Annotated in this window: 59 protein-coding genes (2 of these 59 cut by a window edge); 23 read left to right on the top strand and 36 right to left on the bottom strand. The window is 60.9% G+C overall.

Features of this window, described 5'->3' with window-relative positions; translation table 11 throughout:
• A protein-coding gene (locus B5P46_RS06245; RefSeq protein ID WP_129417933.1) for a glycosyl transferase crosses the window boundary here: on the top strand, positions 1–1,052 show its 3' portion. The gene continues 865 nt to the left of window position 1, outside the view; 1,052 of the gene's 1,917 nt are visible here — the last part of the coding sequence; its start codon lies off the left edge, out of view; its stop codon occupies positions 1,050–1,052.
• Between the two features lie 143 nt (positions 1,053–1,195).
• On the opposite strand, the gene fliP is transcribed toward B5P46_RS06245, so the two are convergent.
• The 13 genes from fliP to flgF all read right to left on the bottom strand — a co-directional run bounded on the left by fliP (position 1,196) and on the right by flgF (position 10,344).
• Positions 1,196–1,933: a flagellar type III secretion system pore protein FliP gene (gene fliP / locus B5P46_RS06240; RefSeq protein ID WP_003556541.1), complete on the bottom strand. Its 738-nt coding sequence runs from the start codon at positions 1,931–1,933 to the stop codon at positions 1,196–1,198.
• Positions 1,930–2,436, bottom strand: a complete 507-nt coding sequence (locus tag B5P46_RS06235; protein ID WP_129417932.1) for a flagellar basal body-associated FliL family protein — start codon at positions 2,434–2,436, stop codon at positions 1,930–1,932. The genes fliP and B5P46_RS06235 overlap by 4 nt, the downstream gene beginning before the upstream one ends.
• Positions 2,437–2,448: 12 nt before the next feature.
• A complete protein-coding gene (gene flgH / locus B5P46_RS06230; RefSeq protein WP_011650477.1) occupies positions 2,449–3,165 on the bottom strand; it encodes a flagellar basal body L-ring protein FlgH in 717 nt (238 codons plus the stop codon).
• Positions 3,162–3,704 (bottom strand): MotE family protein, encoded by a 543-nt coding sequence (locus B5P46_RS06225; RefSeq protein ID WP_012756064.1) that lies wholly within the window; start codon positions 3,702–3,704, stop codon positions 3,162–3,164. Before B5P46_RS06225 ends, flgH begins: the two co-directional genes overlap by 4 nt.
• Positions 3,701–4,822, bottom strand: a complete 1,122-nt coding sequence (locus tag B5P46_RS06220; protein WP_129417931.1) for a flagellar basal body P-ring protein FlgI — start codon at positions 4,820–4,822, stop codon at positions 3,701–3,703. The genes B5P46_RS06225 and B5P46_RS06220 overlap by 4 nt, the downstream gene beginning before the upstream one ends.
• Positions 4,819–5,301, bottom strand: a complete 483-nt coding sequence (gene flgA / locus B5P46_RS06215) for a flagellar basal body P-ring formation chaperone FlgA (RefSeq protein WP_003545535.1) — start codon at positions 5,299–5,301, stop codon at positions 4,819–4,821. The genes B5P46_RS06220 and flgA overlap by 4 nt, the downstream gene beginning before the upstream one ends.
• Before the next feature lie 16 nt (positions 5,302–5,317).
• Complete coding sequence (gene flgG / locus B5P46_RS06210; protein WP_003545534.1) at positions 5,318–6,106, bottom strand: flagellar basal-body rod protein FlgG; 789 nt, start codon at positions 6,104–6,106, stop codon at positions 5,318–5,320.
• A 19-nt stretch (positions 6,107–6,125) separates the two neighbouring features.
• Positions 6,126–6,467, bottom strand: a complete 342-nt coding sequence (locus tag B5P46_RS06205) for a flagellar hook-basal body complex protein FliE (RefSeq protein ID WP_028734021.1) — start codon at positions 6,465–6,467, stop codon at positions 6,126–6,128.
• A gap of 2 nt (positions 6,468–6,469) precedes the next feature.
• Positions 6,470–6,886, bottom strand: a complete 417-nt coding sequence (gene flgC / locus B5P46_RS06200) for a flagellar basal body rod protein FlgC (protein ID WP_003545531.1) — start codon at positions 6,884–6,886, stop codon at positions 6,470–6,472.
• Between the two features lie 4 nt (positions 6,887–6,890).
• Positions 6,891–7,283, bottom strand: a complete 393-nt coding sequence (gene flgB, locus B5P46_RS06195) for a flagellar basal body rod protein FlgB (protein ID WP_129417930.1) — start codon at positions 7,281–7,283, stop codon at positions 6,891–6,893.
• A 261-nt stretch (positions 7,284–7,544) separates the two neighbouring features.
• Positions 7,545–8,087: a hypothetical protein gene (locus B5P46_RS06190; protein WP_020048479.1), complete on the bottom strand. Its 543-nt coding sequence runs from the start codon at positions 8,085–8,087 to the stop codon at positions 7,545–7,547.
• A 2-nt stretch (positions 8,088–8,089) separates the two neighbouring features.
• Entirely contained in the window at positions 8,090–9,490 is a 1,401-nt protein-coding gene (gene fliI / locus B5P46_RS06185) for a flagellar protein export ATPase FliI (protein WP_129417929.1), read from the bottom strand.
• 119 nt (positions 9,491–9,609) lie between these two features.
• Positions 9,610–10,344, bottom strand: coding sequence for a flagellar basal-body rod protein FlgF (flgF, locus tag B5P46_RS06180; protein ID WP_017958987.1), 735 nt, complete (start codon positions 10,342–10,344; stop codon positions 9,610–9,612).
• A 254-nt stretch (positions 10,345–10,598) separates the two neighbouring features.
• Here flgF and motA point away from each other — a divergent pair, with 254 nt between their 5' ends.
• From motA to B5P46_RS06145, 6 genes are all read left to right on the top strand, one after another.
• Complete coding sequence (motA, locus tag B5P46_RS06175; protein WP_011650470.1) at positions 10,599–11,471, top strand: flagellar motor stator protein MotA; 873 nt, start codon at positions 10,599–10,601, stop codon at positions 11,469–11,471.
• A complete protein-coding gene (locus B5P46_RS06170) occupies positions 11,472–12,422 on the top strand; it encodes a FliM/FliN family flagellar motor switch protein (RefSeq protein ID WP_003545522.1) in 951 nt (316 codons plus the stop codon).
• A gap of 65 nt (positions 12,423–12,487) precedes the next feature.
• The gene (gene fliN / locus B5P46_RS06165; protein WP_129417928.1) at positions 12,488–13,075 is read left to right on the top strand and encodes a flagellar motor switch protein FliN; all 588 of its coding nucleotides are present in this window, start codon (positions 12,488–12,490) and stop codon (positions 13,073–13,075) included.
• Positions 13,076–13,103: 28 nt separating this feature from the next.
• Entirely contained in the window at positions 13,104–14,144 is a 1,041-nt protein-coding gene (gene fliG, locus B5P46_RS06160; RefSeq protein WP_129417927.1) for a flagellar motor switch protein FliG, read from the top strand.
• Positions 14,145–14,478: 334 nt separating this feature from the next.
• Positions 14,479–15,558, top strand: a complete 1,080-nt coding sequence (gene flhB / locus B5P46_RS06150) for a flagellar biosynthesis protein FlhB (RefSeq protein ID WP_129417926.1) — start codon at positions 14,479–14,481, stop codon at positions 15,556–15,558.
• A 5-nt stretch (positions 15,559–15,563) separates the two neighbouring features.
• Positions 15,564–16,007 carry a hypothetical protein gene (locus B5P46_RS06145; protein ID WP_017958982.1) on the top strand — a complete coding sequence of 148 codons (444 nt, stop codon included), beginning with the start codon at positions 15,564–15,566 and terminating at the stop codon, positions 16,005–16,007.
• 106 nt (positions 16,008–16,113) lie between these two features.
• Here the strand turns inward: B5P46_RS06145 and visR are convergent, their stop codons facing one another.
• The 13 genes from visR to B5P46_RS06080 all read right to left on the bottom strand — a co-directional run bounded on the left by visR (position 16,114) and on the right by B5P46_RS06080 (position 28,396).
• Positions 16,114–16,860: a transcriptional regulator VisR gene (gene visR / locus B5P46_RS06140; RefSeq protein WP_129417925.1), complete on the bottom strand. Its 747-nt coding sequence runs from the start codon at positions 16,858–16,860 to the stop codon at positions 16,114–16,116.
• Positions 16,861–16,868: 8 nt separating this feature from the next.
• A complete protein-coding gene (gene visN, locus B5P46_RS06135; protein WP_024320948.1) occupies positions 16,869–17,615 on the bottom strand; it encodes a transcriptional regulator VisN in 747 nt (248 codons plus the stop codon).
• Between the two features lie 451 nt (positions 17,616–18,066).
• Complete coding sequence (fliF, locus tag B5P46_RS06130; protein WP_129417924.1) at positions 18,067–19,758, bottom strand: flagellar basal-body MS-ring/collar protein FliF; 1,692 nt, start codon at positions 19,756–19,758, stop codon at positions 18,067–18,069.
• A 209-nt stretch (positions 19,759–19,967) separates the two neighbouring features.
• The gene (gene cheT, locus B5P46_RS06125; protein ID WP_017958978.1) at positions 19,968–20,357 is read right to left on the bottom strand and encodes a chemotaxis protein CheT; all 390 of its coding nucleotides are present in this window, start codon (positions 20,355–20,357) and stop codon (positions 19,968–19,970) included.
• Between the two features lie 16 nt (positions 20,358–20,373).
• Positions 20,374–20,928 (bottom strand): chemoreceptor glutamine deamidase CheD, encoded by a 555-nt coding sequence (cheD, locus tag B5P46_RS06120; RefSeq protein ID WP_003545509.1) that lies wholly within the window; start codon positions 20,926–20,928, stop codon positions 20,374–20,376.
• Entirely contained in the window at positions 20,925–21,314 is a 390-nt protein-coding gene (locus B5P46_RS06115) for a response regulator (RefSeq protein ID WP_003545503.1), read from the bottom strand. The genes cheD and B5P46_RS06115 overlap by 4 nt, the downstream gene beginning before the upstream one ends.
• Positions 21,315–22,358, bottom strand: a complete 1,044-nt coding sequence (cheB, locus tag B5P46_RS06110; protein ID WP_017958976.1) for a protein-glutamate O-methylesterase CheB — start codon at positions 22,356–22,358, stop codon at positions 21,315–21,317.
• A complete protein-coding gene (gene cheR / locus B5P46_RS06105) occupies positions 22,355–23,263 on the bottom strand; it encodes a protein-glutamate O-methyltransferase CheR (protein WP_129417923.1) in 909 nt (302 codons plus the stop codon). The genes cheB and cheR overlap by 4 nt, the downstream gene beginning before the upstream one ends.
• Positions 23,260–23,727: a chemotaxis protein CheW gene (locus tag B5P46_RS06100; protein ID WP_129417922.1), complete on the bottom strand. Its 468-nt coding sequence runs from the start codon at positions 23,725–23,727 to the stop codon at positions 23,260–23,262. Before B5P46_RS06100 ends, cheR begins: the two co-directional genes overlap by 4 nt.
• A gap of 4 nt (positions 23,728–23,731) precedes the next feature.
• Complete coding sequence (locus tag B5P46_RS06095) at positions 23,732–26,023, bottom strand: chemotaxis protein CheA (protein WP_129417921.1); 2,292 nt, start codon at positions 26,021–26,023, stop codon at positions 23,732–23,734.
• Positions 26,024–26,039: 16 nt separating this feature from the next.
• Positions 26,040–26,405, bottom strand: coding sequence for a chemotaxis response regulator CheY1 (gene cheY1, locus B5P46_RS06090; RefSeq protein ID WP_003545492.1), 366 nt, complete (start codon positions 26,403–26,405; stop codon positions 26,040–26,042).
• Positions 26,402–26,698 carry an STAS domain-containing protein gene (locus tag B5P46_RS06085; protein WP_003545491.1) on the bottom strand — a complete coding sequence of 99 codons (297 nt, stop codon included), beginning with the start codon at positions 26,696–26,698 and terminating at the stop codon, positions 26,402–26,404. Before B5P46_RS06085 ends, cheY1 begins: the two co-directional genes overlap by 4 nt.
• Before the next feature lie 63 nt (positions 26,699–26,761).
• Positions 26,762–28,396, bottom strand: coding sequence for a globin-coupled sensor protein (locus tag B5P46_RS06080; protein WP_129417920.1), 1,635 nt, complete (start codon positions 28,394–28,396; stop codon positions 26,762–26,764).
• A gap of 732 nt (positions 28,397–29,128) precedes the next feature.
• Between B5P46_RS06080 and B5P46_RS06075 the strand changes: the two genes are divergently transcribed.
• Positions 29,129–30,550, top strand: a complete 1,422-nt coding sequence (locus B5P46_RS06075) for an ArnT family glycosyltransferase (RefSeq protein WP_129417919.1) — start codon at positions 29,129–29,131, stop codon at positions 30,548–30,550.
• A gap of 24 nt (positions 30,551–30,574) precedes the next feature.
• On the opposite strand, the gene B5P46_RS06070 is transcribed toward B5P46_RS06075, so the two are convergent.
• Positions 30,575–30,874, bottom strand: coding sequence for a helix-turn-helix domain-containing protein (locus B5P46_RS06070; RefSeq protein WP_129417918.1), 300 nt, complete (start codon positions 30,872–30,874; stop codon positions 30,575–30,577).
• Between the two features lie 34 nt (positions 30,875–30,908).
• Between B5P46_RS06070 and ybaL the strand changes: the two genes are divergently transcribed.
• From ybaL to B5P46_RS06050, 4 genes are all read left to right on the top strand, one after another.
• Positions 30,909–32,732 carry a YbaL family putative K(+) efflux transporter gene (gene ybaL / locus B5P46_RS06065; protein WP_129417917.1) on the top strand — a complete coding sequence of 608 codons (1,824 nt, stop codon included), beginning with the start codon at positions 30,909–30,911 and terminating at the stop codon, positions 32,730–32,732.
• A 54-nt stretch (positions 32,733–32,786) separates the two neighbouring features.
• Positions 32,787–33,167, top strand: a complete 381-nt coding sequence (locus B5P46_RS06060) for a hypothetical protein (RefSeq protein ID WP_129418843.1) — start codon at positions 32,787–32,789, stop codon at positions 33,165–33,167.
• Between the two features lie 83 nt (positions 33,168–33,250).
• The gene (gene secD, locus B5P46_RS06055) at positions 33,251–35,800 is read left to right on the top strand and encodes a protein translocase subunit SecD (protein ID WP_129417916.1); all 2,550 of its coding nucleotides are present in this window, start codon (positions 33,251–33,253) and stop codon (positions 35,798–35,800) included.
• Positions 35,801–35,958: 158 nt separating this feature from the next.
• Positions 35,959–36,675: a sensor histidine kinase gene (locus B5P46_RS06050; RefSeq protein WP_129417915.1), complete on the top strand. Its 717-nt coding sequence runs from the start codon at positions 35,959–35,961 to the stop codon at positions 36,673–36,675.
• A 3-nt stretch (positions 36,676–36,678) separates the two neighbouring features.
• Here the strand turns inward: B5P46_RS06050 and B5P46_RS06045 are convergent, their stop codons facing one another.
• From B5P46_RS06045 to B5P46_RS06035, 3 genes are all read right to left on the bottom strand, one after another.
• Positions 36,679–37,116 carry a response regulator gene (locus tag B5P46_RS06045; RefSeq protein ID WP_003545475.1) on the bottom strand — a complete coding sequence of 146 codons (438 nt, stop codon included), beginning with the start codon at positions 37,114–37,116 and terminating at the stop codon, positions 36,679–36,681.
• A 30-nt stretch (positions 37,117–37,146) separates the two neighbouring features.
• The gene (locus B5P46_RS06040; protein WP_129417914.1) at positions 37,147–37,851 is read right to left on the bottom strand and encodes a response regulator transcription factor; all 705 of its coding nucleotides are present in this window, start codon (positions 37,849–37,851) and stop codon (positions 37,147–37,149) included.
• A 480-nt stretch (positions 37,852–38,331) separates the two neighbouring features.
• Positions 38,332–38,709: a response regulator gene (locus B5P46_RS06035; RefSeq protein WP_129417913.1), complete on the bottom strand. Its 378-nt coding sequence runs from the start codon at positions 38,707–38,709 to the stop codon at positions 38,332–38,334.
• 28 nt (positions 38,710–38,737) lie between these two features.
• Here B5P46_RS06035 and B5P46_RS06030 point away from each other — a divergent pair, with 28 nt between their 5' ends.
• The 4 genes from B5P46_RS06030 to B5P46_RS06015 are packed head-to-tail and all read left to right on the top strand — an operon-like array spanning position 38,738 to position 44,694.
• Positions 38,738–41,041 carry a sensor histidine kinase gene (locus B5P46_RS06030; RefSeq protein ID WP_206735316.1) on the top strand — a complete coding sequence of 768 codons (2,304 nt, stop codon included), beginning with the start codon at positions 38,738–38,740 and terminating at the stop codon, positions 41,039–41,041.
• Positions 41,028–41,453, top strand: coding sequence for a response regulator (locus tag B5P46_RS06025; RefSeq protein ID WP_003545468.1), 426 nt, complete (start codon positions 41,028–41,030; stop codon positions 41,451–41,453). Before B5P46_RS06030 ends, B5P46_RS06025 begins: the two co-directional genes overlap by 14 nt.
• 4 nt (positions 41,454–41,457) lie before the next feature.
• Positions 41,458–43,053: a response regulator gene (locus B5P46_RS06020; RefSeq protein WP_129417911.1), complete on the top strand. Its 1,596-nt coding sequence runs from the start codon at positions 41,458–41,460 to the stop codon at positions 43,051–43,053.
• Positions 43,054–43,074: 21 nt separating this feature from the next.
• Positions 43,075–44,694, top strand: a complete 1,620-nt coding sequence (locus B5P46_RS06015) for a VOC family protein (protein WP_206735315.1) — start codon at positions 43,075–43,077, stop codon at positions 44,692–44,694.
• A 3-nt stretch (positions 44,695–44,697) separates the two neighbouring features.
• On the opposite strand, the gene B5P46_RS06010 is transcribed toward B5P46_RS06015, so the two are convergent.
• The 3 genes from B5P46_RS06010 to B5P46_RS05995 all read right to left on the bottom strand — a co-directional run bounded on the left by B5P46_RS06010 (position 44,698) and on the right by B5P46_RS05995 (position 47,774).
• A complete protein-coding gene (locus B5P46_RS06010) occupies positions 44,698–45,591 on the bottom strand; it encodes a DMT family transporter (RefSeq protein ID WP_129417910.1) in 894 nt (297 codons plus the stop codon).
• 215 nt (positions 45,592–45,806) lie between these two features.
• Positions 45,807–47,258 carry an FAD/NAD(P)-binding protein gene (locus B5P46_RS06000; RefSeq protein ID WP_206735314.1) on the bottom strand — a complete coding sequence of 484 codons (1,452 nt, stop codon included), beginning with the start codon at positions 47,256–47,258 and terminating at the stop codon, positions 45,807–45,809.
• A gap of 87 nt (positions 47,259–47,345) precedes the next feature.
• Positions 47,346–47,774 carry an OsmC family protein gene (locus tag B5P46_RS05995; protein WP_129417907.1) on the bottom strand — a complete coding sequence of 143 codons (429 nt, stop codon included), beginning with the start codon at positions 47,772–47,774 and terminating at the stop codon, positions 47,346–47,348.
• Between the two features lie 145 nt (positions 47,775–47,919).
• Here B5P46_RS05995 and B5P46_RS05990 point away from each other — a divergent pair, with 145 nt between their 5' ends.
• From B5P46_RS05990 to B5P46_RS05980, 3 genes are read left to right on the top strand one after another with little or no spacing between them, the layout of a single operon-like run.
• Positions 47,920–48,180: a hypothetical protein gene (locus B5P46_RS05990; protein ID WP_129417906.1), complete on the top strand. Its 261-nt coding sequence runs from the start codon at positions 47,920–47,922 to the stop codon at positions 48,178–48,180.
• A 46-nt stretch (positions 48,181–48,226) separates the two neighbouring features.
• Positions 48,227–48,460: a DUF2188 domain-containing protein gene (locus B5P46_RS05985; RefSeq protein ID WP_129417905.1), complete on the top strand. Its 234-nt coding sequence runs from the start codon at positions 48,227–48,229 to the stop codon at positions 48,458–48,460.
• A gap of 18 nt (positions 48,461–48,478) precedes the next feature.
• Positions 48,479–49,330, top strand: coding sequence for a Ku protein (locus tag B5P46_RS05980; RefSeq protein WP_129417904.1), 852 nt, complete (start codon positions 48,479–48,481; stop codon positions 49,328–49,330).
• A 56-nt stretch (positions 49,331–49,386) separates the two neighbouring features.
• Here B5P46_RS05980 and B5P46_RS05975 read toward each other — a convergent pair whose 3' ends face one another.
• Complete coding sequence (locus B5P46_RS05975; protein WP_129417903.1) at positions 49,387–50,193, bottom strand: Ku protein; 807 nt, start codon at positions 50,191–50,193, stop codon at positions 49,387–49,389.
• A 216-nt stretch (positions 50,194–50,409) separates the two neighbouring features.
• Here B5P46_RS05975 and B5P46_RS05965 point away from each other — a divergent pair, with 216 nt between their 5' ends.
• Genes B5P46_RS05965 through B5P46_RS05955 form a run of 3 tightly spaced genes read left to right on the top strand, consistent with a single transcriptional unit; the run spans position 50,410 to position 53,636 of the window.
• Positions 50,410–51,144 (top strand): GDSL-type esterase/lipase family protein, encoded by a 735-nt coding sequence (locus tag B5P46_RS05965; protein WP_129417902.1) that lies wholly within the window; start codon positions 50,410–50,412, stop codon positions 51,142–51,144.
• A 43-nt stretch (positions 51,145–51,187) separates the two neighbouring features.
• Positions 51,188–52,543, top strand: a complete 1,356-nt coding sequence (locus tag B5P46_RS05960) for an O-antigen ligase family protein (protein WP_129417901.1) — start codon at positions 51,188–51,190, stop codon at positions 52,541–52,543.
• Complete coding sequence (locus B5P46_RS05955; RefSeq protein WP_129417900.1) at positions 52,530–53,636, top strand: acyltransferase family protein; 1,107 nt, start codon at positions 52,530–52,532, stop codon at positions 53,634–53,636. The genes B5P46_RS05960 and B5P46_RS05955 overlap by 14 nt, the downstream gene beginning before the upstream one ends.
• A gap of 100 nt (positions 53,637–53,736) precedes the next feature.
• On the opposite strand, the gene B5P46_RS05950 is transcribed toward B5P46_RS05955, so the two are convergent.
• Positions 53,737–54,882, bottom strand: a complete 1,146-nt coding sequence (locus B5P46_RS05950) for a right-handed parallel beta-helix repeat-containing protein (RefSeq protein ID WP_129417899.1) — start codon at positions 54,880–54,882, stop codon at positions 53,737–53,739.
• A gap of 74 nt (positions 54,883–54,956) precedes the next feature.
• Positions 54,957–55,607, bottom strand: coding sequence for an esterase/lipase family protein (locus tag B5P46_RS05945; RefSeq protein WP_129417898.1), 651 nt, complete (start codon positions 55,605–55,607; stop codon positions 54,957–54,959).
• Between the two features lie 216 nt (positions 55,608–55,823).
• Here B5P46_RS05945 and B5P46_RS05940 point away from each other — a divergent pair, with 216 nt between their 5' ends.
• Positions 55,824–55,921 carry the beginning of a LacI family DNA-binding transcriptional regulator gene (locus B5P46_RS05940; RefSeq protein ID WP_129417897.1) on the top strand. It continues 922 nt past the right edge of the window, so 98 of the gene's 1,020 nt are visible here — the first part of the coding sequence; the start codon lies at positions 55,824–55,826; the stop codon falls past the right edge of the window.

Genomic DNA, 55,921 nt, shown 5'->3' with positions numbered 1-55,921 from the left:
TGACGCTCTTCTGCCATACAGGCCCGGAGTACCTCAAGCACAACAATACCGACCGCAGCCGCTGGGGCCGGATCGTCACCGTTCACGGCTTCTCCGACCAGGGGATGCTGGCAGCCGTGCGCGAGCATAATATCGACATCATGGTCGACCTGAAGGGCCACACTTCGGGCAGCCGCGCGTCGGCCTTCAATTTGCCGCTCGCGCCGGTGCATGTCGGCTGGCTCGGCTTCCCCGGCAGCACGGTCAATATCGATCTCGACTACGTCATCGGCGACCATTCGGTATTGCCCGAGGTGGCCAAGCCCTTCTACCATGAGAAATTCTGCCGTCTGCCGGAGAGCTACCAGCCGAACGACCCGATGCATCGCCCGAAGCCCCGCCCCGTCACTCGCGAAAAGCTCGGCTTGCCGGAAGAGGCCTTCATCTTTGCGTCCTTCAACGGCAATCGTAAAATCACGCCGGAGACGATCGACAGCTGGTGCCGCATTCTCAAGCGTGCGCCGAACAGCGTGCTCTGGCTGATGGCAAATACGCCGCGCAACCAGGCGAACCTCTTGAAGCAATTCCAGACGGCCGGCATCTCCGCCAAGCGGATCATCTTCTGCCCGCGCGCGCCCTATGAAGAACATATCGACCGTCAGCAGGCAGCCGACCTCGGCATCGACACCTTCCCGGTCAATGGCCACACGACCACCTCGGAGCAGCTCTGGGGCGGCCTGCCGGTCCTGACCGTCAAGGGCACCAACTTCGCGTCACGCGTCAGCGAGAGCCTGCTCAGGGCCATCGACCTGCCCGATCTCGTCGCGCCCGACCTACAGGCCTATGAAGATATGGCAGTCGAACTGGCTGAGAATCCCGGGCGGATCGCCGAATATAAGGCGCACCTGAAGGAGAAGCGCTATATCGCGCCGCTCTTCGATGCCGAACGGTTCTGCGACCATCTGGAGCAGGCCTATGAAATCATGGCCGAGCGCGCCAAGCAGGGTCTTGAACCCGATCACATGGACATTCCGGCGCTGCCGCCGCGCACGGCGCCGTTCGCGGCTGAGTGAGGCTTTCGATCCGCACTCCGTTGCGCGTCGTTTCAGACGCGCAACGGACACGCTGCAGCACTTTGAATGGCTGCATAATTAGAAACCCGCCGGAGCGATCCGGCGGGTTTTCTCATTGGCGAACATCAAGCAGCGGCAGCCGGTCAGCTGAACGAGCGCACAAGGCTGCCGACGAGCAGGTTCCAGCCGTCGATCAGCACGAAGAAGAGGATCTTGAAAGGCAGCGAGATCGAGGTCGGCGGCAGCATCATCATGCCCATCGCCATGGTGATGGTCGCGACGATGAGGTCGATGACGAGGAACGGCAGCACGACGAGGAAGCCGATCTCGAAGCCGCGGCGAATCTCGGAAATCATGAAGGCCGGGATCAGCACGCGGTAGTCGATCGGATCGGTCGTCTGGATATTCTGTCCGCGTTCGCGCGCCAGATCGACGAAGAGCGCCAGATCCTTGTCGCGGGTATTGGCCGCCATGAAGGTGCGGAAGGGTTCGGCGATACGCTGGACCGCCTCGGTCTCGTTGATCTGATTGGCAAGCAGCGGCTGCACACCGTTTTGCCAGGCCTGATCGAAGGTCGGCGACATGACGTAGAAGGTCATGAACAGCGACAGCGACAGGAGGATCATGTTGGAGGGCGTCGAGGAGAGGCCCATCCCTGAACGCAGGATCGAGAAAGCGATGATGAAGCGCGGAAAGCTCGTCACCATGATCAGGATGCCCGGCGCGACCGAAAGAATGGTCAGCAGGCCGAATGTGCGGATGATCCAGGCGGCGACGGAGCCATCGACTGGCACGTTCAACAAGTCAGTCGGCAGCTGCTGTGCCACCGCCAGTTCCGGTACCGCCATCATGGCGGCAAGGAAAACTATGAGACGAATCATTCGATGACAAATGTCCTGAACATGACCTTCGATACCCGCCCTTGCGAGCGAAGGTCAACACGTTCCTGTATGTCATCCTTGAGATATTGAAAGCCCCGCGGTCCCTCGATCTGCTGGAGGGAAACGGTCCTAATATAGGCGAGGATATCCTGGTGAATATCCTCGGAAACCTTGACATCCGGCGGCCCGTTGAACAGCAGCGCGACTTCGAGTCGCACCCAGTTTTCGGAGGGGTAGGCGAGGTTCGAGGTGATCGGCTCGAGCTGGACGACGTTGTTGGCCTCGGTCGAGATGCGCGCCAGGCCTTCCTCGGCCTTCTTCTTCGCCTCGGCATCCTTGGCCTGCTCGACCTCCTTGGCGCCCTTGATGCTGGGCGCGACGATCGTGCCGACCGCCCAGCCGCCGCCGGCGCCGAGCAGGGTCAGGACGGCGATGCCGATGATCGTCATCAGCGAGCCGGATTTCTTGTTCGATTGACCTGCGCTTACGTCTGGCTCTGCCATCGTCGTTCAGCCTCAAAGCGGCGAGAAAAGATCGACGGCCTGCTGGCCGCGCGGAGGCTGCTGCACTTCCATCAGGCGGCCGCGGCCGCCGTAGGAGATGCGGGCTTCGGCGATCTTGTCGTAGGAGATCTGGTTGTCGGCATTGACGTCCTGCGGACGAACGATACCGGCGACGTTCAGGATGCGCAGCTCCTGGTTCAGGCGAACTTCCTGCGAGCCTGATATGACGAGGTTGCCGTTTTCGAGAATGCCGGTGACGACGGCGGCGACCAGAAGGGTGAGCTTGTCGGTGCGCTCGATCTTGCCCTTGCCGTCGGTGCTGGTGTCGGAGCCATAAGTCAGGTCGGTCTTCGACTCGGGCGTCCAGCCGAAGATCTGGGCGTTGACGTCCCAGTTCATGCCGCTCGAATTCGTGCGGCTGCGGTTGGTCTCGTTGTCGAAGGAGGCCTTGTCGTTGATCTGGATGTCGACGGTCAGGATGTCGCCGACGTTGAGCGCGCGCGCATCCTTGAAGAGGGCGGCCTGCGAATCGCTCCACAGCGAATAGCCCTGCGCCACGGCGCGTGGCTGCTTCGGATAAAGCGCCATCTGTGGCGTCTGGCCGTAGGCGAGGCCGCTGCCGATCGGGCTCATGGCAGGCGCACGGCCGATCTCGCTGACCGCCGTCGGAGACTGGCAACCTGCAAGGAGTGCGAGGGCGGCGATCGCGGCCGGGAAACGCATATTCATGAAGGATCCTTCGACGTATTGGGATCGGACGCACTGGCGATGACGCTGGCGATGACCGCGGCCTTCTCAGGGTCCATCTCGTTGAGGATGAGGCTCGACTGACGCGGGCCGAGCCGCATGATCACGGCAGAGGCCACCTCGATCTTCATGTCCTGCAACTGAAGTGCGGCCGCATCCGGCTTCATCTTCCTGTAGATTTCGGTGAGCCCGGCTTCCGCCTGCTTCAGGAAATCGTCGCGCCGCTTCAGCCAGTCCTGATATTCAGCCTTGCGCTTGTCCATTTCCGCCATGCGGGCGTCGATGTCGGCGCGAAGCTTTTCCAATTCCTGCTTCTGCAGGAGGTAACGCTGGTCGCGGGCGGGCTCGGCGATGTTGGTGCAGAACTGCTTGATCTCATCCTGGGAGGTGATGTCGCCTGCCGGCGCATGTTCCTGCGCGAAGGCGCTGGGAATCGACAGAAGGACGAGGCCTGCGGCCGGCAGAGCCAGCCGGCGCAGCAATTGCAGAACCGTCATGTCAGGGTTGATGATATCAATCATTGCAGCACAAGCTCCGCCTGCAGGGCGCCTGCCGACTTGATGCCCTGGAGAATGGCGATGATGCCATCCGGTTTCACACCGATATTGTTGAGGCCGGCGACAAGGGTCCTGAGATCTGGACCATCGATGATGGCGACGCGCCCGCCGGTCTGCTCGGCCGCGATATCGGTCTGCGGCTGGACGGCGGTCCGGCCGCGCGAGAAGGGTTCGGGCTGGATGATCTGCGGCGTCTCGGTGACCTGGACCGTCAGGGTGCCGTAGCTGACGGCGACCGGCGAGACGCGGACGTCGGAGCCGATAACGATCGTTCCGGTGCGCTCGTTGATGACCACCTTGGCCGGCGTATCGGTTTCGACGATGAGATTTTCGACGTCGGCCATCAGCCGGGTGAGATCGGCCGCGCGCGGCTTCTGAATCACGACTTCCTGCGAATCCTTGGCTTCGGCGACCGGGCCGCCGAAGCGCGCCGAGGCATAACCGTTGACGATGTCGGCGATGCGGATCGCCGTCGAGAAGTCGGGGTTGCGCAGCTGCAGGACGAGATTGACCGAATCCTTGAAGCGGGACGGCAGTTCACGTTCGATGATCGCGCCGCCGGGCACGCGGCCTGCGGTGGTGACGCCTTCGGTTACGGTCGCCGCCTGGCCCTGCGCCTGGAAACCGGAGACGATGACAGCGCCCTGCGCAACGGCGTAGATCTGGCCGTCGGCGCCGGAAAGCGAGGTCATTACGAGCGTGCCGCCGCGCAGCGACGTCGCGTCGCCGAGCGAGCTCACCGTAACGTCGATACGGCTGCCGGGACTTGCGAAGGGCGGCAGGTTGGCGGTGACCATGACGGCCGCCGTGTTCTTGGCGCTGGACTGGCCGCCCTGCGTCGAGATGCCGAGATTTTGCAGCATCGCCCGCATCGACTGCTCGGTGAAGGGCGAGGAGCGGAAGCCGTCGCCGGTTCCCTGCAGGCCGACGATGAGGCCATAACCGATCAGCTGGTTGTCGCGACCGGCCTGAAGGGAGGCGATGTCCTTGATGCGGGAGGTCAGCGCCCAGGCGGGCGCGACATCAGCCAGACTCATGGCGAGAATCGCGACAAGGCTGACGAAACGGAAAAACAATTTCATTTTGCCCTCACATGGACCGTGCCGTCCGCAAGCACCGTGCCGCTGACGATGACGCCGGAGTCCATATTGCGCGCGCGGACGACCTGCCCGATCGTGCCGTCTTCGAGCGGCGTGCCGGCGGCGGAGATCGTCATCGCGCCGAGCGATAAGACCAAGCGGATCGAAGAGCCGCGCGTCACCGTATAGGCCTCGCGCAGACCCGAAACCGAAATCGTGCGGCCCGGCAACAGCGTGCGCTTGGAAACCATGCCTTCGACCTGAGAAATAGATTTGGCATAATCGCCGGCGAGGTTGGGGTTGGTGACCTCGACCTCCTGAAGCTGGCTCGACGACAATGTGTCGCCGGGGTAGATGATCGTCGTCGGGACGACGGCATAACCCATGCCGGCATCCACGTCCGCGGGCAGGAAAATGCCCGCGACTGCGATCGTGGCTGCCGCCACCCATCCTGAGATGTGTCCTGCCCGGCAAAACATCATGTTTCGGCCCTTCCCTTTACTTCAGGTTCTTGCTGACGATGGAGGCCATTTCATCAGCGGTGGTGATCACCTTGGAATTCATTTCGTAAGCACGCTGGGCCGAGATCAGCTCGGTGATTTCCTTCACCGGGTCGACATTCGAAGATTCCAGGTAACCCTGCTTCATGTAGGCGAAACCTTCCTCGTCAGGATTGCCGATGACGGCTTCGCCGGAGGCCGGCGTTTCCTGGAAGAGATTGTCGCCGAGCGGCTGGAGACCCGCCTCGTTGACGAAGTCCGCAAGCGTCAACTGGCCGAGCTCGGTCGCCTCCGTCGCTCCCGGCAGCTTGGCCGAAACCTGGCCGGAGCGGCTGATCGTCAGTTCAGTCGAGCCTGTCGGAATGGTGATGCCGGGAAGGACCTCGTAGCCGTCGATGGTGACGAGTTGGCCTTGGTCGTTCTTGTTGAAGGCGCCGGCGCGGCTGTAAAGCGTCGTACCGTCGGTCGACTGGATCTGGAAGAAGCCCTTGCCGATCAGCGCCACGTCGAGATCGTTGCCGGTCTGGGTCAGTTCGCCCTGGAGATGCAGGTTGCGGACCGCCGAGGTCTGGACGCCGAGGCCGATATTGGCACCTTCCGGAACGACGGCCTGGTTTGCGCGGTTGGCGACACCCTTGGCACGTTCGGTCTGGTAGAGAAGATCCGAGAATTCGGCGCGGGCGCGCTTGAAACCGGTCGTATTGATGTTCGCGATGTTGTTCGCGATGACTTCCAGATTGGTCTGCTGGGCATCCATGCCCGTTGCTGCGATGGCGAGCGCTCTCATGTGTTCGTCCTCAAATCAGTTACATCTGCATCTTGGTGACTTCGAGAAAGGCCGAGACGACCTTGTCGCGGATGGCAATCGCGGTCTGCAGCGTCTGCTCGGCCTGGAGCATGGAATCGACGACTTCACGCGTCGTCGCCGTGCCCTTGATACCGGCAAAGGACATGCTTTCCGCACCCTTCAGGCTGCTGACCGCGTCGCTCGCCATGTTGCCCATGACGGAGGCGAAGCTCATGCCGTTGGCCGCACCTGCGGCGCCCGGCATGGTGGCGGCAGACGACGAGGCGGAATTTTCGGTGTCGACGGCGCCGAGCGCACGGGTCATCGAAAGGTTGCTGACATTCTGGACGCTGCTGATCATTTTTATTGGCTCTTCAGGAGGTCGATCGTGGAGGAGATGAGATCGCGGGTCTGTTTGATGGTCTGCAGATTGGCGTCATACGAGCGGTTGGCTTCGCGCATGTCGGCCATTTCGACCAGGATATTGACGTTCGGCAGTTTGACGACGCCCTTCTGGTCCGCAGCTGGATTGCTGGGGTCGAATTCAGTGCTGAAGTCGCCTTCGTCGACGCCGACCTTCTTGACGCCGACAGTCTCGACGCCGTTGCTGCGATCCATCTGCTGGCCGAAGGTGATCGTCTTGCGGCGATAGGGGTCGGCGCCGGGCGTGTCGCCGGTCGAGCGAGCATTGGCGATGTTTTCCGAAACGATGCGCAGGCGCGTCGACTGCGCCTCGAGCCCGGAACCGGCGATTTTCATTGCTGCTGAAAGCGGATCCATGACTTTACCTCCTGACCGTCATCAACATCATGCGGTTGAAGGAACTGACCAGCGAGGTGTTCAGATCGTACTGGCGCTTGATATCGCCCGACTTGGAGAGCTCCTCGGCCAAACCGACCGTATTGCCGGATTCCTGGACGCCGATTTCCTGGTCGAGTGCGGCGTCCTTGATGTCGATATCGCCGCTGTCGCTGAAATCGTTGCCGCTGAGATGCGCCGGATTGGTGCGCGCCATGTTGATATTGGAATTGTCGAGCACCGCATCAAAGGGCGTAACGTCCTTGGCATGGAACTTCGGGGTATTGGCATTCGCGATGTTGCCGGCAACAACCTGCTGACGGATCGTCAGCCATTCCGCCTGCCGCGAAGCCAAGTCGAAAAGTTGGATCGGTTGCATGAGAACTCTCCGTTTTTACTGTCCCGAACCTAGTGCGGTAATCTTGCGTGGGACTTACGGGAATTCAGGCGCGAGGCGGTTTTCGGCGAAGGCCGCCGCGATGACAGCGCCGCGCGTCTTTCGGACGCGCAAGGGCGTTGTAACTCTTTGAATTGCTGCGTCATTCCATAAATCGGAATCGATCTAAGGATCGCGCAGAAAAAAGGGGCTCCGGCCGGTTCGCGGCGGAGCCCCTGTTGCCTTCGGCGTTTACGGACAGGTTCAATTGTTCTGGTAGATCTCGCCTTTGGAGGTGACGATCACCCATTTGCCATCGCGCTGCTCGAGTGTCGCAAGGCGGCTTTCGTCGGGCAGGATCGAGCCGATGCGCACCACATACATGCCCGAGGGATCCTCGATCAGCGCCCGGCCGTTGGAAACATGCAGCAGGCGGAAGGAAGATTTGCCGGGGAAAGGCTGATCTTCCTGTATGGCGCGGCCATCGCGCTCCTTGCCGAGATCGGAGACCGTCGCCGTCGTCAGCGGATCGATCGGCGGGGCCTTCTTGTCCGCCTCGTTCTTGTTGACCATGGCAAGCGGCGAGACGCTGAAGACGTTGCGGGCCGGCCAATCCGGCAGTTCACGCGAATTCTCGCTGGCGGCGACATTGATGCCGAATTTGTCCGCGTTGAAGAAGACGTACCAGGGAAAGAAGGCGGAGGCGCCGGCAAGCGCCAGGCCGGAGAAGGTCAGAAACCGATCCAGGATGGCGGCTTTCCTGCGCTGCTTCAGGGAAGCGATACGTTCGTCGTCGAAATCAGCCACGTCTAGCCTCTCCTCTGAATAGGGGCGCCCTGATTGCCCATGCCGGCTGCAGCCTTGAGCGCGCCGGCGAGATCGGCGAAAGCGTCGAGCGAGACACGATCGCCCGGAGACTGCTTCAGAACGTCGTAAATAATCGGCACCTGCTTGATCGCCATGTCGAGATCGGGATCAGCACCCTGACGGTAACCGCCGATCATGCGCAGGTCGCGCGTCTCTTCGAAACGATGGATCAACACCTTCAGCCGCGATACCAGCTTTTCCTGATCCGGCGTCCAGGCCTTGCGGGCAAGACGTGAGATCGAGGCGAGCGGATCGATCGGGGGATATCGCCCTTCTTCGGCGAGACTGCGCTGCAGGACGATATGTCCGTCGAGGATGCCGCGGGTCGAATCGGCGATCGGGTCATTGTGATTGTCGCCGTCGACGAGGATCGAGATGATCGCCGTGATGGTGCCGGCGCCCTCGGGACCGGGACCGGCGCGTTCCAAGAGGCGCGGCAGCTCGGTGAAGACGGAGGCGGGATAACCGCGCGCGATCGGCGGCTCGCCGGAGGCGGTCGCCACCTCGCGGATCGCATGGGCGAAACGCGTGACGCTATCGACGATGAAGAGGACGTTCTCGCCCTTGTCGCGGAAATGCTCGGCGATGGTGACCGCCGTCAGCGGCGCCATTTTGCGCAGCATCGGGCTCTCGTCGCTGGTGGCGACGACGGCAATCGCCTTCTTCATATTGCTGCCGAGCGTATCCTCGATGAATTCGCGCACTTCGCGGCCACGTTCGCCGACGAGCGCAATGACAACCTTGTCGAAGGCATCGGCGCGGGCGAGCATGGACAGAAGCGTCGACTTGCCGACGCCGGAACCGGCGAAGATGCCGAGGCGCTGGCCGAGGCAGAGCGGCGAGAAGATGTCGATCGCGCGCACGCCGGTCTTGAAGCCGGTCTCGACACGCTTGCGGGTCATCGAGGGCGGCGCGGTATTGGAGATCGAGCGGCGATCGAGGCCCTCGGTGATCGGGCCCAGCCCGTCGATCGGCTCGCAGAGCGAGTTGACGGTGCGCCCGCACCAGCTGTCCGTCGGTGAAATGCGGAAGGCGCCCTTGCGGATGACGGTATCGTGGATGCCGATCGGTTCGCCGGGTTCGATCGGGCAGACATAGATCAGTTCCGGCTCGACGCGCACGACCTCGCCGAGATGGATGCCGGTGGCCGATTTATGGGCCACGAACTCGCCGAGACGAACATGGCGGGAGAGACCGTGAACCGTGTAGTGGCCGGCAGCGATGGTCTGCACGCGGCCTCCATGGGCAACTGCGAACTCCGGCGATGCGTATCGGTCGACGAGGTCCGCCAGATGCGCCAGCCTCGGAGAAAGACCGTCCACTGATAGTAGCGTGGTGCTCATGCTTCAAATCCCACCCTAAAATACGTCGCGTGCAGCTTGCTGCATGCGACGTATTTTGGATCTTTGTTCTTGTGCATGTCGTTCTCCCAAAACCGCCGGACACTTTTGGGCGACATGCATTAGCGGCTGCCCCCAAGCGTCTGAACGGCTTCCTTGAAAGAATCCTCGCTGTCGCGCATCAGCGACGAGACGCTTTCGAAGGCGCGGTTGACTTCGATCAGCTGGGTGATCTCGCGCATGGCGTTGACGTTGGAGTTTTCGAGATAACCCTGCTCGACACCGACATTGAAGCGGTCGACGACGGCGCGCGGCTGGTCGGTGGTCATGATGCCGCTGTTTTCGTAGCGCAGGTAACCCTTGCTGACATCGGCCTCGAACAGGCCGAGCGAGCCGATCTGGCGGCCGCCCTGATAGATGATGCCGTCGGTGCCGACGGCCGGCTCACCGCCTGTCGTGTTGAGCTGGATCGGTGCGCCGCCGGCGTCAAGAACCGGGTATCCGCGAATCGAGACGAGTTCGCCGGTATCCTTGATCGTAAAGCGGCCATCCCGCGTCAGAACCCGGCCGGCCGGCGTGTCGAGCGCAAACCAGGCATCACCCTTGACGGCGAAATCGAGCATGTTGCCGGTGTGCTGCAACTCGCCATTTCCCTCGTTCAGGTAGTCGTTGCCCTGGGAAACGAAGGCGACCTTGGTGTTCAGCTTGTTCTTGGTGGCCGCCACCATCTCGTCGAACTTCACCTCGGTGGCGCGAAAACCGGTCGTGTTCACGTTCGCCATGTTGTCTGCGATGGTGGTCAGACGCTTTTCGAGGGCCATCTGCGACGACAGAGAAACATAAAGACCGGATTGCATGTCGGTAAGCTCCAAGCATTGGCGATGAACGGAACGAAAGGCCGGGCGTCGTCTTATGTGGTTCGGCCGGGATTTCGCTGAGGCGGCATCTCAGAAACGGGCGCGGGCACCCATTCGTCTCCTTTAGACTGACGGCAGATGCTTGCGCGAAGCTGGCACGCGGAAATGCCTCGCGAGCGGGCCTTTCATCAGCCTCACGCAAGGCAGAAACCCTATCGGTCTCAATGAAAAGCAACGTTCAGATTGGGCTGACGATGAACATCATTATCGGATTTATAGTGACTTGCGGCTGTGTCATCGGCAGCTTCATGGCGATGGGCGGCGACGTGAACGCTCTGTTCCAGCCCTTCGAATTCGTCATCATCGGTGGCGCCGGTCTCGGCAGCTTCATCATGGCGAACCCGATGAAGGTGGTGAAGGATTCCGGCAAGGCGCTCGGCGAAGCCTTCAAGCATGCCGTGCCGAAGGAACGTAACTATCTCGATACGCTCGGCGTGCTCTATTCGCTGATGCGCGACCTGCGCACCAAGTCGCGAAACGAAATCGAAGCCCATATCGACAATCCGGCCGAATCGACGATCTTTCAATCGGCTCCGACCGTTTTGAAGAACAAGGAACTGACGGCGTTCATCTGCGACTACGTGCGCCTGATCATCATCGGCAACGCCCGCAGCCACGAGATCGAGGCGCTGATGGATGAAGAGCTCAACACCATCATGCACGACAAGATGAAGCCCTACCACGCGATCCAGATCATGGGCGATTCCTTCCCGGCGATCGGTATCGTCGCGGCCGTTCTCGGCGTCATCAAAGCGATGGCCCACATCAACGATTCGCCCGAAGTGCTCGGTCACCTGATCGGCTCGGCGCTCGTCGGCACCTTCCTCGGCATTCTCTTGTCCTACTGCGTCTGCTCGCCGCTGGTCTCCCAGATCAAGGTCGTGCGCAACAAGCAGCACCGCCTCTACGTCATCGTCAAGCAGACGCTGCTTGCCTATATGAACGGCTCGGTACCGCAGGTCGCTCTCGAATACGGTCGCAAGACGATCTCGGCTTACGAGCGTCCGTCCATCGATGCGGTCGAGCAGGAAATGATGAACCCAGGTGGCGAAAACAAGGCGGCTTAAATGACTATGAGCAATGCTTCGCACGACAAACCGGCAATGGATCCTGCCCTCCTCGCCAAGCTGACAGGCGGGCTTGGCGACAGAGGCAGGGTCGCCAAGATCTGCAGCTCCTTCGGGGAAATCTACAGCGAATTCTTTCCCGACGTCATTAAAAGCGAGACCGGCCTCGACGTGACGGTCAACTATCTCGGCTGCGAGATCGGCTACAAGAACCATCTGATCGAGGACCTGAGCGCGAACGTCACACTCGTCGACGCGACGCTGCGCAACTGGTCGCAGAACATCACGCTTGCCTGCGGCAACGGCTTCGTCATCACGCTGATGGAGCATCTGCTCGGCGCCACAGCCGATACGATCGAGGAACCGGCCGACCGGCTGCTGTCGATCATCGAGCTCGATCTGGCGGTCATGGTCTTCGACAAGATCGCAAAGGTGCTGCGCTCGGCCGTCAACGCGCCGGGCGGTTTCGAACCGAGCCTTTCGGCCCCGTACGCCCATGACATGCGCGCCCGGCCTCAGGAGGATCGTCCGGATGAATTCGCGGCCGCCATCAACATGTCGATCACGCTTGCCGGCATCGTTTCGGAATTTTCGTTGATCGTTCCGCAGACGGCACTGCTCAAGACCAAGGTGACGCCGCCGAAGCCGAAACGCCAGGCCAGCAGCAACTCAGCGGAATGGACCGAACAGCTCGGCGACCAGGTCCGCCGCTCACATGTCACGCTCGAGGCCAAGATCAGGCTGCAGGACCTGACGCTGCGCACGATATCGAAGCTGATGGTCGGCGACGTCATTCCGTTCCGCGACCACGGCGACGTGCGCGTCGAGGTCAGCGCCAACAGCAAGGAATTGTATGTGTGCGAGTTCGGGCGTTCAGGCGAAAACTACATGGTCCGCGTCAAGGATACGATGAACTCGGATGACGAACTCATCCGTCATTTAATGAATTAATCGGTTCTCTGGCTTTTGGGCTGCAAAGGCAGTTTGAGGCAAGTTTCAACTGGAATAGTGATTTCATGGCTACGAAGAAAACACAGCAGAACAGCGACCTCTCCCTGGATCTTCCGGGTAGCGAAGCGGATCTCGACCAGGCGATCGACGATCTGCGCGGCGTGCTGAAGCAGGATGCCGATGGCGACCTGTCGCAGTTTGGTGACGACCTGCAGGACGACCCCTTCGCAGCAGGAACGGACCTGGCGGCCTTTGGCGGCGAGACTTCGGAAACCCCGTTTGGCAGCGACGATTTCGGCGGCGACTTCGGCGGCGGCGATGCCAGCCCGGCGGCCGGCATGGATTTCGGCAGCAGCCCCTCCTTCGAGGCGTCGCCGGCCCCGCTCGGCAGCGCTTTGAATTCCAACTTCGACCTGATCATGGACATCCCGATCGACGTCCAGATCATGCTCGGCACCAGCCGCATGCAGGTCTCCGGCCTGATGAACCTCAATGAAGGGGCGACCATCGCCCTCGACAAGAAGATCGGTGAACCGGTCGAGATCATGGTGAATGGCCGCAGGATTGCACGTGGCGAAATTACGGTGCTTGATAACGACGACACGCGATTCGGTGTGAAACTGATTGAAGTTTTGAGTACGAAAAAAGCCTGATCCCTGTGTGGGACGGAGAGGTTAGACCATGATGGACTTTGACGATTTCGGCGGCGCACTAGCCGGGAAACCGTTGACCCAGGCTGAAAAGGCGGCGGCTGTTCTTCTCGCTATGGGAAAGGGCGTCGCCGGCCGGCTGTTGAAATATTTCACCCAAGCCGAACTGCAGACCATTATCTCATCCGCCCAGTCGCTGCGCGCCATTCCGCCGGACGAGCTCCAGTTGCTCGTCTCCGAGTTCGAAGACCTCTTCACCGAGGGCGCCGGACTGATGGACAACGCCAAGGCGATCGAGGCCATTCTTGAAGAAGGCCTGACGCCCGACGAGGTCGACAGCCTGCTCGGCCGCCGCACCGCATTCCAGGCCTACGAAACCTCGATCTGGGATCGCCTCAGCGAGGCGGAGCCGACGTTCGTCGCACAGTTCCTGCTGCGCGAGCATCCGCAGACCGTCGCCTATATTCTTTCGATGATGCCCTCCTCCTTCGGCGCCAAGGTGCTGCTGCAGCTTCCCGACAACCGCCGCGCCGACATCATGAACAGAACGGTCAACATGAAGGCGGTCAGCCCGAAGGCTGCGCAGATCATCGAAAACCAGGTCATGACGCTGCTTGCCGAGGTCGAGGCAGAGCGCAATGCAGCCGGCTCGACGAAGGTCGCCGATCTCATGAACGAGCTCGACAAGCCGCAGGTCGACACGCTGCTCAGCTCGCTCGAATCGATCAGCCGCGAGTCGGTCAACAAGGTTCGCCCGAAGATCTTCCTGTTCGAGGACCTCATGTACATGCCGCAGCGCAGCCGCGTCATGCTGCTGAACGACATCTCGACGGACGTGCTCACCGTCGCGCTGCGCGGGTCGCCCCCCGAGATCCGCGAATCGGTTCTCTCCGCCATCAGCCCACGCCAGCGCCGCATGATCGAATCGGATCTGCAGAGCGGCATGGGCGGCGTCAATCCGCGCGAGATCGCGATTGCCCGCCGCGCCGTGGCGCAGGAAGCGATTCGGCTGGCCAATTCCGGCCAGATCGAGCTCAAGGAAAAGGAAGGCGACGCTTCGGCGGCCGCCTAAAACGCGTCGCAGTGAACTGATTCATGCGACTGGTTTTAGCTCCTTGTTTTATGCACGTCGTTATCCCGGAACCGCTGCACACTTCCGGGCGACATGCATCGGCACCTCGAGACTGTTGACAAATCCGGCATGCCGAAAGGCGGCTGTTGATCGCCATGCCACAGGCGACTACCCTTCCTGCAACAGACCGCGCTCTAAAGCGCGTCGCATAGAACTCGGTTCCTGCGACGCGCTTTAGGTCTTTGTTTTGATGCATGTCATTATCCCAAAACCGCTGCACGTTTTTGGGCGACATGCATTAGCTGCGGCCTATTTCTTTGAAGAGGGCCGCGACTTGGCAGACGATGACAAGGACAGCAAAACAGAAGCCCCAACCGCGAAAAAGCAAAGCGATGCCGCGGAAAAGGGCAACGTGCCGTCTTCGCGCGAACTTTCGATCTTTGCGACGATGCTCGCGACCTTCATTTACCTCGTATTCTTCCTTCCCGACAGCGTCGGACGTATGAGTGAAACGCTGCGCGACATCTTCGAACAGCCCGACCAGTGGAAGATCGAGACGGGGCCGGATGTGCTGGCGCTGTTCGTCCGGATCGGCTGGGCAAGTGCGGCGCTGGTGGCGCCCGCCTTCATCCTGTTCATGGTGTTCGGCGTCGCCTCCTCCGTCTTCCAGAATCTGCCGACACTGGTGCTTGAGCGCATCCGCCCACAGGCCTCGCGTATCTCGCCGATCAAGGGCTGGTCACGGCTCTTCAGCCTGCCCGGCCTGGTCGAATTCGGAAAATCGCTGTTCAAGGTGGTCGTCGTCGGGGTGATCCTGTTCTTCGTGCTCAGGAGCGAATATTTCGGCTCGATCGACGCGATGTTCTCCGATCCGCAGACGATCCTCGTGCGAATGATGGCGGCGATGCGCAAGATCATCATCGTCGTGCTGATCGCCACGGCGATCGTGGCGATCGCCGATCTTTTCTGGACGCGCCATCACTGGTTCACCGAGTTGAAGATGACGCGGCACGAGGTGAAGGAAGAAAACAAGCAGGCGCAGGGCGATCCCTTCGTCAAGAGCCGGCAGCGCTCGCTGATGCGCGACCGGGCGCGCCGGCGCATGATCGCCAACGTGGACCGCGCGACGCTGGTGATTGCAAACCCGACACATTATGCGGTGGCGCTGCGTTACGTGCGTGAAGAGAACGACGCGCCGGTGGTGCTGGCCAAGGGTCAGGATCTGATTGCGCTCAAAATCAGGGAGATCGCCGAGAAGAACGGCATACCGGTGTTCGAAGATCCGCCACTTGCGCGCTCCATGTTTGCGCAAGTCTCGATCGATAGTGTCATCCCGTCAGTCTTTTATAAGGCGGTAGCGGAGCTCATCCACCGGGTCTACGCTGCGGACGCCAAGAACAAACGGGTGAGATAAGCCGAATGAAAAAATGCCCCCACTCTACCCAGCGTGAAAAGATCCTCGCAGACGCGATCAGCCCGGTCGCTACTGAACTGCGCCTTCTGGATGCTTCTGACCTTATTTCACTGCTGCGCTTCGAGTATTACGGCAATCTTTCCGATCTCGTCGCTTCGGCGGCGGAGCTTTTCTTTCATCCGGGCACGGTGAATTTCGGCCTGGGCGGCAACTATACTCTGGAGTGGGGCGGCAAGCCGGAAGTCGTTCTCGATCTGGAAATCAAGCCGCGCGGCGTCACCGTCTACGCACAACTCACCCTTGCCGAAGATCATGCCGGCATCGAGATCAGCCATATCGCTTTCCAGGAGCCCTCGGCAGATCCGGACGAGAACACCATCTTCCTCAAAAAGAGCCTTCGGGAAGCGCGTTACAGCGTCAACCAGCCGCCGCAGGCGCTGGCCGGCTGATTCTTTCAGGACAACCGAGCTTTATTCGCCTTGGCAACAGTTCAAAGCGTTACAACGTCCGTTGCGCGTCTGAAAAGACGCGCAACTCGGTAAAGGACTGCGCTGTTCAGCTGATATAACCAAGCCGAATCGCCTTGGCGATCGCCTGGATGCGATTGACGGAATCGAGCTTGATGGTCGCCGAACCGAGATAGGCGTTCACGGTGTGCACCGACAGGCCGAGCTTGTCGGCAATCTCTTCGCTGATGCGGCCGTCGCCGGCAAGCTGCAGACAGGCGATCTCGCGTTCGCTGAGCGCCTCGGCGGCAGCCGCGCGGCGTTCGTCGAGCGAGAGCAGATCCATCATGATATGGCAGCAGCGACCGTGCAGCTCGACGATGGTATCGCTCGAAGGATCGATCTCATCGCCGGTGAAAAGGATGAAACCGTTGCCGACGGCGCCGAGTCGCACCGGAAAGGCAAGGCCGGAGAAAGGCAGAATACCGTCCTGCAATCGCGTCATGAACGGCGAGAAGTCCGCCGGACCGGGTGCCGCACGGTCATAACCGCCGGCCCATGAGAGCGGCAGCAGCGACTTTTCGATATGGTCGAGAAGAATATCGCCGTAGGCATCCGTGAAGGCCTTGCCGAAACCGGCATTGGCAGATCCCCAGTTCTCGAGCTCGCAGACAAGCCGCTGCTTTGCCGGAAGGCCCGAGCCGCTGACGCGGAAGATCGCGAAGCCTTGCGCGTCGGCGAGCTTCTGCATCGCGATCAGCCGCGGAAAAAGATCGGACCGGCTGGTAATCCTGTTCACACGCACCGTGCGCAGCTGCTCGGCGCTGCTCATCGTCCTGCCTGCTGGATAGCCCATAGATCCCCCTATACGAGATTATTGCGCACGGCGAAGGCAATGGCCTCGGACCGGGTCTTGGTCGCCGTCTTGCGCATCACGCTGGTGATGTAGTTGTTGATGGTATTGCGGGAGATTCCGAGGATCATCGCGATCTCGTCGCTGGTCTTGCCCTCGGCGATCCAGAACAGGCATTCCAGCTCGCGGTCGGTCAATTCGAAATCGCGATCGACCTTCGTACCACCGCAGCGCAGGAAGCTCGCGACATAACCTGCAAGCAGGCCTACATCCCGCAGGCGCTCCGGCGAAAGGATGAACCCCTCGCCGAACAGGAACATCAAGGCCAGCCGTGACCGGCCGACATTGAAGGTCACAGAACAATATTGGCGGCTGGCGCCATCCGGAACCTCGGCACTGTCAGGCAGAAGAGCAAAATTCGGCTGGAAGACCTGCATGCATTTTTCCAGCTCCGTCGACCGGGCATAGCCGCGGACCAGATCATTGGCGATGTCCCTGACCAGATCGAAAGGCCAGTCCGACGAAACGATGAAATCGAGGCCACTTTCCTGGAGGAGATCACAGCGTGCCAGAAGGTAGTGCGAAGCACCCACGTAGTCCGTCAGTGCGCGCAGACCAGACTGCAACCTGCCGGTGCTGGCGACACCGTGGAGGCGCTGGAGAAGCTCATCGCGCGGCAACAGATCCGGCACCACCGCACTCGCGAAATTCGCCATATGCCTCTCGCCTTTGCTCGCCTGAATTACATTCATATCCATTGGCAATGTCCTGCGGCTGAGAAACGATCGAACTCGGTGCAACAGCAATTTTTCTGCAAGGGATTCAATTCAAGTCCCGCTCGAATCCCATTTCGAATCACCCAAGGGTAAGCCAGTCGATGCAAATCACCATCTCCGACTTCTAGGGATTTACTTTCGCTGTCGCCAATGCACTGATTCGACCGCTCGTTCCAGCCTTCAAGATATAGGGAGGCTAAGGTGATTCTGGCGGTATCGCAACTTGCTTCGCGTTTTACGCGAGTCCATCTCATCATATCGCCCTACAGCCGCATTTCGATGCGGTCGGGTCTATGGTCTTGTTCGAATTCCCGCCCCTGATTGTCATGCCCCGAGTCTCTCGCATCTCCAGTCACGGCTTTTCAACAAACAGCGGTCAGGGAATCGAGCTTCGGTACCGACATGAAAAAAGGCCGGTTGCCCGGCCTTTCCTTTACGCTGCTTCGTCGATCGCCCATTTCCTGAGGATTTTCGCGGCGCGTTCCTCGTTGATCTCGACCATACGGGAAAGCTTGCGTTCCGGGCCTTCCTTGACGCGACGATTGAAGTTTCCATCGTCGTCGCCGAGGCTGAGCAGGTCCTCGGTACTGTCGAAGCCGAAGTCGGACCCGAAGCCGTCCATGAGAGCGCCGCCGGGTGCTCCCGATGCAGGCGCGAAGTCCGGAAGCTCGAGGCCAGCCGCTTCCGGCGTCGCGTCGCCGAAAGCCGCGGAGCTGCCGTTGCCGCTGATGCTGCGCACCAGAGGCCGCAGGCCCATCCAGACCACCACGAAGGCGACCGCGACAAAGGCGAGCGAGTTGATGATGCCGGCAAGGTTGCGGCTCAGCATGTCCATGACGCGGACACCGCCGGTGGCGTCTTCGAGCAACTGGTTCTCGAGGAAGTCCATGGCCGTCACGGTGACGACGTCGCCGCGCTTGGCGTCGATGCCGGCCGCCGAAGCGACGATCTTCTGCATTTCGGCAAGATAGGCATCGACCTTGGTCTGGTCGGCGGGCTCGCCAACCATCTTGGCGATGCGGCCCTTGTTGACCACCACGGCGATCGAAAGCTTTTCGACCTTGTAGCTGCTGCGGGTCGTCGCCGTCGTCTTGCTGTTGATTTCGTAGTTGGTCTGCTCTTCGCGCTTGTCGGACTTGTCTTGCGATTCAGGCCCGGCGGAACCGCCGGCCTCGGGAGCCGCCTGAGGAATGTTCTGCTCGACCGTCGTCGCGCTATCGGACTGCTTCTGCTGCGACTGCTGAGCTTCCTTCGTCGAGCGGACCGAGCGTTCGACCTTGGATTCGGGATCGTAGGTCGTTTCCTGGATCTGCTGGGCGTCGGTGTTGAGATCGGCGGTGACGCTGGAGCGGAAGTTGTCCATGCCGAGGAAGGGTGCCAGCGCCTTGTCGATGTTGGATTCGACTTCCTGCTGAACGTTCTGGACGATGTTGAGCGAGCGGTTCAGCGAGCTGTTGCTCGCCTCGTCGCCGGAAGCGAGCAGCTGGCCGGCGGAATCGAGGATGGTCACGTCATCGACGTCGAGCCCCGGCACGGCCGAGGCGACGAGGTGGCGGATCGAGGTCGCTGCACTGCGCCCGGTGGTGGCGCTTGCGCGAATCATGACGGATGCGGTTGGTTTCTGCTCCGCCTTCCGGAAGTTTCCAACCTCCGGCATGACGATATGGACGCGCGCGGCTGTTATGCCCGAGATCGACTGGATGGTACGGGCGATCTCGCCTTCCAGCGCTCGAACCCGCGTCACCTCCTGCATGAAGGAGGTCAGGCCGAGGGAGCCGACATTGTCGAAGAGTTCATAACCGGCATTGGCGCTGTTCGGCAGGCCGCGCTCGGCAAGCATCAAGCGGGCCTTGCCCGTCATCCCCGCGGGAACGCTGATGCTGGAGCCATCCGTGCCGACCTGGAAATTGATGTTGGCTTCGGCAAGCGCCATGCTGATCTGGTTGAGATCCGGCGAATCGAGACCGACATAGAGCGTTTCCTGTGCCGGCTTGTTGACGAAAAGGGCGGCCGCAAGGACGATTGCAATGGAAACGGCACCGACGCCTCCGAGAATCATCAGGCGTGTTCGGCCCAGGGAACCGAAGTTCTTAAAGATCTGAACTAATTGATTTAACAGATTCATTCTGTTCTCGCACGATCCGTCAAAGACAAGCAGGCTTATTGCCTCATCAGACGAATAGTCGGCGAAACTTGTGCGAGCGTTTCGTGAGAGCGTGCCGGAGCGAAAAGGCCTAAAGTAATTCCAGCAAAAGTGCGCAGCGGTTTTGCGTCCGGAATTGCGCAAGAACAAAGAGAGAGCGTTTCCGTGACTCGGAGAAAAACGGAGACGTTCTAGAAGAAATCGAAGTCGCCGGCTGCCTTGCTCAATGGCTGGGAATGGCCGTGGCGTGTGGCGCCGCCCAATGCCTTCTGCATCTCCGCCAGCTTGACGAGGCTGAGCGCGGTTGCGACGTCGACTGCCCAGCCGTGCGGGATTTCGCCGGTGATGGTGTCGATGAATTCGGCAAGGCCGCGTGATTTCTGCACGGCCAGATCGATGCCCTGCATGACCTTCATAGCATCCGGCGAGTTCAGGATTTCGGCGCCGCCGAGGTCGAGAAGCTGCGGCTCGATGCGCTCGATGAGATAGGCGACATCGTGCAGTTCGGACACGATGCGCATCAGGATGTCGCTCAGCGCTTCGACAGGCGCAGGCGGCTCCATCATCTGGGTAAATGTCATATGAAAATCCTCGCCATCAAAAAAATTCGATACTGGTTTCGACGGGCTTCTGCGGAGCGGCGGGGCGCTGCTCGAGAGCGACGGTTCTCTGGGTTTCGGCGCCGGTCAGGGGGTATTGCCGGGCACGACCGGAGACCGGCCAATATTCAAGCTTGCGTCCATGCTCTCCGCCGGTCGAGGAACCGACCACCGGAATGCCTTCATCCCTGAGGAACTGCACGGCGAAGGCCGCGTTCTGCTCACCGACATTGGAGAATGTCGAGATCGTCTTCGCACCGCCGAAGATCTTTGCCTCCAGCCGGTCGCGCCGGGCGCCCTGCTTCAGAAGACCGTTGATCAGCAGTTCCATCAGATGCACGCCGTAGCGCGTGGCATCGCCGCCTGATGTCGGCGACGTCGCCGAACCGGGCAACAGAAAGTGGTTCATGCCGCCGACACCGGCGACAGGATCTCTGAGGCACGCAGCCACGCACGAACCGAGAATGGTCGAGAGGACCGCATTCGGATCGTTCAGAACCTTGTACTCGCCCTGAATGATGTGCACGCGGCGGGCTGCCCCCTCAGTGATCATTTCAGGGCTCCAAACACCGCTTCGATGGCCGCTTTCATCTTCTCGATCGTGAACGGCTTGGCGAGCACGTTGTTGGCGCCGAGCTGGGCCGCCTTCTGCACCAGTGCGCGGTCACCCTGGGCGGTCAGGATGATGAAGGCCGCCTTCTTGGTGTTCGGGTTGGTGCGCACCGCCTGAAGGAAGCCGATGCCATCCATCTTCGGCATGTTGAAGTCCGAGATCACCAGATGGTGCGGCTGCTCGGCCATGATCTTCATGCCCTGCTCACCGTCACCAGCCGACGTGATCTGCTTGAAACCGAGCTGGGTCAGCGCGTCGCTGAGCAGCAACCGGCTCGTTACCTGATCGTCGACGATCAGAACTTTGATTTTCTCCGCGAGCGACATTTATTCGGTCCCTTCCTTTCGGGCGGCTGTCATTTTCAATATTTCTTCACCGATGGCAGACAGCGGCAGCTGCTGCTCAACGGCGCCAAGTTCGTGAGCAACCCTTGGCATTCCGTAAACGACACAGGTTTTTTCGTTCTGGCCGAGCGTTCTGGCGCCGGCGTGGCGCATTTTCAACAATCCGGCGGCGCCATCGCGGCCCATTCCGGTCAAAATCACGCCGACGGCATTACGGCCCGCCAGTTCCGCGACCGAATCGAATAGCACGTCCACCGAGGGGCGGTGACCGTTGACCGGCGCGCGGTCAATGAGACGGCAGCACGGCGCCGAGGCACCGCTGACCTGCAGGTGACGCTCGCCGCCGGGCGCCAGATAGATCTTGCCGATTTCGAGCCGGGCACCGTCGGTCGCTTCCTGCACCACCGGCGCACAGAGGCGGTTCAGCCGTTCGGCGAAGCTTTTGGTGAAGGTCGGCGGCATATGCTGGGTGATGACCGTCGGCGGGCAATTCGCCGGAAATTTCTGCAGCACGGCGATCAGCGCCTCGACGCCGCCGGTCGACGAGCCGATTGCGACGATCTTGCGGCCGACACGGAAGTCGGCGACCGAGGGTGGTGGCGCGACGGCGGCGACGGGCTGGGAATACTGGCGTTGCGTGCGCGCGGCGGCCTTGACCTTCTCGGCGAGGTCGCCGAAAGGCCTAAGTTCGCCCGGCGCTGGCTTGCCGACGCAGTCGAAGGCGCCGATCTCCAGCGCCGCAAGCGTCGCCTCGGCGCCGCGATGGGTCATTGTGGATACCATGATCACCGGCATCGGACGCAGCGTCATGATCTTTTCGAGGAAATCGAGGCCGTTCATGTTCGGCATCTCGATGTCGAGCGTCAGGACGTCGGGGTTCAGCCGCTTGATCGCCTCGCGCGCTTCCAGCGCGTCGCCGGCCTGGCCGATGACATTGACCTCGGGGTCGGAACTCAGCACGGCGGTGATCAGGCCCCGCATCGTCGGCGAGTCGTCAACAACGAGAACTCTTGCCGGAGCGCTCATGCCTTCCTCCCGAGACCTTTCGCCGTATAGCGATAGGTCGTGATGCCGATATTGTCGAAGACGTGTTTTGCCTCGCCGGACACGCGCTCGGAATGGCCGATGTAGAGATGACCGCCTTCCGGCAGCAGACCGGCGAAACGCTGCCAGATCTTCATCTGCGTCGGCTCGTCAAAATAGATGACAACGTTGCGGCAGAAGATGACGTCGAACTTGCCCTTGAACGGCCATTGCGCCATCAGGTTCAGCTCGTTGTAGGTGATCAGCCGCTTGACGCGGTCGTCGACCTGGAACTTCCGGCGGCCCTGCACCTCGACTTCGCTGAACCATTGCTTGCGCATGGCCGGCGACACGGTTTCGAGCGCATTTTCGTCATAGGCGCCGGCCCGGGCGATCGCGAGGATCTTCGGATCGATGTCGGTTGCCAGGATCTTGAAGTCGTAATCCGCGACATTCGGCATCAGCGACAGCACCGTCAGCGCGATCGAATAGGGTTCCTGCCCGTCGGAGGAGGCGGCCGACCAGATGCGCACCCTGCCGCCCGATCTCGCCCGCTGCAGAAGCTCCGGCAGGACATGGTCGCGCAGATGGTCGAAATGGTGGTTTTCGCGGAAGAAGCGGGTAAAATTGGTCGTCAGATGCGAGAGCATCTCGCGGCGCGGCGCGGCACCGGCCGGCGAAGCGACGAGGTCGCAATATTCCCGGAAGCCGGAGAGACCGAGATTGCGGATATGCTTCGACAGGCGCGAATAGACGAGCGACGCCTTCGTCTCGTTGAGGAAGATTCCGGCATCCGAATAGATCATCGCGGCGATCTCGGTGAGGTCGCGGCGCGTCAGCGGATATTCTCCGCTTGCCAGGACCTCGTCGGATCCCTGCCTTTGATCTTTTGCGCCCATTACATTCATGCGGCTTCGCTTTCGGTCTCGGGAAAGAGGGATTCGAGTTCGATCAGGCAGATCATGCGCTTCTCGATGGCGAGAATGCCGCGGGCAAATTGGCGCTCGAGCTCGGAGGAGATTTCGGGCGTCGGCTGGACGGTTTCGTTGGTCACCGTCAGGATATCGGAGACGGCGTCGACCAGGAGGCCGACGACCTTGCGCCGGACCTGGGCGACGATGATGACATGACGGGCCGTCGGATCGGCCGGCTTCATCCCGAGCCGGGCCGCAAGATCGATGATCGGCAGCACCGCGCCGCGCAGGTTGATGACACCCAGCATATAGCCAGGCGAATGCGGCATCGCGGTCGCCGGGGTCCAGCCGCGGATCTCACGAACCGACATGATGTTCACGCAAAATTCCTGATCCCCGATGCGGAACGCGATCAGCTCGCGATCCCCCTCGTTCAGATTTTTTACGGCGTACGACATTCCCTTATCCTACCGCTGCTAACGACATTTCTGCTTTGAGCGACTGGCCGCGCGAGGCGCCCACAACCGCGTCGACATCGAGGATGAGCGCCACGCGCCCGTCACCGAGAATGGTGGCGGCGGCAATGCCCGGGACATGGGTGTAGTTCGCTTCCAAGCTCTTGATGACCACCTGGCGCTGACCCTGGATGGCGTCGACCATCAGGGCGCGCTGGCCGCCGCCTTCGGATTCCACCAGAAGCGCCACGCCCTCGACCGGATTGGCCTGGGTCGCGCGGAAGTTCAGGATACGGCCGACATCGACGAGCGGGCAGAACGAGTTGCGGATCGAGATCAGCCGGTGGTTCGCACCGAAGGAGTGGATCGCGGCCGCTTCCGGCTGCAAGGTTTCGACGATCGCCGTCAGCGGCACGACCAGCGTCTGGCCGGCGACGGTGACCACCATGCCGTCGAGGACGGCGAGCGTCAGCGGCAGGCTCATGGTGAAGACCGAGCCGTGGCCCGGCTTCGAGGTGATGTTGATACGGCCGCCGAGCGCCTGGATCGAACGCTTGACGACGTCCATGCCGACGCCGCGGCCTGAAATGTCGGAGATCTTGTCGGCCGTCGAGAAACCCGGCAGGAAGATCAGGTTGTCGATTTCCTCGTCCGACAGGTTGGCATCGGCCGGGATGAGGTCGTTGTCGATCGCCTTCTGGCGGACCTTCTCGCGGTTAATGCCGGCGCCGTCGTCGGCAAGCTCGATCAGGATGCGTCCCGAACGATGCTTGGCGGTCAGGCGGACCGTGCCTTCGGTGTTCTTGCCGGCGGCTGCACGCTTTTCGGGCGTTTCGATGCCGTGGTCGACAGCGTTGCGGATCATGTGGGTCAGCGGTTCAGCCAGCTTGTCGATGACCGTCTTGTCGACTTCGGTGTTTTCACCTTCGGTGATCAGGCGGATCGATTTGCCGGTCATGTCGGCGATTTCGCGGACGATACGCGACATCCGCTGGAACACCGGCTTCACCGGCTGCGCGCGGATCGCCATGACCGAGTCCTGGATCTCGCGGGTGAGCTGCTGCAGCTCCTCGAGGCCCATATTGATCGAGGAGGTGCCGGTCGTGTCGTTCTCGATGACGCTCTGCGACAGCATCGCCTGGTTGATGACCAATTCGCCGACGAGGTTGATGAGGCGGTCGACACGGTCGAGATCGACGCGGATCGTCTGGCCGGCACCGGCGGCATTGTTCTGGGCGGCAGCACTTGCAGCGGCCGCTGCGGCGGCTGCCGATTCCTTCTTCTCGACACGGGCGGCGGCTGCGGCCATCTGCGTGACGTTGGAGGCGGTCTCGGCGGCAGCAACGGCTGCGGCCGTCGCCTCAGCCCGCGCGTCTGAGGCGGAAACCTCTTCCATTGCGCCCGTTTCGTCGAGGATCGATAGATCGAAGGGAACCGGCACCATCGGCAGTTCGTCGTTGCTGGTCGCGTCGGCCCTTGCTTCTTCGACCGGCTTCACCGTCAGTTCGCAATCCCACTCGGCGAATTCGAAGACGGTGCGGATGGCGTCCTCGCCCTTGTCCGTCTTGATCGTGACGTTCCAGAAGAAATAAGCGCCTTCCGGATCGAGTTCCTCGAGGCCCGGCAGGTCATCCGTATTGCAATAGATGGTCATTTCGCCGAGGCGCGAGAGATCACGCAGCAGCAGGGTGGCGTCATTGCCCTTGGAATAGAGTTCGTAGCGCGGCTTGAAGATGACTTCATAAGCCGGCATGCCACCCGCATCGCCTTCGCCGCCAAAATCGTCGAAGGAAAAGGGGACCGGCTGGAAGCCGCTGTCGTCAGTCGGCTTGGGGGTCGGCGCCGGAGCGGCCGGAGCAGCCTTTGCGGCGGCCTTCGGCGCAGGCGCCTCGGCTGACGCAGAGGGAGACGGCAATTCGCCGTTGGCCAGCGCCTCGAGCTCCTTGACGAGGCCGCGGCTGCGGCTTTCATCGACGCTGCCGCCGTCGCGCGCAGCATTTGTCAGGTCGGCGAGCACGTCGGCCGACTTCAGCATCACCTTCAGCACGTCCTGGTTCGGCTCAAGCTTGTTGGATCGAACGCAATCGAGAGTGGTCTCGAAAACATGGGCGAAGGCGACCAGATCGTCAAGGCCGAAGGCGCCGGCGCCACCCTTGATCGAATGCACCGCACGGAACACCGCATTGACGGTTTCCGGATCGCGATCGCCATCATTCATTTTCAGAAGACCGGATTCCAACTCGGCGAGCTGTTCCTCGCACTCCTGGAAAAAGATCTCTTTGATTTCGTTCATATCCATAGGAGCAAATCCTGGGTTAAGCGGTTACACGCTCAATGGCATCGATCAGCTTGGCCGGGTCGAAAGGCTTGACGATCCAGCCCGTGGCACCGGCCTGGCGGGCGCGGTTCTTCTTCTCCGCGTCGCTTTCGGTGGTCAGGACCAGGATCGGGATCGCCCGATATTTCTCGTTGCGGCGGACACCTTCGATGAAGCCGAAACCATCGAGGCGCGGCATGTTGATGTCCGTCACGATGACGTCAGGATTGGACTCTTCGAGAACCTCGAGGCCCTCGATGCCGTCTTCCGCCTGGATCGTCTCGAAGCCGGCATTGTTGAGCGTCACGAGAAGCATGTTTCGGATGGTGCGGGAATCATCCACGGTCAGCACTTTTTTCTTCATTGCCGAATCTCCTTGGCAAGCAGGTGGTCAATATTGACGCCAACCAGTTGCATGGTTTTCTGAAATGCGTCGGACACCTTGGAGAAGGTGAACGGCTGCTTGTCCTGCTCCCAGGTCTTCTCGGCGGACATCAGAACCTGGGCGCAAAGAGCACCGATCCGTTCGACGCCGGAAGCGTCTATCGAAAGACCGCTACCCCGGAGAGAGAGGAGTTTATCGCGCAAGGCGGAAGCCTCGTTGAGGTCGAGCACCGCCGTCAAGTCCAGCGTCTTGCCACTCTTCTTTGCTGCCATCAGCTTTTCCTTGTCCCCTTGTCCCCGGCCCGAAAAGACGAGCTGAGGCAATCATCCGATAGGTTAGTAAACATTCCGCCCACCTCCGACGCTTGCGAACGCTTGCGGAAGGCCAAAATCGTCGTTTTCGTATTCGTCCACGGCCGGTGCCGAGCGGGTAGCGCCCTCAAGGGCGCGCGGCGGTGTCACGCGCACCGGGGCCGGGCGACCGGCAGTGGCGTTTTCCCGGGCGATGCGGAATTCGCGAATCGTCTGGCCGAGCTCGAGAATGACGGTGTGGAGGTGGTCGGCGCCTTCGGCCGAGCGCTCCGCAAGGCCGGCGCTATCGGCCACCTCGTGACCCAGGCCCTTGACGTCGGCTGTCACGCTGTCGAGGCTTGCGGCATGTTCGCCGATTCGGGCGGCGATACCGGCGATGGCGGCGTTGATGTCGGTGACCTGACGCACGATGCTGCCGATCGAATCCTGTGTGCGGCCGACCATCTGCACGCCGGCATCGACCTGCGCCTTGGTCGTCGTCACCAGGGTCTTGATCTCGCGGGCGGCTTCGGCCGAACGCTGGGCAAGGGCGCGGACTTCCTGGGCGACGACGGCAAAACCGCGGCCGGAATCGCCGGCGCGGGCGGCCTCGATGCCGGCATTCAGCGCCAGAAGATTGGTCTGGAAGGCGATCTCGTCGATCGCGCCGATGATCTGGCCGATCTTTTCGGCCGACTGCTCGATATCGGCCATGGCGCTGATCGCGCGTCCGACGACCTCGCCGCTTTCCTCGGCGGCGGCGCGCGTCGTGGCGGCCGCCTGTTCGGCAGCGCGGCTGTCGGCAGCGCCGTCGCGCACACTGCCGGCAATGCCGGCAAGGGCTTCCGCGGAAAGCTGCAGCCGATCGGCCTGACCGGAAGCCGTGCCGGCGAACTGCCGCGACAGGCCGGCAAGCGAGCCTGTTGCCGCTTCGGCCTTGACCGTGCGCTCGGTGATGGCGGTGAACTCGGCCTGCAGGCCGTCCAACGCGCTGTTCAGCGCCGCGGCGATGCCGCCATAGGCGCCATCGCCGTCGACGGGCGCGCGTCGCGTCAGGTCGCGTGCGGAAAGACCGTCGATGACATCGCCGAAGATCCGGGCGATCTCGGCCTCGTTGTCGGCGCGCTGGTCGGCAAGCGCACGCTGCTCCCCGGCGCGCAGCGCGTTGAAGCGGAGCGAGACGGCAATTTCCACATCGACCATGACGATGCGGATGATCGCCGTCATCAGATCGGAGATTTCGCGGGTGCGGCGCTTGGCCGACGGCAGCAGCGGACGGCCGGCGATCTCTTCGGCGAGACCGGAAACGACATGCTCCAGCATGACGCCATGGCCGGCCACGTGCCAGCGCGGGTCGAGGCCCATCTTGCTTTCGGTATCGGAGAGAACCTTGACGCGCTCGGCATAGAGGCTGTCGAACCGCGCATCCGTCAGCACGTCCCAATGCGAGGACTGCAGATCATGCAGGCGCTCGACCTGGCGCTCGCTCTCGAAATTGCGCGAGGCGTCGGGGAATGACTGGAACCTGTGGAAGAGATCCCTGAGGCCTGCCTTCAGATGCGCTTCGAGCGCCGGCCGGTTACGGCGCACCAGCTCGCACTGGTCGGCATCGAGACCGGCAAAGCGCAGGCGGTCGCGCAAGCTGCCTGCCTGCGCTCCACGAGCCTGATCTGATGGCATGTCCTGCCTCAACGCCTGTCCCCAACCACTTTCCGGGCGAAGGCCCGGCCAAAAACTTGCGCAGCATCCGTTGAACGCGAAGCATGGAGACGGTCCTCGCCACCGGTTACAACCGGCGGATCGAAACCCCCTGATCAGCTATGTTTCGGAGCTGTCTGAAGAGATGGATACCGGATCAACCCGGTACGGCGGGACGGCGTCATGCCTGGTGGGAACGAGTGCATCTTCCCATTCCGACGTGTACATCAATGTTTATGGTTAATTCCTTGCTTGAAGGTTAATAAGCCTTTCGGAGGACAGGCTTTTGAAGCAATTCAAGGCCGTTCGCAGCAAATACTGTTGCGGAGTTGCATGGCTGCTACAAGGCACACGCAAGCTCCGTGTTATATGCCGGTCGATAACCAAGACATGACGTCGACAAGGACAGAGCAATGATTGTTCTCGGATTGGGTGCCTGCTTGATTGCAATGACGCTGCTTGCAGCCGTCGCCCGCCTCGATTCCCTCGCCGCAAACCGCGACATCCGCGCCCTTCGGGTGTTCTAAAGCGCATCGCGATCCTTCAGATACGCTCCTTGCGCTTCAGCTCTTTGTTTTTACGCATGTCGTTATCGCAAAACCGCTGCACACTTTTGCGATAACGACATGCTTTAGACCCACCCTTCCCCGTTGGCAGTCCGGCACCTTTGGTGTATCGCACTCGCGCCTTTCACGTCAGCGGAACTATCGATTCATGTCCCCCAGATCTGGTCTCCTCATCGTTCTTGGCTTCACGCTCTGGCGCGTCGTCATGCTCAATTTCGATACGACGGACCTTTTCGTCGACGAGGCGCAGTACTGGTTCTGGTCGCAAAACCTCGACCTCGGCTATTATTCCAAGCCGCCGATGATTGCATGGGTGATCCGGGCGATGACCGAGCTTTCCGGCTCCAACGCCATCTATTGGATCAGGCTGCTCGGACCGCTGATCCACATGGCGGCGGCACTGGTGCTGATGAAGACGGCGAAGCGTTTCGTCGGGCCGGAGATCGAAGGCTGGACGGGCGCCACCTACATCACGCTCCCCGGTGTGGCGCTTTCTTCTGTGTTCTTCTCGACCGACGTGATCCTGCTGTTCTTCATCGCGATCGCGCTGCTTGCCTATTTCGGCCTGACGCAGCGGCGCTCGGTCGGGCTGGCGCTCGTCATGGGCCTTGGCGTCGGCCTCGCCTTCCTGACGAAATATGCCGTGCTGTTCGTCGTTCCGGGCGGCGCGATTGCCCTCCTCCTCATTCCGGCGGCGCGCATCGCCATTCGCGATTTCATCATCGCGGTCGCGGTCGCGGCGGTCGTCGCCCTGCCGAACCTCTGGTGGAACCTGCAGCACGACAACACGACGGTGCGGCATACCCAGGACATCGCCCATTGGAGCGAACTCGGTATCAATCTCCGTCGCGGGCTTGAATTCTTCGCCGCCCAGTTCGGCGTCGTCGGGCCGATTATCTTCTTCGCGATGCTCTGGGCGGTCTACCGCATGATCAGGGGCAGGAGCGACGATCGGGAAAAGATGCTGGTCTGGCTGTCGATGCCGGTGGTGGTGCTGATCACGCTGCAGGCAACGGTCGCCAAGGCCTATGCCAACTGGGCGGTGACTGCCTATGTCGCAGGCACCATCCTTGCCGTCTGGCTGCTGTACCGGATGTGGCCGAAGGGGCTCAGGCTGTCGCTGACCATCAACGGCATCGCCAGCCTGCTCTTTCCGCTGGCGACGATTTTTTCGCATCAGTTGCTGCTGCCGAACGGCGACGAGCTGATGAAGCGCTATCTCGGCCGCGCCGAGGTCAGCCGCCAAGCCGCAGCACTTGCCAGCCAGGCCGGCACCGACATCATCGTCACCAATGATCGCGACATGGTCGCCGATCTTTTCTATACGCTGCGCGACACATCCTACAGGATCTATGCGCGAGCGCCGGCGGGCCTTCCCGAGAGCTATTACGAGCAGGAATTCGCCCTGCCGGCCGACATCACCGGCAAGGTGCTTTTCCTGACGGACGGTCCCTTCAGCTGCGCCACCGAGACGCCCGAAGTACTGAAGAACTGGCAGCCGACGGCGGGCTATTACAAGGGCAAGGCGCTCTCCGTTTACAAGGTCTCCGCCGCCTGCCTGGTGCCCTGAGCCAATCGATTCCAATTTAAGGAATTATGCAGAGGCCAAGCAGAGGCCGGTGCCCGTCCCTTCGATCTCCACGAATTTGACGCCGCCTTCCTCGAAGGCGAGGCGCAGTTGCGCCTCCGTCGCGCGATGGATGTCGTGGTGCCGGCCCTCGTAATCGCGGATGGTGCTGCGCGAGACGGCGGCCCTTCCGGCCAGGTCGGTCTGGGTCCAGTCCAGCAAGCCGCGCGCCGCGCGGCAGAGAGCGGGAGTGAGAATTGTTTCCCTTGCGCCTTGACCCATGATTTCAAGTTGCCCATATTGGTCGATATACACCATATATGTCATATTACGAACGGGATTTCCAGATCGGGAGACAGCGATGCCACACGATACGCCCTTGATTTCGACAATCGTCGGCGGCCTCGTGCTGGCTTTCATCTTCGGCGCCTTCGCCCATCGGCTGCGGATGCCGCCGCTCGTCGGCTATCTGATCGCCGGCGTGCTCGTGGGGCCGCATACGCCGGGTTATGTGGCCGATCAGAACCTTGCGCCGGAGCTTGCCGAAATCGGCGTCATCCTGCTGATGTTCGGCGTCGGGCTGCATTTCTCCCTGAAAGACCTGCTGTCGGTGCGTGGCATCGCCGTGCCCGGCGCGATTGTGCAGATCGCCTTCGCGACATTGCTCGGCTGGGGGCTCGGCGCCTTCATGGGCTGGCCGACCGGCGGCAGCCTGGTCTTCGGCCTTGCGCTTTCGGTCGCCTCCACCGTCGTGCTCCTGAAGGCACTGCAGGAGCGGCGCCTCGTCGAGACGGAGCGCGGCAGGATCGCCGTCGGCTGGCTGATCGTCGAGGATCTCGCCATGGTGCTGGCGCTGGTGCTGATCCCGGCCGCAGCCAGCATCGGCGGTGAGGGTCACGCTCCCGTCGAGCCGCTCTCAGCCGGGCTGAGCCGCCTGTTCGGCCTCGATCTCGGCATCGGCGGCATGATCGCCATGACGCTGGTAAAGGTGGCGCTGTTCGTGGCGCTGATGCTGGTCTTCGGCCGCAAGCTTATTCCATGGACGATGCACCGCATCGCCCATACCGGTTCGCGCGAGCTCTTCCGGCTCGGCGTGCTGGCGATCGCGCTCGGCGTCGCCTTCGGAGCGGCGAAGCTCTTCGGCGTGTCGCTGGCGCTCGGCGCCTTCTTCGCCGGCATGGTGCTTGCCGAAAGCGAGCTCAGCCATCGCGCCGCACAGGAAAGCCTGCCGCTGCGCGACGCCTTTGCCGTGCTGTTCTTCGTCTCGGTCGGCATGCTGTTCGATCCGAACATCCTGATCGACAAGCCGCTGCCGATCCTCGCCACCATCTTCATCATCGTCATCGGCAAGTCCGTCGCCGCCTTGCTGATCGTGCTCGCCTTCAAGAAGCCGCTCGGCACGGCGCTGACGATTTCGGCAAGCCTCGGCCAGATCGGCGAATTCTCCTTCATCCTCGCCGCCCTCGGCGTCCAACTCGGGCTGCTGCCGGAGGAGGGCCGCGATCTGATTCTTGCTGGCGCCATCATCTCGATCATCCTCAATCCGCTGCTGTTCTTCCTCTGCGACCGCATGCGGCCACTTTTCGAAGGTGCGAAACGCGAGGAGACCGCAGTCGCGCCCGCTGCCGACGCCGCAGATCCGACCATCACTCAGGAGACGGCGCCAGCTGACGATGACGAGGTGCATCCGACCACTCTCAGCGGCCACGCCATTCTCATCGGTTATGGGCGCGTCGGCAAAATCGTCGGGCAGAACCTCAAATCGTCGGGCACGCCCTTCCTGGTTATCGAAGATTCCGACAAGCGTATCGGCGAGCTGAAGGCGCAGGGCGTCGAAGCCTTCATGGGCAATGCGGTGGCAAGGGAGACCCTGGATCTCGCCAATCTCGCGACTGCGCGCAGCATTGCCATCGCCATCCCGAACGCCTTCGAGGCCTGCCGGATCGCCGAGCAGGCGCGCAGCGTCAATCCGTCGATCCTCATCGTCGCCCGCGCCCATTCCGACGCCGAGGTCGATGAGTTGAAGCAATATGGCGCCGACACCGTCATCATGGGCGAGCGTGAAATCGCGCTTGGCATGGTTGACCGGCTCGCCCAAGTGCATCATGAGAGTGTGCCCTATGAAGACGGGCATGGGCCTGATACAATTATGCCGACGGATGACCCTCCGCCGGAAAGAGAATGAGAGATTGGCGCGCTTTTGAGCCGATACGGGAGTGACATGGCCGGGACGGAGAAGATGGAGCTGGACCAGCGCCGTCTGACGAGCCGTATCGCCGCTTCCCTCCTCGTCGCCACCCTTGCCTATCTCGGCCTTCTTTTCGGCGGCAATCTGGTGTTCTCGCCGGCCGCCGCCGTCAATACGCTTTCCTCTTCCGATCGGGATTCGCAGCCGCCGCAGCTGACTGCGCGCGATGCGGTGCGCGGCTTGCTTGCCAGTGAACGCAAACTTGCACCGAAGCAGGCGGCGCATGACGCCGGACCGCTTGCCCTTGCCGCCGCCCCGGCTGTCGATTTTTCCGGCTGGACCATGGCCGCGCCTTTTCCGGCATTTGAAGCTTCGCTTCATGCCGCAGTCTCCAGGACCCATCAGCCGCGCGCACCGCCGGTCGCTGCCTGACGCTCGCGCCGATCGGCGCTTCCGACCATTGACGACATGCCGCCAGCGCCCGAGCGCCGGCCCTCGATATCAAGGAATACAACATGCGTACTTCACGATGGCTGGTGGTCACCTATACGGTGATCATCCTACTCGGCCTATTGATCGCCCTGCCGAACGTCCTGCCGCAATCCGTCCTCCAGCGCGTGCCGGCCTGGCTGCCGCATGAGCAGGTGTCGCTCGGCCTCGACCTTCGCGGCGGTTCGCACCTCGTTCTGGAAGTCGACGAAGCCGACCTTACCAAGGAGCGGCTGCAATCGCTGCTTCAGGACGCGCGCCGCGTGCTGCGCGAAAAGGGCATCCAGCCGAAAGCCGTGGTCCGCGGCCAGAACCAGATCGTCGTGACGCTCGCCGATGCCTCACAGAGCGATGCTGCCGTCACCGAACTTAAGACGCTTGCCAACCCGATCAGCACCGGCCTCAGCGCCGGCCAGGCGGATCTTGATGTCACGGCGAACGGCGCCACCATCACCGTCGGCTTCTCGCGGGCCGGCATCGCCGCCAATGTCGACAATGCCGTCCAGCAGAGCCTTGAAGTCATCCGCCAGCGCGTCGACCAGGTCGGCGTCTCCGAGCCGACCATCCAGCGCATCGGCGCCAACCGCGTGCTCGTCCAGCTTCCGGGCGCGCAGGATCCGTCGCGCCTGCGCGAACTTCTCGGCTCCACCGCCAAAATGTCGTTCCATATGCTGGCGCCGAACAACGCGCCCGGACCCGGCGTGACCATGCTGAAGGACGATGAAGGCAATTCCTATCCGGTCCTCGACCGCGTCGAGATCTCCGGCGATCGCCTTTCGGATGCCCGCGTCAGCTTCGATCCGAACACGCGTGAGCCGATCGTCAGCTTCCGCTTCGACAGCGCCGGCGCCACCCGCTTTGCCGATATCACCCGCCAGAACGTCGGCAATCCCTTCGCCATCGTCCTCGACGACAAGGTGCTGAGCGCGCCGGTCATCCGTGAGCCGATCACCGGCGGTTCCGGCCAGATCTCCGGCAGCTTTTCAGCCGACAGCGCCACGACGCTGGCCGCCATGCTGCGCGCCGGCGCCCTGCCCGCCAAGCTGACGGTCATCGAGGAACGCACCGTCGGCGCCGACCTCGGCGCCGACGCCATCAAGATGGGTATTTATTCCGGCCTCGTCGGCTTTGCTCTCGTCGCACTCTTCATCTTCGTTCTCTATGGCACCTGGGGCATCCTGGCGAATGTGGCGCTGCTGATCCACACGATCCTGACCTTCTCGGCCCTGACGCTGGTTGGCGCGACGCTGACACTGCCGGGCATTGCCGGTGTCGTGCTCGGCATCGGCCTTGCGGTCGACGCCAACGTTCTCATCAACGAGCGTATTCGTGAAGAGACCCGCAAGGGTAAGGGCGCCTTTGCCGCCATCGATACGGGCTTCAATCGTGCCTATTCGACCATCATCGACGGCAATATGACGGCCCTGATCGCTGCGGCCATCCTGTTCTTTTTCGGTTCCGGGCCGGTTCGCGGCTTTGCTGTGACCATGGCGCTTGGCCTGATCATCTCGATGTTCACCTCGGTCGCCTTCGTGCGCGTCGCGATGATCGAGATCACCCGCCGCCGCAAGTTCAAGGTGCTGAACATCCGGCCATTGATCCCGTTCAGCCCCTATGACAAGCACATCGAGTTCATGAAGGCGCGCTTCTTCGGCGTCACCGTTTCGGCGCTGCTTTCGATTGCCTCTGTCGTGCTCTTCATTCATCCGGGCCTCAACTACGGCGTCGATTTCCGCGGCGGCATCCAGATGGCCGTCAGGACGCAAGGGGCTGCTGATCTTGCGAAGTTCCGCGAAGGTCTGGACAGCCTCGGCCTCGGCGAAATCACGCTGCAGTCCTTCGGCGACAAGAACAGCATCCTCGTTCGCGCGCAGCGGCAGGAGGGCGGCGAAGAGGCGCAGACAGCAGCGGTGACCAAGCTGAAGGCCGAAGTCATCAAGATCGACCCGAACGCCACCGTCGAAGGTACCGACGTCATCGGTCCGAAGGTCAGCGGCGAGCTTGCCTGGGCCGGCATCCTGTCGGTGGTGATCGCAAGCTTTGCGATGCTCATCTATATCTGGGTCCGGTTCGAATGGCCGTTTGCCGTCGGCGCTATCGTCACGCTGGTGCTCGACGTCACCAAGGCGATCGGCTTCTTCGCGATCACCGGCCTCGACTTCAACCTGACGGCGATCGCCGCCATCCTGACGCTTGTCGGTTATTCGGTGAACGACAAGGTCGTCGTCTATGACCGCATGCGCGAAAACATGCGGCTCTACAAGTCGATGCCGCTGCGCGAGATCATCGACAAGTCGATCAACGAGACCCTCGCGCGAAGCCTTTACACCAATGCGACGGCCTTCCTCGCACTGGTGCCGATGGCGATCTGGGGCGGCAGCGCGGTCTCGAGCTTTGCGATCCCGATGGTCTTCGGCATTCTTGTCGCCGGTGCCTCCTCGATCTTCATCGCGGCACCCATCCTGCTCTTCCTTGGCGACTGGCGCCGCCGCCATGCCAAGGCGGCACCGGCAACCGATGAGGCAGTCGAGATCATTCCGCCGGAACAGGGTCGCCCGCGCAAGTCCGCGAGCTAAAATCCCGTTAACGCATCCTTGAAGAGGGCGCCGGTTGCAGAGCCGGCGCCCTCTTTCTATTGTCGGCTACAGCATTATGTGCCAATTCAAAGTGTTACAGCGTCCTTTGCGCGTCTGAAAAGACGCGCGGCGCTGTAAGAGATCGGGGAAACCGCCAGATGTCATCCGACCCAACGAGACCGCCGGAAACCACCGTTGCCGGAGACAGCGAGGAGCGCATCAAACGTTTTCTCGCAACCGCCTCGCACGACCTGCAATCGCCGCTTCGCCATATCGCCATGTATGCCGAGCTGCTGCTCGACGATCTTGAGGAGACGCTCGACGGTGAACAGCTTCAGAGCTTGCGGATGATCATGGAAAAGGCGCAGACGGCGCAGCGCCTCACCAAGGCATTGATGAGCCTTGCCGGCGGCACACCGCAGGTGACCCCTGAAGAGGTCGATCTGCAGGCGCTCGCCGAAAATATCTGGGGCGAACTGACCGACGAGACGGCGATCGGCGAGGCGACGCTCGAAAGCGACGGCCTACCCTCCATCCGTACCGACCCTGCCCTCCTCGGTCTGGTGCTGCGGCACTTGCTGACCAATGCCCTCATTTATCGCGGGGAAGCGCCGCCGCATGTGGCCATCGCGGCGGAGCGCGAGGGGACGGGCTGGTTCATCCGGATTTCCGACAATGGAACAGGCATCGATCCCGTTTATCGGGAGCGGATATTCGAGCCTTTCTGGAAATTGCCGAAGCCGGGAACGGTCCAGGGCGCCGGTCTTGGACTGACGACGACGCGGGAGTTTCTGACGGCGCTTGGCGGCGATATCAGCCTCGAACATTCGGATGAAAGCGGCAGTCGATTCATCATCCGCCTTCCCATCGCTTGATGGTTAGATACTGTAATCGTCCTTCCAGAAATCCGGGACGTCATAGGTCACGTATTCGCGGATGATATGCTGCAGCGTCTGGGCATCGATTTCGTCCTTGCCGATGCGGAAATCGACGCCGTAATCCGGGAATTCCTGGAAATAGCCGCCGGATATATCGGTCGAGACCACGCCGATCGGACCGGTGTAACCGATGCCACGCAGCTCCGGCACCGTGTCGCGGAAATCGGCATTGGGCAGAAGGCGATTGTCGAGCAGGATGAGATCGAAGCGCGCCGCGCGGATCTTTTCCAGCGCGTCACCGATCGATTGCGAATATTCAACCTCGACGGCCGGCTCGGAGAGATCGGCGATCTTCTTCTTGAGCGCGCGGAATTCGATGAATTCGTCGTCGACAAAGAGAACCTTTACGGCATTCCTTCGGCTCGTTTCGGTGATCATCGTCTCATTTCCCCAATCCCGAAACCAACTTCACGAAACCAAACCATTCCTCAAGGCGATCGCCACCATATGAACGCGGTTCACAGCGTCAAGTTTGCGCGCGGCCGCGGTGATGTGCGAATTGACCGTATGTTCGGAAAGACCGAGAATAATGGCGATTTCCGCCGACGTCTTGCCTTCGCTCGTCCATTTGACGATTTCCGATTCGCGCTGGGTCAGCCGTCCGGACATTTCCGGCGTCAGGATTTCCTCGTAGAGCTTGTCGAAAATGCGCATGGCGTCGAGAAGCATGTCGGCGATCTCACTCTGATCCGGCTCCTGACGCTCGCCGCTAAGTACGAGGCAATATCGCCGCCCTTCCGGCGTAAACAGCGGGATGAAGAGAAAGACGCCGCTCAGGAACTCGTTGAAAACAAGATCTGATGGATAATCTTCCAGCTGTGCGCTCTTGCCATGGACCGGCGTTGCCAGGAACTGGGCGGACTTTGCCCGGACGGTGCCCAGCGCCGCCTTCAACGTCGTGATGAAAAGGCCGACACGCCGCTCGGCAACATTGGTGATGACGATATCGCGTTCACCGAAAGGGGCCGAAGCTTCGGAAATGCGGGCAAGCGCGAAATTGTCGAAGTTGTAATGCTGCGCCGCCGATTTCAACAGACGGAAAAAATCGGTGCGGTTGATCGCCCGGCTCAGCTCCGGTCCGGCATGAAAGGGAATTGCCGGGGCATTGTTCATTCCCACTCTTCCTCTCCTCCCGCCAATGCCTCTAATCCCGAAATCTTGGGATATACGTCTTAAACGCGAAGAGCTACAAAAATTGCGAGACGGTTGATGACAGATATCGAAAACGGGGACTTTCGATATGTAAGGCGGAAATCATCAATTATCTCAACGACAGGTGATGCACGGGCAGATTTTACTGAGGGGCAGTAGTTCTTACCTGGGTATCGTATTCTTCCTGCATTCAACATCCATGAATGCGAGAAGGCAGTGCCAGACGTAAGCGCGAGAGAGCCGATAGACCCATTCAGCTAAGGGGTTGGCTGATGTTCGTGGCGGCGAACGCGGGTTGATCGGTTCTCTCAGCGCTTATTTTGCGTTCCATATTCTTCGCTTCGGTTGCATCTTGTGATGCGTCCTCGACCTTGTCAATTGCGGTTTGTCAGATGGCTTGGACGAATGAGAGGGAATAGGACATACGACTTTCGCCGTTTTCTACATCTCAAGATTGAGAATGATCATGGCAAGGTCAAGTGGCTTTTCCAGATAGACATCGGCGCCGGCATCGAGTGAGCGCGCGCGGTCCTCGGCAGCATCCGATCCGCTGCAGATAGCAAGCCGCATCGCCTTGAAACGATCATCCAGGCGCAACCGAGTGATCAGGCCGATGCCGCTATCGAGCGGCATGTAGAGATCGGCGACCAGCAGATCGGGCGAGGTCTTGCCTTCCGCCGCGCGCGTCTCCAGTGCCTCCAGCGCCATTTCGGCTGTGGAGAAACAGAATAGATCGACGTCTAACTGCTGCTTTCTGCTCATATAGTCGACATAGAAGAGGTCATCCTTGCTGTCGTCGACATAAAATAGGGTGGTCATCTAGCACCGTGATTTGGATATTGTTCGAATGAACCTCGCTGTCCTTCGACATCACCATATCGCGGTTCCACTAAAATTCGATATACCTCATCGCAGATCATTTCGCAAAAAGCGCGGCACCGCCCTGCCTTGCCTATTGAGTATTCCTCGATTTCGGAAAAGATGGCCGCGCAAACCGAAGGAGGACACACGGGTGCAGGATCAGGGCAACGTGGACCTGCAGGACCAGCCAAGACAGCACTACCGTGCCTTTGCGATTGCCGTCGGCTGCCTGATGTTCCTCCTCGGCGTGACGGCGCTTACCGGCTGGCTGCTGCAGGTCGAGATTGTCATTTCGCTGGTTCCCGGCTTTCCGTCGATGGCCTTCAACACCGCGCTCTGCTTCGTGCTTTCCGGCGTGGGGCTTGCCGCTTCGACACTCCCCGCCCGCCGTTTTCGAGCAACGGCGACGATCACGGCGGGGCTTGCGGCGGCGATCGCCGCGGCCCGGCTCGTGGAAATCGTCATGATCGGGCGGACGTTTCACAATGTCGACGTGTTGATCTCGCGCTTCCTGGTTTCGCCGGATTTCATCGCTGAGATCGGCGGCGGCATGGGGCCGAACACGGCGCTGGTCTTCCTGATCGCCAATCTTTCGCTGCTGCTCTCGCTCCAGGTGGAGAGGAAAAGCCAGGTCGTGCAGGAGCTGACGAGCTACGTCGTCATCACCCTCGGCATGATCGCGCTGGCCAGCTATGTCACCGATGCCGAACAGGGCTACCGCTGGGGGCCCTATGCGGCGATGGCGCTGCATACGGCGGTCGGCATGGTGATCTTCGGCTCGGGGCTTCTCGCCCGCTCCTGGTGGATTCAGCCGGCAAACCGGGCACAGATCCCGCTCTGGATCCCGGCTGCGGTCTGCTTCACCGGTCTTCTCGTCGATCTCTATACTCCGCTGGGTGTCGCCAACGGCATTCTCTACGTGCCGCTGGTGCTGACGGCGCTCTGGTTCGGCAACCGGAACGCGCCGCTTTTCTTCGCCTTTGCCTGCACCGTGCTCCTGATGCTCGGCTTCTTCGCCGTCAGGCACAACGAGGCGGCGTTCTGGCAGGAAATCGCCAACCGCACCATTACGGCTGCCACGCTTTGGCTGATCGCGATCCTCGTCTTCTATTTCATGCGCAACAACTATAACCTCGAAACCGAGCGCGTCCGCTTCGGCGCGCTGGTGCGCGGCACGCCTGATGCCGTCGTCGTCATCGACGAGCGTGGAACGATCAGGAATTTCAATCCAGCGGCTGAAAGCATGTTCGGTTACTCTCCGCAGGAGACGATCGGCCGGAACATCAAGATGCTGATGCCCGAACCCTACCATTCCGAGCACGACGGCTATCTCGCCCATTACCGGCAGACCGGCGAGGAGCGCATCATCGGCACGACGCGCATGGTCTCCGGACGACGCAAGAGCGGCATCGTCTTTCCGATCGATGTTTCCATCAGCGCCGTCGTCACCGGCCATACGAAGACCTTCGTCGGTATCGTGCGCGACATCAGCGAGCGCGTCCGGCAGGAAGAACGGATGAAAACGACGCTTTCCCAACTCGAAGCCTATACGGCCGAGCTCGAGCGCAGCAACCACGACCTCGATGAATTCGCCTATATCGCCTCGCATGATCTCAAAGAACCGCTGCGCGGCCTGCACAACCACTCCCGCTTCCTGTTGGAGGATTATGAAGACAAGCTCGATGCGGACGGCGTGCGCCGGCTGAACCGGCTCGTGCGTCTCAGCCAGCGCATGGAGAAGCTCGTCAACGAGCTTCTTTATTTCTCCCGGCTCGGACGCCAGCAGCTGGCGGTCAAACGCACCGATATCGGCCTGATCGTCAAGGATGTCGTCGCGACGATGGAGTTGCTGCTGGAGGAACGGCACGCCAAGGTTATCATCGACGGCCGGCTGCCGGAGGTGGTCTGCGACGCGCCGCGGTTGACCGAAGTGTTCCGCAATCTCATAACCAATGCGATCAAATACAACGACAAGCCGGCGCCGCTCGTCTCGATCGGCTATCTTGACCGGTTCGTCGGCAAGGACGGCACGGTTGCCCGCAACGTGTTTTTCGTTAAGGATAACGGCAAGGGCATTCCGCAGGAATTCCACGAAGATATTTTCCGCATTTTCAAACGGCTGGAAAAGTCGCAGGATTCCGACGACGGGACCGGAGCAGGCCTCACCTTCGTTCGCAAGATCATCGCGCGGCACAATGGCGATATCTGGCTGGAATCCGAGGTCGGCACCGGCACGACATTCTACTTCACTCTGGGAAAAAAGCGCGAGGGGCAGAATGCAGCAGCGTGATACGCAACCGATCCTGATCGTCGAGGACAGCGAAGACGATTTCGAAGCGACGATGCGCGCCTTTAAACGCACAAATCTGCGCAATTCGATCCGCTGGGCGGCCTCCGGTCAGGAAGCGCTCGACATGCTCGCCGAGATGGTGCCGAAACCGGGGCTGATCCTGCTCGACCTCAACATGCCGGGCCTTGATGGCCGCAAGACGCTGGAGGCGATCAAATCGAACGCCGGCTGGCGCAAGATCCCGGTGGTGATCCTCACGACCTCCGACGACGAACGCGATATCGAAGGCTGCTATGCGCTCGGCGCCAATACCTATGTGCAGAAGCCGGTGGATCTCGACGGGCTCTTCGCCGCGATCCAGCGGCTGAAGGAATACTGGTTCGAAATCGCGATCCTGCCACTCGAGGACTGAAAGATTGGCGGAACACTGCTCTATTCTCATTATCGACGACAACATCGACGATCTCGAGGTCTATCGCCGCATATTGGGCCGCGTTTCCAGCACTGCCTATACCGTCGTGGAGGCGGAGACGGGCGAAGAGGGTCGTGCGCTGAATGGCCGGAAACGGCCGGACTGCATCCTGCTCGACTATTCGCTGCCGGGGCGCGACGGGCTCGGCGTGCTTGCCGATATATTGGAGGACGATCCCGCCGCCAACGTCATCATGCTGACCGGCCAAGGCAACGAAACCGTCGCCGTCGAGGTGATGAAGAGCGGGGCACGCGACTATCTGACAAAGGATTCGCTTTCGCCTGAAACACTGCATCGCTGCATTCAGAACGCCATCATGCACGGCATGCTGGAAGCGAAGCTGGAGCAGAAGCGGCAATCGCTGGAGATCTTCACCCGCGCCATGGCCCATGATCTGAAGGAGCCGCTCCGGACGATCAAATCCTTCAGCCGCATCCTGCACGGTTCTGCAGCGCTTCCGGCCGAAGACCGGGAATTGCTCGATTACGTGCTCAGCGCCGCCGATCACATGGAAGACCTGATCGTCAAGGTCTCGGGCTTCACCAAGCTCGAGGCCTCCGGCGGGCTGGAGCTCAGGCCGGTCTCGCTCTCTGATGTGCTCGACCAGGTGGAGGACAATCTGCGCCAGCAGACTGAAAGCCGCGGAGCCGTCATCATCCGCGGGGCGCTGCCGGAGGTCATGGGCGATGCGACGCTGCTGACCCAGCTCCTGCAGAACCTGGTGTCGAATGCCATCCGCTATTGCGAGCAGAAGGTTCCGGAGATCAGCATCATAGGCGAAGCGCAGGGCGATATCTGCCGCCTCACCGTGCGTGACAACGGGCCTGGCATCGACCCCGAGCACCGCGATCTGATCTTCCAGCCGTTCAAGCGTCTCGTTGGGCGTGGCATCGAAGGCACCGGGCTCGGCCTTGCCATCTGCCGCCGCATCGCGCAGATGCATGGCGGCTCGATTTGGTGCGAGGCAGAAGATGGGCCGGGCGCGACCTTCATTGTCGACGTGCCGCTCGCCGAGGCGAGGCCTGTGCCATCAGCCATATCGGCCGTCCCGCACAGCACCAGGCCGGCGGAGCAGCCAGGCGAGGGTTCGGGCAGGCTCGCCGAAGTGCTGCTGGTCGAAGACAGCCCGGCCGACATCCAGATTCTGAAGATCAAGCTGATGCGGCGGGAGAAGGTGAATTTCAACCTGCATGTCGCCACCAACGGACGCGAGGCGATGCGGCTGCTCGAAGAACGCGCCGGCATCGCCGATGTGCCGCAGATCGACCTGATGCTGCTCGACATCAACATGCCGATCATGGACGGTTTCGAAGTGCTGCATGCGCTTTCGGCCGATGTCCGCCTCAAGCGAATTCCCGTCTGCATTCTCAGCACGTCAGGCGACGAGAGCGACATGCGGCGGGCCAGAAATCTCGGCGCGCGCGCCTATATGGTCAAGCCGCCGACCCTGCAGCAACTGGAAGAGGCACTCGAAGATGTCGATCATTTGGAGTTGTTGCAGCGCGGCGATTCGCTTGCGCTTTGTGCGGAACAAAATTAAGCGATCGTCATTGGCAACGGTATGACCTTCGCAGCTCTCATACTCGCGCTCCTGACGACACCGCTTCAATCAGGACTGCTCTCGATGGTATCAGGCATACATCACGTCACGGCCGTAACCCGCAAGGTGCAGGCGAATGTGGACTTCTACGCGGGATTTCTCGGCATGCGGCTCGTCAAGCAGACAGCCGGTTATGAGGACGTGACGCAGCTTCATCTCCTCTATGGCGATGCGGCAGGGACGCCGGGTTCGCTGCTGACCTTCCTCGCCTGGGAAGATGGTGCGCCCGGCCGGGTCGGCTACGGCCAGATCAGCGAAATATCGCTATCGATCAATCCCACCAGCATCGGCTACTGGCTGACGCGCGCCATGAGCTTCGGTCTGAACTCAGAGGGACCAGCCGACGAATTCGGCGAGCCTGTCCTACGGCTGAAGGACCCTGACAACATCATCCTCAAGCTCGCAGGCGCAAAGAACCTCGCATCGCCGGCCGCCTGGGACGGCGCCTCCATCCCGGTCGAACATGCCGTTCAGCGCGTGCGCGGCGCCACCATGCTGACGGAGGAGCCCGCCGAAAGCCGCAGCTTCCTCGAAACGCATTTCGGTTACCGCTTCCAGGCCAGCCGCGGCACGATCGACAGGCTGGTGTCGCAATCCGGCGACGTCATCGACGTGCGCGATGCGCGCGGCTTCTGGTCCGGCGCGCCGGGCACCGGGACGGTCGATCACGTCGCCTTCCGCGCCGCCGACGAGGAGACGCTGCTTTCGGTACGCAAGGCGCTGGAGGCGACCGACGCATCGCCGACCAACATGCATGACCGCAAATATTTCCGCTCGCTCTATGCCCGCGAACCCGGCGGCACGCTGGTGGAACTCGCCACCGACAAGCCCGGCATGACCGTGGACGAAGAGCAGGCCGCCCTCGGGGGCAAGCTCTTCGCGCCGCCCGAAGCCATCACCAATCTTCACGACCTGAAGGTGATGCTGCCGCAATTTTCGATGCCCGGCCAGCCGCGTATCAATTATCGCGAGCTGCCATTCGTCCACCGGTTCTATACGCCCCCGGATCCCGATGGCAGCGTCTTCGTTTTGTTGCACGGCTCCGGCGGCAATGAGACGACGCTGATGCCGCTCCTGAACAAGGCGGCGCCGCGGGCGACGCTGCTCGGCGTGCGCGGCCGGGCGACGGAGGAAGGGTTTCCACGCTGGTACAAGCGCATTACCCCCTTCTCCTTCGACCAGAACGATATCAAGACCGAGGCGGAGGCCTTCGCGGCCTTCATCGAGGGCGCCGTCAAATCCTACGGGCTCGATCCTCAGAAGGTCGTCTATGTCGGTTATTCCAATGGCGCCAACCTTTTGAACTCGCTGCTCTACCTGCACCCGAACCTGGTTCACAAGGCGGTGCTGCTGCGCTCCATGCCTGTGCTGAGCGACTATCCGCATGCCGATCTGAAAGGCACGGACCTGCTCGTCATCAGCGGCAAGACGGATGCCTACGGCAAATATGCGAGCGAGCTGGAAGAAAGGCTGAAGAGTTCGGGTGCCACCGTCGATTCCGACGTCATCCCCGGCGGCCACGATCTCGGCGATGCCGACATTCCGATCATCCAGAAATGGCTACTGCAGGAAAATCGCTGACGATCAGCCACGGCGGGCAACCATGATGCCGGCAAGCACGACGGCGCCGCCGAGTGCCTGCATCGTCCCGATCGCTTCGTTGAGCAACGCCCAGGCAAGGATCGCCGCAACGACCGGCTGCAACAGCAGCGTCAGCGAGGAAAAGGCCGCCGGCAGATAGGCCAACGCATAGGTGATCGCCACCTGCCCGCCGGCATGGCTGATAAAAGCCAGGCCGAAGACGATCGACCAGCCATAGAGGGTCGCGGGCAGCATATGGCCCTCGTAGATGAGGCCGATCGGAAAGATGAAGGCGGCAGCCGATGCCGTGCTCCACAACATGATGCGGATCGTATCGAACCGGCTGCGCAGCCTGCCGATCGCAAGGATGTAGCAGGCATAGAAGAAGGCGGCGATCATCGCAATGCCATCGCCGCTGAGGTCACCGTTGCCAATGGCTGCCGGTCCGCCCTTCAGAATGACGACGCCTGATAGCGCCAGGACAAGCCCGAACAGGAAGATGCGGCTGATCCTCGCGCTGAAAAAGACGAAGGCGATCAGCGTGACGAAAACCGGTGCGAGGTTGGCCAGCAGCGTCGCATTGGCGACCGACGTCATGGTGAGCGAAAGGTGCCAGGCGCCGAGGTCGAGCGCCAGCATCACGCCTGGCAGAACCAGCATGCCATAGTCGGAAAGGCTCTGCGGCTTCGGCCCCGCATCCTTCTTCAGCAGCGAGACGATCACGATCGGGATCAACGCCAGCGCCACGCGCCAGAAGGCCGTCGCCATCGGTCCGACCTCGGACAGCCTGACGAAGATCGGCGAGCCGCCGATCGCCGCCCCGCCGAGAAGGAGCGCCGCAAGGGCGAAACGATTGGAAGGCGAGGCTTCGGAAAGGGTGGGAGCGGCCTGCGACATGATCTCGATATTTCTGGTCGCCCAAATGCCGGGCCGGCGGGATATTACAGCGCCGCGCGTCTTTTCAGACGCGCAAAGGACGCTGTAACACTTTCAATTGCTGCATAATTTTATCCTTAAATCGATTTCGATTTAAGGAATTATGCAGTGATGGCCGAGGGACTATCAGAAGTCGATCACCGGGGACAGTCGAAGAGCGACATATTGGTGGAAAATCAGGCAGGATGCCTATTCGCCGCGCTGGTCCGCAGCTTTTCGGCGATCTCGCCGGCGATGAAGAACGCATGCTCGGTCACCTGCGGCAGTCCCATCAGCTCACCGAAGGTGCCGCGCGCCAGCGGACCGGAGATCAGCAGCGAAGCATCTGCCTTTCCCGACGGGCCGATCGCCTCCGAGCGCTCGGTGCAGGCAAGGCCAAGGCCGGTCGGGTCGAGCGTCAGATGGCCACTTGCGGCCAAGGCTGCGAGCCAGGGCTGGGTTTCGAGAATGCCGCCATGCGCCGGGCCGGTGGTGACGACGACAGCGTCATAGCGCCGCTCCAACGGCTGGCGCTGATGACGCGGCTGCAGGGTGCAAAGAATGAGCTCGCCCTCGATGCGCGCATCGGCAACCGACCCGGCCAGGATATCGAGGCGACCTGCAGCAACCGCCGCGTCGAGCACGGCCTCGACCTGCGGGGCGATACGGAAACGATGCACATCCCAATAGGGACGCAGATGGCGAACGAGACGGCGTCGTTCGGCAACCGGTAGCGCCTGCCAGAGATCGTATCCCTGCGCCCGCACCTGATCGATCACCCCATGCCAGCTTATGCCCTCTTCCTTCGCCGCACCTATGGCGGCGCGGATCCCTCTCAGCAGCGACACGGCGGAATGGGCTGCACTGGAGACGAAATCGCCGAAGAGCTCCTGCGGTACCGGCGGATGGCCGCGAGACCGCAGACCGCGGCGCGAGATCGCGGTCACCGGACCGTCATGCCCGCGCTCAGCCAGCGAGGCAATGACATCGGCGGCCGTCAGGCCGTTGCCGATGACCAGCACCCGGTCATGCGGGCGGATCACCTCGAGCGCGCCCGGCATCGTGGTGTCGGCGACGAAACGGGGATGGGCGGCAAGCCGGCTCGCAAGCCGGCCGGGGGCTACCGGCGGCGGATGGCTGGTGGCGATCGCGACGATATCGGCCTCCGTCACGCCGCCTCTATCGTCGAGGATCGACCAGCGGCCGGCACGGGCTTCGACAGCCGTCACCGCAGCGCGGCAATGACGCACGCTGCCGTCTTCCAACAGCGGCTTCAGCAGCGAGGTGACATATTCGCCGAACAGCCGGCGCCGGGGGAAGAGCGAGCCATCGGGCTGCCTGGCCTCAGGGTCGCCCGCGACGGCGTCGCGGGCTTCGATCCAGGCCAGGAATTCGCCCAGGTCATCGGGCTGCAGGCTCATCTTGGCGGCTGGAACATTGATGCGGTGGGCCGGATCGGCCGTGTCATAGGCAAGGCCGCGGCCGAGTTCGGCGCGCGGCTCGAAGACCATGATGGCAGGGCGCTCGCCGCAGTCGGCTCTCGCGAGATGATAGGCGACGCCGGCGCCGGAGACACCGCCGCCGATGATGGCGACGACGGGCTGTTCAGACATCGGGAGAGGCTTGGGCTGCATGGTGGCCGGGATCATTGCTTTCGATGCCCGAGCATAGAAGCGGGGCAGTGGTCACGCAATCCTCCTCCCCCGATTGTCTATAATTATTATGTAGATTTAGCCTTACCCCAATATCGTCGTCGAGAACTCGGGATTGCCGCGGATGGTGTTGCTCACCGTGCAGATCTCGTCTTCGGCGGCATGGGCGATTTTCTGTCGGGTTTCCTCGTCGATATCGCCCTTGATTGAAAAAGCGATGTTGAACCTGGCAACGCGCGAAAGGCCTTCCGTCGCCTTCTCGCCGGTGACCTCGGCAGTGATCTCGCTGATCTTGTCGAGAATACCCATCTGGCTGGCGGCGATGCGGGCGCTGAGCACCAGACAGGCCGAGAGCGAGGAATAAAGCAGATCGAGCGGATTGAAACCCGGTTGCGACGGCGCGGTGACGATATCGATCTCGCCCTTGGTGGCGGAGGTGACGTGCGGAAAACCGATACGGCCGAGAACGGCGGTGGCGCCGGTCGGGCGGGGACGAGCCTTGAGATCGGCCATGTTGAAATCCTCTGACGAACATCTTGCAAATAGTGATTTCCGCCTCAGGTGGCAATGGCAAGCGGCCGCCCCTGGGTTTCGGAACCTTTCCATCCGTCATCAGTTGAATACACCTGAACGAAATCAGTGACAAAGGTGGATTGCGATGCCTGATGTCCGCAGCATGGATCGCCAAAGCCGGCGGATGGATGCCCGCGATCGGCTGATCGTTGTGCTCTATGCGCAGCTGAAAGCCGAGCGCGAAACGCGCGAGACACTGGAATGGGCAATCCGCAATGGCGCCGTCTCACGGGAGGTGCTGGAAGCCATCGCTGCCGATCCGGTTCCAGTCGTTACCAGCGAGGATATCGCGTCGCTAGAGAAGATCATTGCGCTCGATGAACGGCGCAAACCAAATCGGAACTAGCCGACGACATCATGCACCCTATTTGAGTAAGAAGAGGAGATCCGAAATGGCCGATATCACCTATCAGGTCGTGCCGCATGATAATGGCTGGGCCTATAAGCTCGGCGACACACTTTCGGAAACCTATGCGACAGCTGATGAAGCGATTGTCCATGCCAAGGACGCCGCATCGCGCCAGAAGATCGGCGATGGCGATGCGCTGCTCGCCTATCCCGCGCCCGACGGCCGCGGCTGGGCATTTCAGGAACTCGAAACCGACAAGAGCCGCAGCCGGCTCTGATTTGCGACGGAGGATGGAATGGCCGCCCGGGCAAGCTGGAAGGGTCATCTGAAGGTGGGCGACCTTGCCTGCGCCGTCGGGCTTTACACCGCCGTTTCCTCCTCCGACCGCGTATCCTTCAATATTATCAACCGCAAGACCGGCCACCGAGTCGAACGGCAATTCGTCGACAGTGAAACCGGCAAACCGGTCGAGCGGGGCGACCAGGTCAAAGGCTACCAGATGGAGAATGGCGACTACATCGTCATCGAGGGCGACGAGATCGCCGAAATCATGCCGGAAAGCGACAAGGTCCTCAATATCAAGGCTTTCATCGCCTACGACGACATCGACAAGCTGTATTTCGATCGCCCTTATTACCTCGCGCCCGTCGACGAGCATGACGAGGAGGCGCTGTCGCTGATCGCCAGAGGCATGCGCGAGGGTAAGGTCGCAGCTCTGGCCGAAGCCGTGCTTTTCCGGCGCAACCGGACGCTGCTGATCCGCCCGCATGACGACTGCATCGTCGCGACGATGCTGAATTTCGACTACGAGGTGCGCTCGGCCGATACGGTCTTCGACGACATTCCCGACATCAAATTCGACAAGGAAATGATCGCGCTTGCAGGCCATATCATTGGCACCAAGCAAGGCAGCTTCGAACCGAGCGAATACGAAGATCGCTACGAGGCCGCCCTCGTCGAGCTGGTGAAGGCGAAGATCGAGGGCCGGGCGCCACCGAAGAAGAAACAGGCCCCGGAACGCAAGGTCGTCGACCTGATGGAAGCGCTGCGCCAGAGCGCCAAGATGAGCGGCAAGGCTCCAGCAAAGAAGGCCGTGGCGAAGAAGGCGCCGGCGCGCAGCGACAGCCGCAGCAAGAAGGCAAGCTGAGATGGCCTCGACCCTGGCGGGCGATGGGCAATCTCAAGAAATCGCTGGCCACTTTTTCATTGGCGCGGCTTCTCGCCGCCTTCGGCCGCCAGGCTCTTTTTCAGCGCATCCATGATATTGATGACGTTGCCGGTCGATTTCACCGGTGCGGGTTTTTCCGCGGGCGCCGCCTTCTTCAGGCTCTTCTGCTTGCCGCGGATCATCGACTTCAGGCGTTTCTGGATCGGATCCTGCACCATGGCCGGGCTCCAATTCTTCGTCTCTTCCTTCACCAGTTGCGTCATCAGCGTCAGCAGCTTGCTGTCGATCTCGGCCTTGCTGTCGAGTTCGGCCACGGGATCACGCACCTCGTCCCCATAGCGCAGGGTCCAGAGAACGATGCCTTTGCCTAGCGGTTCCAGCAGCACCGCACGCTCGCGGCGGTAGAGAACAAGGCGGGCGATGCCGACGACGTCATTTGCCTTCATCGCCTCGCGGATGACGCAGAAGGCTTCCACCCCGACCTTGTCCTCGGGCGCCAGAAAATGCGGTTTGTCGTACCAGATCCAATCGATCGAGCCGCGCGGCACGAAACTGTCGATCTCGATGGTGCGGGTGCTTTCGAGCCCGACCTCCTCGATCTCCTCGTCCTCGAGAAGCACATAGTCGTCCTCGCCGCGCGGATAGCCCTTCACCTGGTCCCGCTCGGGCACCGGCTTGTGGGTGACGCTATCGACATAGCGGCTTTCGACGCGGTTCTTGGTCTGGCGATTGAGGACGTGGAAACGGACCTTGTTGCTTTCGGTCGTCGCCGGCGTCAGCGAGACGGCGGCGGTGACGAGCGATAGCTTGAGATAACCTTTCCAGAATGTCTGACGTGCCATGTCTGTCCTGTCTCCCGGACACGGTTGGGCATGGCAATCAACGGCGGGTTCGGCCTTTGGTTCCGGCAATTGAAGATTTCGTCGATCGGATGCGGTGGGTGCGGCTGCCATGCCCGAGCATTGCGGGCGGAGGGACCAGAGCCACTCTTTCCTTGCCACCGCCATTTTCCTCTTCAATAATGAAAGCCCCAAGACGTCAGGATATCGGTAATCTGAATGTTGCGACTTTTCGCCAACCTCGTCATCGTCCTCGCATGCAATTTCTTTCTCATCGTCGGCAATGCTGGCACGTCCTTCGCACAGGAATGCCCTGACCCGACAAAAGCCACGAATGCCTCGGCTCAGCAAAAGCAGGCAAGCAAGCGACTTAATCGCGCTCTTCCCAGCTATCGCGCCAGATCGGCCCGATACAACATGGCTCTTGTCGGTGATTCCCTCGTCGAACTCTGGCAGCCCTGGATCAAGGACAGCTTTCCCACCCGCCCGGTGATGAACCTCGCGGTCGCCGGCGACACCACGCAAAATGCATTGTACCGCCTCGAGGGTTTAGACCTTCCGGATTTCCATCCCGCGGACGTCGTCGTGCTTATCGGCACGAACAACCTGGGTGCGAAAACCGCGCCATGCGCAGTGGCAGCTGGTGTCGTGGCTGTTGTCAGCAAGGTTCGCGCTCTTTGGCCGGGCGCCCATATTTACGCGTTGTCCATACCGCCTCGGGGCAAGCGCTACGCTTTCTACGAGGATGTACGAATTCCGGCCAACCAGCTTGTCGCATCGTCATTGGCTGAAATGCCGGGTGTCACGTTCGTTCAAATGAACGATGATATGTTGCGGTGCGGTAAGCCAAGCGATAAGGATTGTTCCAACTACAAGCCTGACCATCTTCATTTCAATGAAGGGGCATACAAGCTGATCACGAGCTTCCTCGCCGCAGCGGGTCTACAGCTTTGATTTTTGCCGCTCAGGTGGTTACCAAAACGTAAGGCGGAATGTCATGAGCACCTCATTTGACAGCTACCAACCGATTGGCCTGCAAAGACATAGACCCAGAGCTCGCGCGCAATATCGCATTCGGCGTGAAACCCTCGTTCGGATCCTCCTCTCGGCAATATTTTATATTTCCCTCTGGAGAGCGACCGGCATGTGGTATGGGCTGCCCGCCGACTTCCAGGAGGGCGTCGGCAAAGATCCCATGCCAATGCGACTGTTGCTGATGTCGCTCGTTCCACTCATTGGCCTCTACTGCTTGCTGGAGCCTAGGCGAGTCGTTGAATTGCTCCGCAGCGCTTCGCCGCTGGTCGGCATAGTCTGCTTATGCGTCTTTCTGTCGATTGCTTTTTCCGTCAGCGTTACAGCCTCGCTCCGGGCTCTCGTCGCCGTCGCATTGCTGACAGCTGGACCCCTTCTTTACAGAGCCCGTTATGGAGCAGTCGACACATTTGAAAGCCTGGCGAAATTTGCCATTGCGACGGCTTTCATCAATATTCTTTACACGGCAGCCTTTCCCCGGTTTGCGGTGATGAGAGGCAGTTATGCCGGGATGGTGAAAGGGGCGTTCTACCACAAAAACATGCTCGGCCAGTTTTCGGCAACAAACTTCATCCTGCTGCTTCCAGCCCTGCCGATGTGGCGTCTGCGCTATTATGATCTCCTGCGATGGACGGCGATGCTGCTCTACCTCGTGCTCATCGTGCTGGCGAAATCATCAACGGCGATCATCCTGCTTTCGATCGGAGTAGCCGTATACTACGGAATGAGCTGGATTCAGCGCTTTCCAGGCCGCATCTTCAGATCCTTCGTCGTTCTTCTTGCATTCGCCCTGCTGGGCTTCGTCGTGTCCGTCGCGTTGATGGGTGTGGCCCAGGCGATTGCCGAGTCATTCGGGAAAGACCTTACGCTCAGCGGACGTACGAATGTCTGGGAACAGTTGCTGCCGCTGATCTACGAGCGGCCGCTTTCAGGCTGGGGATTTGCCTTGTTCCGACAGCCCGATATCATGGAGCAATATGTTCGCCTTACGTGGGACGCTCAATCGACACACAACACCTATATCGAACTTGCGCTGAACATGGGCATACCCGCGACCATCATCTGGACGTCGTTCGTCGTGGTGCGGCTCGTGGCGAAGATGACCTCGTCGCCCCTCAATCAGGCGCTCGCCATCACCAAGAGAAAGGAGGTTGTCATTATCCTCCTGATCTTGATCGGCGCGTTCACCGAAGCCGGAATGATGCTGGCCCCCTTCATCTTATGGCCCCACACCGTGATCGCGCTTACGAGCCTTGGCCCGGAGTTCCTGTCCCGCTTCCGCAAACCGACCCAGGCAGGCGCGCAACATGCATCAGGCTAAAAAGATGACTTCAAATAATCGTAGACTGGTCGGCCTCGATGGGATTCGTGGCTTGGCGGCTATTTGCGTGGCAGTGCATCACACCGAAGGTTTTGTCGGTTTCGATGCAGCACCTGCTGCCTATCTCGCCGTCGACCTGTTTTTTTGTCTCAGCGGCTTCGTGATCGGTCACGCCTATGAGAGGAAACTCATTCAAGAGTCTTCGCTCTCTGCCAATGATTTCGCCATCAAGCGTCTCATCCGCTTATATCCGCTCTATCTGCTCGGTTTGCTGCTCGGCGTACTCGCATATGCAGGCATGTCGCTCAGCAGAAATCAGCAAATGGATCCGATGCTGTTTGCCACCTCGTTGATTGCCTCGATGTTCTTCCTGCCGGCGATCGGTGGAACATCGCTGAAGGCGCCGAACCTGTTCCCTTTCAACGGTCCGTCATGGTCTCTATTCCTGGAGATCGTGATCAACCTCGCCTATGGCTATACGGCGAGATTGCTGTCCAACGGTGTGCTCGCTGTCATCCTCGTCGCGTCATGGGTTTGGCTGGCGGCGCAAACGCTGGCCCATGGAAGCGCCGACCTGATCCCGCTCGACGGCGCCTTGCTCTCCGGATTTCCCCGCGTTCTCTTTTCTTTCAGCCTCGGCATCTTGATGTACCGCTACCGTCAGCGGCTTTCCCCTTCGGGCATCGGAAAAGCAGCCGCAGTGACAACAATCGTCGTCGCGACTGCTCTTCTCGTCTTCCAGGCGCCAGCCGCCCTGGTTGGCATAAAGGACCTGATTGTCATCACTGCTTTATTTCCTCTCGCCGTGCTTGTCCTTTACACAGCCAACTTCGATGGCGTGCTGCGGCAGCCCCTTCTTATTGCGGGAGAGGCGTCCTACGCACTCTATGCAATTCATGTTCCGCTGCTGGGATTGCTGTTGGGAGCCTGGAAAGCCGCTGGCCTGGGGCAACCGCCGGCCTGGGCGATCTTTGCCATTGTTCTTCCGCTGATCGTCCTATTGGCCATTATCGTCACCCGCCTCTATGATGAACCGGTTCGCAAAGCGCTCAGCTCTGGAAAGGCCATGAGACTTCGCTGGCGCAGATCCTGATTTTCGCGCGATGCGTAGATTCAAAAGTGTTAGAGCGTCCTTTCTCCGTCTGAAAGGACGCACGGCGCTCTAATCCCCGTGCAGTCAAGCGATACGCCGCCTAAGTCGAGAGATAGCGCTTGCGCCAAGGCAGCATGTTTTCCTGCCATGCGCGTGGCGTGAAGTCGTCATAGGCAGTCTCAGCGATCGCCAGCATCCAGTTCTGCGCCTTGCGGGCCAGCAGGACGCAGGACAATTCCATGCCAGGCTCGACCGTAATGGAGGGCCGGTTGGCGCCTGGGATATCGATCCCCTTGTTCCGCCATTGGATGCGGATTTCGTCGGGCTCGGATGTCCATTCGCCGGAGGCAACGGAGGCGTTGCCATCGGGCTTGAAGCGAAGCGGCGGCGGGGTGACATTCAGAAAGCTGCCATCGTTGCGATAGTTGCCATCGATATCACCTGCAGTCGCTTTGCCGTTTCCCTTGAGAACGATATCCTGTTCGCACCGCAGAAATATGTTGCGCCGGAAGCTGCCGGACCACCGACGGTTGGCGAAGAACGCGATGTCGCATTGGCTAATGACGTTGTCGTGGATATCGATGTCTTTGCGAAATGCCAGCTCCTGATCCGAAAAACCGCTCAGGCTGACGCCACGATTGGTGTTCTCGATCCAGTTGTCATAAATGTGATGGCCGGCGTGGTCGGCCTTGTCGCCGACGCCGTAGCCGAAGGAATAATCATTCATCCTGCCATCGCGCATGATGTTGCTGCGCACCACGGCGTCATCGCCGATCGACGAAAAGGAGAAATTCTTGCCGCCGATGAAATTGTACTCGACCAGGTATTTTCGAGTTTTGTCGCAGACCAGCGCGCCCTTGTTCGATGCGCTCGCCGGCGACTGCAGGAAGAGGTTGCCGCGGATAACGATATCGGAGCTGATATTGTCATCGCTGTTTTGATAGGCGAACTGGCAGCAGTCTGCTCCCTCGCCCGGGGCCGCGCCGATGCGATTATTCTCCAGCAACACGTGCGTCGTCTTCGTCAGGTAGATGCCGTCGCCCTTCACATTCTCTGTTTCGCAGCGCCTGACGGTGAGGTTCTTGCCATTGTGAAATTTAAAGCCGCGAGGAGAATTCTTGACGATAACGTCTTCGATCACCGTATCGGAAAACACCTGATAGGCGACGCCAACATCGGGCGCACCATCGATGACCTGTCCGCGCGTAGACGCGCCGTGAATTTTCTTTCGCAGGATGGCGGTCATTGCATTTCCTTCGATACCGGTGCAGCGGGGAATTAAGCAGAGGGCATGTGGCGGATGTTTGAATATTTGGAAATTCAGCTTGTAAACCGTCCATCTTTCAAAAACGACAGGGTCTGGCTCCACATCGTCTTGTTGACGGGCAAGAAAGTGTGGTTTGCCGGAATGACGATATGCGCCGCCGCGCCGTCGAGACGCGTGCTCTCCACCGAAACCTTTCCATCATTCGGCACTCTGAGGCCGATGATAAGCGAAGAGACCGGATCAATGGTCCGATTCCCAGCGATAATGCCAAGTTCGTAATCCACCGTGCCGAACAGCTCGGTCATTGCGGTTTGATCGGTAATCAGCTGCTGCCCTGCCGGTCCATAGACCTTCCTGTATAAGGGCCAGCTCTTGAGGAAATCGGCAACCTGACTGCCGTTGTTCGGCGTGCCGACCATCACAACTCTCCCCAGCTTGGCTGGGCGATAGCTCCTGAGAAACGCGCGGATGACCAGCCCACCCATCGAATAACCGACGAAATGGACCGGGCCCTCGCCTGCCTCCTTCGCAGCGCCGTCGATCTCGGGTCGGATGATGTCGATGAGGTCGCTGATCGAAAACTTGGTGGAGGGGTAACCGACATTCACAACCCGATAACCGTGTCCGGACAAAAAGCTGGCGAGCTTCTCCATGCTTTTTTTCGTCCGGGCAATGCCATGAAAAAGGAGGACTGTGTCGTTCATTATGTGTCCGCTCAACGGGCTGCTATCGATCAGGCCTATCCTGTAGCTCTCAAGGCGAAGCTTGTCACGAACGGCAGACGTTCTCGAATAGCGGCGCGCTTGATGCGGCGTTCCGCGAGTGATCTAGTGGATGATGAAATGAACGTGAACTTCAGCAGCCCGTCTCCATGCGCGTCTGAGAAGACGCAGGCGCTGTAGAGAAAGAAATGCGAACCCGTGACGACCAGCATCAGACATATCGCTAAACTTGCAGGAACATCGGTCTCTTCGGTCTCGCGCGTGCTCAACAACAGCGGTTACGCCTCACCCGAACT

It is taken from the genome of Rhizobium leguminosarum (assembly GCF_004123835.1).
Lineage (GTDB): Bacteria > Pseudomonadota > Alphaproteobacteria > Rhizobiales > Rhizobiaceae > Rhizobium > Rhizobium leguminosarum_M.
This window is presented reverse-complemented; position numbering and strand designations above follow the sequence as displayed.

Coding starts and splice junctions, on each gene's coding strand:
- secD (WP_129417916.1), top strand. CDS start 33,251: ATGCGTACTTCACGATGGCTGGTGGTCACCTATACGGTGATCATCCTA.
- cheD (WP_003545509.1), bottom strand. CDS start 20,928: ATGATCACTGAGGGGGCAGCCCGCCGCGTGCACATCATTCAGGGCGAG.
- B5P46_RS05995 (WP_129417907.1), bottom strand. CDS start 47,774: ATGGCCGATCTCAAGGCTCGTCCCCGCCCGACCGGCGCCACCGCCGTT.
- fliG (WP_129417927.1), top strand. CDS start 13,104: ATGATGGACTTTGACGATTTCGGCGGCGCACTAGCCGGGAAACCGTTG.
- B5P46_RS06030 (WP_206735316.1), top strand. CDS start 38,738: ATGAACCTCGCTGTCCTTCGACATCACCATATCGCGGTTCCACTAAAA.
- B5P46_RS06205 (WP_028734021.1), bottom strand. CDS start 6,467: ATGATCAGCAGCGTCCAGAATGTCAGCAACCTTTCGATGACCCGTGCG.
- ybaL (WP_129417917.1), top strand. CDS start 30,909: ATGCCACACGATACGCCCTTGATTTCGACAATCGTCGGCGGCCTCGTG.
- B5P46_RS06060 (WP_129418843.1), top strand. CDS start 32,787: ATGGAGCTGGACCAGCGCCGTCTGACGAGCCGTATCGCCGCTTCCCTC.
- B5P46_RS05985 (WP_129417905.1), top strand. CDS start 48,227: ATGGCCGATATCACCTATCAGGTCGTGCCGCATGATAATGGCTGGGCC.
- B5P46_RS06095 (WP_129417921.1), bottom strand. CDS start 26,023: ATGGATATGAACGAAATCAAAGAGATCTTTTTCCAGGAGTGCGAGGAA.
- B5P46_RS06115 (WP_003545503.1), bottom strand. CDS start 21,314: ATGTCGCTCGCGGAGAAAATCAAAGTTCTGATCGTCGACGATCAGGTA.
- flgG (WP_003545534.1), bottom strand. CDS start 6,106: ATGAGAGCGCTCGCCATCGCAGCAACGGGCATGGATGCCCAGCAGACC.
- cheY1 (WP_003545492.1), bottom strand. CDS start 26,405: ATGAAGAAAAAAGTGCTGACCGTGGATGATTCCCGCACCATCCGAAAC.
- B5P46_RS06040 (WP_129417914.1), bottom strand. CDS start 37,851: ATGAACAATGCCCCGGCAATTCCCTTTCATGCCGGACCGGAGCTGAGC.
- fliI (WP_129417929.1), bottom strand. CDS start 9,490: ATGAGCACCACGCTACTATCAGTGGACGGTCTTTCTCCGAGGCTGGCG.
- B5P46_RS06235 (WP_129417932.1), bottom strand. CDS start 2,436: ATGGCAGAGCCAGACGTAAGCGCAGGTCAATCGAACAAGAAATCCGGC.
- B5P46_RS05950 (WP_129417899.1), bottom strand. CDS start 54,882: ATGACCGCCATCCTGCGAAAGAAAATTCACGGCGCGTCTACGCGCGGA.
- B5P46_RS06085 (WP_003545491.1), bottom strand. CDS start 26,698: ATGGCAGCAAAGAAGAGTGGCAAGACGCTGGACTTGACGGCGGTGCTC.
- B5P46_RS06220 (WP_129417931.1), bottom strand. CDS start 4,822: ATGAAATTGTTTTTCCGTTTCGTCAGCCTTGTCGCGATTCTCGCCATG.
- cheT (WP_017958978.1), bottom strand. CDS start 20,357: ATGACATTTACCCAGATGATGGAGCCGCCTGCGCCTGTCGAAGCGCTG.
- flgB (WP_129417930.1), bottom strand. CDS start 7,283: ATGCAACCGATCCAACTTTTCGACTTGGCTTCGCGGCAGGCGGAATGG.
- B5P46_RS06075 (WP_129417919.1), top strand. CDS start 29,129: ATGTCCCCCAGATCTGGTCTCCTCATCGTTCTTGGCTTCACGCTCTGG.
- B5P46_RS06010 (WP_129417910.1), bottom strand. CDS start 45,591: ATGTCGCAGGCCGCTCCCACCCTTTCCGAAGCCTCGCCTTCCAATCGT.
- B5P46_RS06000 (WP_206735314.1), bottom strand. CDS start 47,258: ATGATCCCGGCCACCATGCAGCCCAAGCCTCTCCCGATGTCTGAACAG.
- B5P46_RS06170 (WP_003545522.1), top strand. CDS start 11,472: ATGACTATGAGCAATGCTTCGCACGACAAACCGGCAATGGATCCTGCC.
- B5P46_RS06070 (WP_129417918.1), bottom strand. CDS start 30,874: ATGACATATATGGTGTATATCGACCAATATGGGCAACTTGAAATCATG.
- cheB (WP_017958976.1), bottom strand. CDS start 22,358: ATGAGCGCTCCGGCAAGAGTTCTCGTTGTTGACGACTCGCCGACGATG.
- B5P46_RS06015 (WP_206735315.1), top strand. CDS start 43,075: ATGACCTTCGCAGCTCTCATACTCGCGCTCCTGACGACACCGCTTCAA.
- B5P46_RS06045 (WP_003545475.1), bottom strand. CDS start 37,116: ATGATCACCGAAACGAGCCGAAGGAATGCCGTAAAGGTTCTCTTTGTC.
- B5P46_RS05980 (WP_129417904.1), top strand. CDS start 48,479: ATGGCCGCCCGGGCAAGCTGGAAGGGTCATCTGAAGGTGGGCGACCTT.
- B5P46_RS06100 (WP_129417922.1), bottom strand. CDS start 23,727: ATGTCGTACGCCGTAAAAAATCTGAACGAGGGGGATCGCGAGCTGATC.
- flgH (WP_011650477.1), bottom strand. CDS start 3,165: ATGAATATGCGTTTCCCGGCCGCGATCGCCGCCCTCGCACTCCTTGCA.
- flgA (WP_003545535.1), bottom strand. CDS start 5,301: ATGATGTTTTGCCGGGCAGGACACATCTCAGGATGGGTGGCGGCAGCC.
- B5P46_RS06145 (WP_017958982.1), top strand. CDS start 15,564: ATGAAAAAATGCCCCCACTCTACCCAGCGTGAAAAGATCCTCGCAGAC.
- B5P46_RS05945 (WP_129417898.1), bottom strand. CDS start 55,607: ATGAACGACACAGTCCTCCTTTTTCATGGCATTGCCCGGACGAAAAAA.
- B5P46_RS06025 (WP_003545468.1), top strand. CDS start 41,028: ATGCAGCAGCGTGATACGCAACCGATCCTGATCGTCGAGGACAGCGAA.
- B5P46_RS05990 (WP_129417906.1), top strand. CDS start 47,920: ATGCCTGATGTCCGCAGCATGGATCGCCAAAGCCGGCGGATGGATGCC.
- fliP (WP_003556541.1), bottom strand. CDS start 1,933: ATGATTCGTCTCATAGTTTTCCTTGCCGCCATGATGGCGGTACCGGAA.
- visN (WP_024320948.1), bottom strand. CDS start 17,615: ATGGATATGAATGTAATTCAGGCGAGCAAAGGCGAGAGGCATATGGCG.
- B5P46_RS05955 (WP_129417900.1), top strand. CDS start 52,530: ATGCATCAGGCTAAAAAGATGACTTCAAATAATCGTAGACTGGTCGGC.
- flgC (WP_003545531.1), bottom strand. CDS start 6,886: ATGGATCCGCTTTCAGCAGCAATGAAAATCGCCGGTTCCGGGCTCGAG.
- B5P46_RS05975 (WP_129417903.1), bottom strand. CDS start 50,193: ATGGCACGTCAGACATTCTGGAAAGGTTATCTCAAGCTATCGCTCGTC.
- motA (WP_011650470.1), top strand. CDS start 10,599: ATGAACATCATTATCGGATTTATAGTGACTTGCGGCTGTGTCATCGGC.
- B5P46_RS05965 (WP_129417902.1), top strand. CDS start 50,410: ATGTTGCGACTTTTCGCCAACCTCGTCATCGTCCTCGCATGCAATTTC.
- B5P46_RS06050 (WP_129417915.1), top strand. CDS start 35,959: ATGTCATCCGACCCAACGAGACCGCCGGAAACCACCGTTGCCGGAGAC.
- visR (WP_129417925.1), bottom strand. CDS start 16,860: ATGGGCTATCCAGCAGGCAGGACGATGAGCAGCGCCGAGCAGCTGCGC.
- cheR (WP_129417923.1), bottom strand. CDS start 23,263: ATGAATGTAATGGGCGCAAAAGATCAAAGGCAGGGATCCGACGAGGTC.
- B5P46_RS06035 (WP_129417913.1), bottom strand. CDS start 38,709: ATGACCACCCTATTTTATGTCGACGACAGCAAGGATGACCTCTTCTAT.
- flgF (WP_017958987.1), bottom strand. CDS start 10,344: ATGCAATCCGGTCTTTATGTTTCTCTGTCGTCGCAGATGGCCCTCGAA.
- B5P46_RS06225 (WP_012756064.1), bottom strand. CDS start 3,704: ATGATTGATATCATCAACCCTGACATGACGGTTCTGCAATTGCTGCGC.
- B5P46_RS05960 (WP_129417901.1), top strand. CDS start 51,188: ATGAGCACCTCATTTGACAGCTACCAACCGATTGGCCTGCAAAGACAT.
- B5P46_RS06080 (WP_129417920.1), bottom strand. CDS start 28,396: ATGCCATCAGATCAGGCTCGTGGAGCGCAGGCAGGCAGCTTGCGCGAC.
- fliF (WP_129417924.1), bottom strand. CDS start 19,758: ATGAATCTGTTAAATCAATTAGTTCAGATCTTTAAGAACTTCGGTTCC.
- fliN (WP_129417928.1), top strand. CDS start 12,488: ATGGCTACGAAGAAAACACAGCAGAACAGCGACCTCTCCCTGGATCTT.